The 57,671-nt window shown below is 70.2% G+C and carries 42 protein-coding genes and 1 pseudogene (1 of these 43 running past the window's edge); 28 read left to right on the top strand and 15 right to left on the bottom strand.

The window, feature by feature from the left end; all coding sequences use genetic code 11:
* Positions 1-589, top strand: partial view of a hypothetical protein gene (locus tag GA0074696_RS27585; RefSeq protein ID WP_088963779.1) — the 3' portion only. Its footprint begins 539 nt before the window's first position; only the last 589 of its 1,128 coding nucleotides appear in the window; its start codon lies off the left edge, out of view; its stop codon occupies positions 587-589.
* Here GA0074696_RS27585 and GA0074696_RS27580 read toward each other — a convergent pair.
* Positions 582-1,001 (bottom strand): VOC family protein, encoded by a 420-nt coding sequence (locus GA0074696_RS27580; RefSeq protein WP_088963778.1) that lies wholly within the window; start codon positions 999-1,001, stop codon positions 582-584. The two genes, GA0074696_RS27585 and GA0074696_RS27580, sit on opposite strands and share 8 nt — an antisense overlap.
* A gap of 59 nt (positions 1,002-1,060) precedes the next feature.
* On the opposite strand from GA0074696_RS27580, the gene GA0074696_RS27575 reads away from it, so the two are divergent.
* The 4 genes from GA0074696_RS27575 to GA0074696_RS27560 are packed head-to-tail and all read left to right on the top strand — an operon-like array spanning position 1,061 to position 3,943.
* Positions 1,061-1,849, top strand: a complete 789-nt coding sequence (locus tag GA0074696_RS27575) for a PPOX class F420-dependent oxidoreductase (protein WP_088963777.1) — start codon at positions 1,061-1,063, stop codon at positions 1,847-1,849.
* A gap of 39 nt (positions 1,850-1,888) precedes the next feature.
* A complete protein-coding gene (gene yidD, locus GA0074696_RS32125; protein ID WP_231925172.1) occupies positions 1,889-2,275 on the top strand; it encodes a membrane protein insertion efficiency factor YidD in 387 nt (128 codons plus the stop codon).
* A 42-nt stretch (positions 2,276-2,317) separates the two neighbouring features.
* Positions 2,318-3,478 (top strand): aminoglycoside phosphotransferase family protein, encoded by a 1,161-nt coding sequence (locus GA0074696_RS27565; protein ID WP_088963776.1) that lies wholly within the window; start codon positions 2,318-2,320, stop codon positions 3,476-3,478.
* Between the two features lie 3 nt (positions 3,479-3,481).
* Positions 3,482-3,943 (top strand): WapI family immunity protein, encoded by a 462-nt coding sequence (locus GA0074696_RS27560; RefSeq protein ID WP_088963775.1) that lies wholly within the window; start codon positions 3,482-3,484, stop codon positions 3,941-3,943.
* Positions 3,944-3,956: 13 nt separating this feature from the next.
* Here the strand turns inward: GA0074696_RS27560 and GA0074696_RS27555 are convergent, their stop codons facing one another.
* A complete protein-coding gene (locus GA0074696_RS27555; RefSeq protein WP_088963774.1) occupies positions 3,957-4,325 on the bottom strand; it encodes a VOC family protein in 369 nt (122 codons plus the stop codon).
* A gap of 171 nt (positions 4,326-4,496) precedes the next feature.
* On the opposite strand from GA0074696_RS27555, the gene GA0074696_RS27550 reads away from it, so the two are divergent.
* From GA0074696_RS27550 to GA0074696_RS27530, 5 genes are all read left to right on the top strand, one after another.
* The gene (locus GA0074696_RS27550; protein WP_157746132.1) at positions 4,497-6,035 is read left to right on the top strand and encodes a fibronectin type III domain-containing protein; all 1,539 of its coding nucleotides are present in this window, start codon (positions 4,497-4,499) and stop codon (positions 6,033-6,035) included.
* Positions 6,036-6,138: 103 nt separating this feature from the next.
* Positions 6,139-7,023, top strand: coding sequence for a LysR family transcriptional regulator (locus GA0074696_RS27545; RefSeq protein WP_088963772.1), 885 nt, complete (start codon positions 6,139-6,141; stop codon positions 7,021-7,023).
* Positions 7,020-7,898, top strand: coding sequence for a LysR family transcriptional regulator (locus GA0074696_RS27540; RefSeq protein ID WP_088963771.1), 879 nt, complete (start codon positions 7,020-7,022; stop codon positions 7,896-7,898). Before GA0074696_RS27545 ends, GA0074696_RS27540 begins: the two co-directional genes overlap by 4 nt.
* Positions 7,899-8,065: 167 nt before the next feature.
* Positions 8,066-9,592 (top strand): long-chain-fatty-acid--CoA ligase, encoded by a 1,527-nt coding sequence (locus tag GA0074696_RS27535; protein WP_088963770.1) that lies wholly within the window; start codon positions 8,066-8,068, stop codon positions 9,590-9,592.
* Between the two features lie 56 nt (positions 9,593-9,648).
* Positions 9,649-10,533, top strand: a complete 885-nt coding sequence (locus tag GA0074696_RS27530) for an SCO6745 family protein (RefSeq protein WP_231925171.1) — start codon at positions 9,649-9,651, stop codon at positions 10,531-10,533.
* 41 nt (positions 10,534-10,574) lie between these two features.
* On the opposite strand, the gene GA0074696_RS27525 is transcribed toward GA0074696_RS27530, so the two are convergent.
* Positions 10,575-11,234, bottom strand: a complete 660-nt coding sequence (locus GA0074696_RS27525; protein ID WP_088963768.1) for a helix-turn-helix transcriptional regulator — start codon at positions 11,232-11,234, stop codon at positions 10,575-10,577.
* Positions 11,235-11,378: 144 nt separating this feature from the next.
* Between GA0074696_RS27525 and folE the strand changes: the two genes are divergently transcribed.
* From folE to GA0074696_RS27505, 4 genes are all read left to right on the top strand, one after another.
* Entirely contained in the window at positions 11,379-11,990 is a 612-nt protein-coding gene (folE, locus tag GA0074696_RS27520) for a GTP cyclohydrolase I FolE (RefSeq protein ID WP_088964848.1), read from the top strand.
* 21 nt (positions 11,991-12,011) lie between these two features.
* Positions 12,012-13,247, top strand: a complete 1,236-nt coding sequence (locus GA0074696_RS27515) for an NAD(P)/FAD-dependent oxidoreductase (RefSeq protein WP_088963767.1) — start codon at positions 12,012-12,014, stop codon at positions 13,245-13,247.
* Positions 13,248-13,347: 100 nt separating this feature from the next.
* On the top strand, positions 13,348-13,854 hold the full coding sequence (locus tag GA0074696_RS27510) for a DUF2231 domain-containing protein (protein WP_231925170.1): 507 nt from the start codon (positions 13,348-13,350) through the stop codon (positions 13,852-13,854).
* A gap of 66 nt (positions 13,855-13,920) precedes the next feature.
* Complete coding sequence (locus GA0074696_RS27505; RefSeq protein ID WP_088963766.1) at positions 13,921-15,261, top strand: nicotinate phosphoribosyltransferase; 1,341 nt, start codon at positions 13,921-13,923, stop codon at positions 15,259-15,261.
* 85 nt (positions 15,262-15,346) lie between these two features.
* On the opposite strand, the gene GA0074696_RS27500 is transcribed toward GA0074696_RS27505, so the two are convergent.
* Positions 15,347-16,435, bottom strand: coding sequence for an endonuclease/exonuclease/phosphatase family protein (locus GA0074696_RS27500; protein ID WP_088963765.1), 1,089 nt, complete (start codon positions 16,433-16,435; stop codon positions 15,347-15,349).
* Between the two features lie 387 nt (positions 16,436-16,822).
* Here GA0074696_RS27500 and GA0074696_RS27495 point away from each other — a divergent pair, with 387 nt between their 5' ends.
* The 3 genes from GA0074696_RS27495 (at position 16,823) to GA0074696_RS27490 (ending at position 19,455) form a co-directional block, all read left to right on the top strand.
* A complete protein-coding gene (locus GA0074696_RS27495) occupies positions 16,823-18,148 on the top strand; it encodes a hypothetical protein (RefSeq protein WP_088963764.1) in 1,326 nt (441 codons plus the stop codon).
* A 163-nt stretch (positions 18,149-18,311) separates the two neighbouring features.
* Positions 18,312-18,482, top strand: coding sequence for a hypothetical protein (locus GA0074696_RS31020; protein ID WP_157746131.1), 171 nt, complete (start codon positions 18,312-18,314; stop codon positions 18,480-18,482).
* 79 nt (positions 18,483-18,561) lie between these two features.
* Entirely contained in the window at positions 18,562-19,455 is an 894-nt protein-coding gene (locus tag GA0074696_RS27490) for a hypothetical protein (RefSeq protein ID WP_088963763.1), read from the top strand.
* A gap of 141 nt (positions 19,456-19,596) precedes the next feature.
* Here GA0074696_RS27490 and GA0074696_RS27485 read toward each other — a convergent pair whose 3' ends face one another.
* On the bottom strand, positions 19,597-19,950 hold the full coding sequence (locus GA0074696_RS27485; protein ID WP_088963762.1) for a nitroreductase/quinone reductase family protein: 354 nt from the start codon (positions 19,948-19,950) through the stop codon (positions 19,597-19,599).
* 123 nt (positions 19,951-20,073) lie between these two features.
* A complete protein-coding gene (locus GA0074696_RS27480; RefSeq protein WP_088963761.1) occupies positions 20,074-21,015 on the bottom strand; it encodes a MerR family transcriptional regulator in 942 nt (313 codons plus the stop codon).
* A 124-nt stretch (positions 21,016-21,139) separates the two neighbouring features.
* On the opposite strand from GA0074696_RS27480, the gene GA0074696_RS27475 reads away from it, so the two are divergent.
* From GA0074696_RS27475 to GA0074696_RS32120, 4 genes and pseudogenes are all read left to right on the top strand, one after another.
* Complete coding sequence (locus tag GA0074696_RS27475; protein WP_088963760.1) at positions 21,140-21,907, top strand: sterol desaturase family protein; 768 nt, start codon at positions 21,140-21,142, stop codon at positions 21,905-21,907.
* A gap of 254 nt (positions 21,908-22,161) precedes the next feature.
* Positions 22,162-23,316 carry a hypothetical protein gene (locus tag GA0074696_RS27470; RefSeq protein ID WP_088963759.1) on the top strand — a complete coding sequence of 385 codons (1,155 nt, stop codon included), beginning with the start codon at positions 22,162-22,164 and terminating at the stop codon, positions 23,314-23,316.
* A gap of 262 nt (positions 23,317-23,578) precedes the next feature.
* Positions 23,579-25,732: an MMPL family transporter gene (locus GA0074696_RS27465; RefSeq protein WP_088963758.1), complete on the top strand. Its 2,154-nt coding sequence runs from the start codon at positions 23,579-23,581 to the stop codon at positions 25,730-25,732.
* A gap of 11 nt (positions 25,733-25,743) precedes the next feature.
* Positions 25,744-25,863, top strand: a pseudogene (locus tag GA0074696_RS32120) (DNA-binding response regulator); the annotation flags it as partial.
* Between the two features lie 13 nt (positions 25,864-25,876).
* Here the strand turns inward: GA0074696_RS32120 and GA0074696_RS27455 are convergent.
* Together GA0074696_RS27455 and GA0074696_RS27450 are read right to left on the bottom strand one after the other, a co-directional pair.
* Positions 25,877-27,412 (bottom strand): SagB family peptide dehydrogenase, encoded by a 1,536-nt coding sequence (locus tag GA0074696_RS27455; RefSeq protein WP_088963757.1) that lies wholly within the window; start codon positions 27,410-27,412, stop codon positions 25,877-25,879.
* A 97-nt stretch (positions 27,413-27,509) separates the two neighbouring features.
* Positions 27,510-28,646 carry a hypothetical protein gene (locus GA0074696_RS27450; RefSeq protein ID WP_157746130.1) on the bottom strand — a complete coding sequence of 379 codons (1,137 nt, stop codon included), beginning with the start codon at positions 28,644-28,646 and terminating at the stop codon, positions 27,510-27,512.
* An 830-nt stretch (positions 28,647-29,476) separates the two neighbouring features.
* Between GA0074696_RS27450 and GA0074696_RS27445 the strand changes: the two genes are divergently transcribed.
* Entirely contained in the window at positions 29,477-35,275 is a 5,799-nt protein-coding gene (locus GA0074696_RS27445; RefSeq protein ID WP_088963755.1) for an AAA domain-containing protein, read from the top strand.
* A 110-nt stretch (positions 35,276-35,385) separates the two neighbouring features.
* On the opposite strand, the gene GA0074696_RS27440 is transcribed toward GA0074696_RS27445, so the two are convergent.
* The 5 genes from GA0074696_RS27440 to GA0074696_RS27420 are packed head-to-tail and all read right to left on the bottom strand — an operon-like array spanning position 35,386 to position 45,551.
* Positions 35,386-38,178, bottom strand: coding sequence for a sigma factor-like helix-turn-helix DNA-binding protein (locus GA0074696_RS27440; protein WP_088963754.1), 2,793 nt, complete (start codon positions 38,176-38,178; stop codon positions 35,386-35,388).
* A 38-nt stretch (positions 38,179-38,216) separates the two neighbouring features.
* Positions 38,217-40,226, bottom strand: a complete 2,010-nt coding sequence (locus GA0074696_RS27435; RefSeq protein WP_088963753.1) for an AIPR family protein — start codon at positions 40,224-40,226, stop codon at positions 38,217-38,219.
* Positions 40,223-41,230, bottom strand: a complete 1,008-nt coding sequence (locus GA0074696_RS27430; protein ID WP_088963752.1) for a PD-(D/E)XK motif protein — start codon at positions 41,228-41,230, stop codon at positions 40,223-40,225. Before GA0074696_RS27430 ends, GA0074696_RS27435 begins: the two co-directional genes overlap by 4 nt.
* Positions 41,227-44,025 carry a Z1 domain-containing protein gene (locus GA0074696_RS27425; RefSeq protein ID WP_088963751.1) on the bottom strand — a complete coding sequence of 933 codons (2,799 nt, stop codon included), beginning with the start codon at positions 44,023-44,025 and terminating at the stop codon, positions 41,227-41,229. The genes GA0074696_RS27430 and GA0074696_RS27425 overlap by 4 nt, the downstream gene beginning before the upstream one ends.
* Positions 44,026-44,072: 47 nt before the next feature.
* Complete coding sequence (locus tag GA0074696_RS27420) at positions 44,073-45,551, bottom strand: ATP-binding protein (protein WP_088963750.1); 1,479 nt, start codon at positions 45,549-45,551, stop codon at positions 44,073-44,075.
* Positions 45,552-45,888: 337 nt separating this feature from the next.
* Here GA0074696_RS27420 and dcm point away from each other — a divergent pair, with 337 nt between their 5' ends.
* Positions 45,889-47,838 carry a DNA cytosine methyltransferase gene (gene dcm, locus GA0074696_RS27415; protein WP_088964846.1) on the top strand — a complete coding sequence of 650 codons (1,950 nt, stop codon included), beginning with the start codon at positions 45,889-45,891 and terminating at the stop codon, positions 47,836-47,838.
* An 18-nt stretch (positions 47,839-47,856) separates the two neighbouring features.
* On the opposite strand, the gene GA0074696_RS27410 is transcribed toward dcm, so the two are convergent.
* On the bottom strand, positions 47,857-49,161 hold the full coding sequence (locus GA0074696_RS27410) for an ATP-binding protein (RefSeq protein ID WP_088963749.1): 1,305 nt from the start codon (positions 49,159-49,161) through the stop codon (positions 47,857-47,859).
* A gap of 49 nt (positions 49,162-49,210) precedes the next feature.
* Complete coding sequence (locus tag GA0074696_RS27405; RefSeq protein ID WP_197700787.1) at positions 49,211-49,609, bottom strand: very short patch repair endonuclease; 399 nt, start codon at positions 49,607-49,609, stop codon at positions 49,211-49,213.
* Between the two features lie 460 nt (positions 49,610-50,069).
* Between GA0074696_RS27405 and GA0074696_RS27400 the strand changes: the two genes are divergently transcribed.
* From GA0074696_RS27400 to GA0074696_RS27380, 5 genes are all read left to right on the top strand, one after another.
* Entirely contained in the window at positions 50,070-52,988 is a 2,919-nt protein-coding gene (locus GA0074696_RS27400; RefSeq protein ID WP_157746129.1) for a Z1 domain-containing protein, read from the top strand.
* A complete protein-coding gene (locus GA0074696_RS27395) occupies positions 52,981-53,976 on the top strand; it encodes a PD-(D/E)XK motif protein (RefSeq protein WP_157746128.1) in 996 nt (331 codons plus the stop codon). The genes GA0074696_RS27400 and GA0074696_RS27395 overlap by 8 nt, the downstream gene beginning before the upstream one ends.
* Positions 53,973-55,928: a hypothetical protein gene (locus tag GA0074696_RS27390; protein WP_088963745.1), complete on the top strand. Its 1,956-nt coding sequence runs from the start codon at positions 53,973-53,975 to the stop codon at positions 55,926-55,928. Before GA0074696_RS27395 ends, GA0074696_RS27390 begins: the two co-directional genes overlap by 4 nt.
* Entirely contained in the window at positions 55,925-56,818 is an 894-nt protein-coding gene (locus GA0074696_RS27385) for a hypothetical protein (protein ID WP_088963744.1), read from the top strand. Before GA0074696_RS27390 ends, GA0074696_RS27385 begins: the two co-directional genes overlap by 4 nt.
* Positions 56,819-56,886: 68 nt before the next feature.
* Positions 56,887-57,633, top strand: a complete 747-nt coding sequence (locus GA0074696_RS27380; RefSeq protein ID WP_088963743.1) for a hypothetical protein — start codon at positions 56,887-56,889, stop codon at positions 57,631-57,633.
* Positions 57,634-57,671: the final 38 nt, after the last annotated feature.

The raw sequence follows: 57,671 nt of genomic DNA, 5'->3' as shown, positions 1-57,671 counted from the left end.
CCTCACCCTGGCCTTCGCCGACGCCATCGAGCAGCGCGCCGCGGTGATCGCGCAGCTCGACGAGCTGATCGCCGAACACGAGCAGACCCAGCCGTTCCGGCCGGCGATCGCCACCCCCGGGCAGGCCCGGCTCGCCGGGCGCATCCCCGGCGGCCGGCGCACCGTCGCCGTCGCCGCCGCGCTCGCCCTGGTCGTGCCCGCGGTCCTCTTCGAGTCCGACCCACCGGTCAGCCCCGGCTCCGACGTCGCCGTGGCCGCCACGCCGGTACCGGCGCGGGTGGCCGCGCCCCGCGCCGCCGCGCCCGCGCCGTCCGCCGCGGCGAAGCCCCGCCGCTCGCCGGCCGCACCCGCGCCGTCGGCCGAGCGGCGCTGCGGCGCCCCGACCAACCCCATGGGGTACGACTTCTGCGGCGGCGAGCGCGTCCGCCGGCCGGACCACCGGATCTGCGACTTTTTCGACTGCGTGCAGAACTTCTGGGCCGGGCGCGGCTACCTGGTGCAGTGCCGCGACGGCGCGGTCAGCCTCACCGGCGGGCGACGCGAGGCCTGCGCCGGCCACCGGGGGGTGCGGCGCACCGTGTTCAGCTGAAGTCGGGCAGGGTGAGCGTGCCGTCTTCGGCGAGCGGGAAGCCCGGGTTCCAGGCGATCTCCCAGACGTGACCGTCCGGGTCGGTGAAGAAGCCGGCGTAACCGCCGTAGAAGGTCTCCGCCGCCGGGCGGGTGATCCGCGCGCCGGCCCGCTCCGCCGTGGCCAGCACGGCGTTGACCTCGGCGCGGGAGCGGACGTTCTGCGCCAGCGTCAGGCAGCCCGGGCCGGTGTCCGGTACGCCCGCGTCGGCGGCCAGCTTCTCCCGGCCCCACAACACCAGGGCGAGACCACCGGCCTGGAAGAAGACGGTCTCCTCGACCTCCTGGCCCCGCCAGCCGAGGCGCTCGTAGAACGTCCGGGCGCGCGGGAGGTCGGCGACGCCGAGGGTGATCAGGCTGATCCGCTGTTCCATGCCCCGGACCGTACCGCCGGGGACCGTCACGTTCTCCCACGGCGTTCCGTCGAGTGAGCATGAGGAGCTTCGTCCGGGCCGCCTGCGCCCTGCTCGGGTTGACCGCACTGCTGGTCGGAGGGTGGGCGCTGCGCCGACCGGACGGTTTCGCCGAGGCGGTCGACTTTCCCGGCAGCCACCACTTCGTCCACGACGTCGGCGCGTTCCAACTGGGCATCGGGGTCACCCTGCTGCTCGCCGCGATCTGGGCCGACGCGCCCGCGGTCGCCCTGGCCGGATACCTCGCCGGAGCGCTCGCGCACACCGGAACCCACCTCGCCGACCGGCACCTCGGCGGCAGCGCCGGCCAGACCTGGCTGGTCGGGCTCTCCGCCGCGCTGGCGGCGGCGGCGCTGGTGGCCCGGTGGCGCGAACTCGGCGGGGTGCTCGGCACGGTCGAGGTCGACGCGGCACCGGGGTGGGCGCCGTTCACCCGACAGAAGACCGTGGTGCTGACCAGCTTCCGCCGCGACAGCACCCCGGTCGGCACGGCGGTGAGCATCGCCGTCGACGGCGAACGTGCGTACGTGCGCAGCTTCGAGCGGGCCGGCAAGACCCGGCGCATCCGCAACGGCCCCAGGGTCACCGTCGCCCCGTCCACCGCTCGCGGGCGAGCGACCGGCCCCGCCGTCGAGGCCACCGCGCGCCGGCTCACCGGCGACGAGGAGCGGCACGCCGCCCGGCTGCTGGTCCGCAAGTACCCCGTGCTGCACGGCGTGCTCGTCCCGCTGGCGCACCGCCTCGGGCGGCGGCGCACCGGCCGCACCGTCCACTTTGCCCTCACCACGCCGTCGGACCGACCGGCCTGACCAGCGCCCGGGTGGCGGGGCTGTCGCACCATGTACGGCGTGATCAACAGACTGTGGGGTCGGCGCACCGCCAAGAACAAGAACAAGCGCGACTGGGCCTACGCCGGCTGTGACGCCTGCGAGTGCGACGGTCCGAACTGCTGCGACCTCGGGCTCTTCTCCTTCCTGCTCACCCTTGGCGCCACTACCGCCCAGGTCAGCCGGGCGCCGGTCGTCGACCGGGCCGGCCGGGCCGCGATCCTCGGCTACCGGCGCTGGCTGTCGCACCGCTGGCCGGGCCAGTGCCGGTTCACCCCGACGTGCAGCGCGTACGGCCTCACTGCCGTCGAGCGGTACGGCCTGGCGGTCGGCGGGCGGATGGCGGCGGACCGGCTGCGCCGGTGCCGGCCCGCAGTGCCGCGCGGCACCCACGACCCGGTGCGATAACCGCTCGCCGCTGACCTCGCCCCGGCACTACCGTCGGCGACCGTGACCCGCACCGTGACCCTCGTCCTGGTCGACCCCGCCGGCCGGCTGCTCGGGGCACTGCCTCCGTACGAGGTGCCGACTCCCTGGTGGCAGGAGGTCGACGCGGTCGTCTGCGGTGCGCCCGTCGAGGTCGCGGTGCTGCGGCTGCTGTCCGGCGTCAGCGACCGGCCGGGGATCGGCGGCGCGGTGACGTACCTGGCCGAGGTGGCCGCCCCACCCGCCGTGCCGCTGCGACCGGTGGACCTGGAACTCCCGCCGCACCCGCTGCGCGCGCCCTACGCCGAGCCGGGCGGACCGGCCGCCACCGTCGGGTGGGCCACCGCCGCCCTCGACCGCCTCGGCCGGCCGGCGAAGGAGGTGGCGCAGCGGCGCACCTGGAACCTGTCGGCGATCTGGCGGCTCGACGGTCCGCACGGCCCGGCCTGGCTCAAGCAGGTACCCGGCTTCTTCCGGCACGAGGCGGCGGTGCTGCGCCGGCTCGGCGCGGTCACGCCCGGCCTGGTGCCGCCGCTGCTCGCCGCGGGCGACGACGGGCGGATGCTGCTCGACCACGTGCCGGGGGAGGACCGCTACGGGGCGGACCCGGCCGAACGCGACGCCATCGCCGCCGACCAGCACGCCCTCCAGATGCGCGCGCTGCCCCTCACCGACGACCTGGTGGCGGCCGGGGTGCCCGACCTGCGCGGCGCCGCCCTGGCCCGCTGGATCCGCGCCGCGCTCGCCCCGCACCACGCCGACACCGTGCTGGACGGGCTGGAGGAGCGGCTGGCGCAGGCCCGGCGGTGTGGCATGCCGGACACCCTGGTGCACGGCGACCTGCACCCCGGCAACGTCCGCAGCGACGGTGACCGGCGGGTCATCATCGACTGGGGCGACTCGTTCGTCGGGCACCCGGCCTTCGACATCCTGGTACTGACCATCGGGCTTCCTGCCGACGCCTCGGACGCGCTGGTGGCCGCCTGGTGCGCCCGGTGGCGGGCCGACGCGCCCGGCTGCGAGCCGGAACGGGCCGTGGAGCTGCTGCGGCCGGTCGCGGCGCTGCGGTCGGCGGCCGTGTACGCGGCCTTCCTCGCCGGGATCGAGCCGAGCGAGCGGGTGTACCACGACGCCGACGTGCCGCACTGGCTGTCGCAGGCCGTCACCCTGCTCGGGCGGGGCTGAGCCGTGGAGATCCGATCGGACGACGGTGCGTGGCTGCGCCTCCGACCGACCGGCTACCAGGGGCCGCCGCCGGAGACTCCCGACGATGACGACTGGCTGTTCGTCGCCGCCGAGGTGCGTACCGCAGGCGGCCGCGCCTGGTCCTGGCGGCAGCCGTGTATGACCACGGAGGAGGCAGTGGACCTCGCGGGGTGGCTGCGGCGGCAGGGTGTGGCGGATTTCGGTGACCGCGCCGCCTGGCACGCGGTGGAGCCGAACTTGAGCTTCCAGTCGCTGGTCACCGGCGTGGGACGGGTCGAGCTGACCGCCGTCTTCTCCTACGAGTCGCTGCCGCCGTGGATCGAACGGCCGCCGCTGGCCCAGGTGTATCCCGTGCCGTTGCGGGTCTCCGCCGCGCAGGTGCTGACCGCCGCCGACCAGTGGGAGCGCGCGGTGCGCGCGTACCCGAGGCGGGATCCCGGCTAGGCCGCCGGCCTCGTCACTCCGGGGCGTGGCAGACGGCCTCGACGTTGTTGCCGTCCGGGTCGCGGACGAACGCGCCGAAGTAGGTCGGGTGGTACTCCGGCCAGAGCCGGGGCGCGTGCAGCACCTCGGCGCCGGCGGCGACCGCGGCGTCGTGGAACGCCTGCACGGCGGCGCGATCCGGCGCCGTGAAGGCGATGTGCGCCTCGTGAGCCGCACCCGGGGACGTCATGGGGCTGAGCCAGAAGTCCGGCCGGTCGACGCCGTAGCCGAGCACGTCGCCGAACTCCATCAGCCGGCGCGCGCTCAACGCGGCGAGGACGGCGTCGTAGAACGCGGCGCTGGCGGACACGTCACGGCACTGGATGCCCAGGTGGTCGAGCATGGGAACGGCCTCCTTCGACTGTGGTCAGCGAAAGGCTAGGGCTCGGCTGTGACACTTCGGCGAGCGCCGATCAGCCCAGCCGGCCACGCTACGGCTGGCCCGCCGCACGAGCGGGCAGTGTCGCGATAGGAACGATCGGCGGCGGCGCGGGTGCAGGGGTACAGTCCGGACATGTTGCGGCTCGCTGTCGCCCTCGTGGCATTGACGACGAATGTCGTGCTTCCTGGCGGTCCCGTGCAAGCGGCGGCCACGGGAACACTGGTCAGCTCGGGAGAGAGCATCCAGGCCGCCCTCGACGCGGCTCCGGCTGGCGGCACGGTCCTGGTCGAACCAGGGACGTACCTGGAGAATCTGACGTTCCGCGGCAAGGACGTGACGCTGAAGTCGACCGGCGGCCCGAGCGTGACCCTGCTCGACGGCGGAGGCGTCGCCCCGGCGGTGCGGTTCACCGGCGGGGAGACCCGCGCGGCGCGGGTCGAAGGGTTCACCATCCGGCACGGCGGCAGGGGGCCGGCGGAGTGGCCCTACCCGGAAGGGGCGGTGTGGTCCTGGTACGCCGACCCGTCAATCGTCGGCAACGTGGTGGAACAGACGCGGCTCTGCGGCGGCGGCGCGATCTACGCGGAGTTCAGTGCGCCGCTGATCGAGAACAACATCATCCGCGACAACGCCGTGGATGGCTGCTACTACCCGTACGGCGGCGGCATCAGCATCCAGGGGGACGACAACCCGGGCATCCCGCTGATTCGCGGCAACACCATCGAGCGCAACAAGCAGCACAACGGCGGCGGCATCGGGCTCTACGCCGCAGGCCGGGTGCGGATCGAGCACAACATCATCCGTGACAACGAGGCCATCGGGGGCGAGGGCGGCGGGATCGCCCTGGTGAACGCGAACGCCGTCGAGTTGGTCGGCAACCTCATCGAAGGCAACAACAAGGCCGCCATCGGTGGTTCGCTGCCGTCCTCCCTGCCCGGTGAAGGGCTCGGCCTCAACGTCGTCAACAACACCATCGTCAGCGGCGGCGGGCCCGCCATCGACCTGTGGTACGCAGCGCCGGTGCAGATCGCCGGCAGCGCGCTGGTCGCCGGAGCGGGCTCGCCGGTGCTGCGGTGTCGCGGCCCGCTGCCGGACCCGTGGGGCATGACGGACAGCCTGGTCTGGAACGGCAGGTCCGCGCCACTCTACGAGGGCGAGTCCGGACCGTGCGGCGTCGCCCCGGGCGCCGGCGGCGTCGTGGACGCCGACCCGGCCTTCGTGGCCGCCGGCTCCGATTTCCGGGTACGCCCCGAGTCCGCTGCCGTCGACGCCGGCTACCCGGTGGGCGACTACTGGCTCACCGCGACCGACCTGGCCGGCGCCCCGCGCGTCACCGACGGCAACGGCGACGGCGTCGCCCGCATCGACATGGGCGCCTACGAGACGGGCCCGGGCGGCACCAGCCCACCCGGTGCGCCCGAGGCCCTGCAGCTGCGCAAGTCGGGCTCGTCGATCACCGCCCGCTGGTCACCGCCCGCCTACAACGGCGGCGCTGCCGTGACCGGCTACGAGGTCACCCTCGAACCGGGCGGCCGGTTCCTCACGCTGCCCGCCGGCACCACGACTGCCACCTTCTCCGGCCTGTCCCGCAAGACCACCTACACCGTCACGGTGCGGGCCGTCAACAGTGCCGGGGCCGGCGCGGCGGCCACCGCCTCCATCCGGTTGTAGCGGCGCGGCGGTGGGGAGGAACGATCACGGCAGGGAGCACTGCGCGGTGACCTACCGGTAACATCCGTGCTGACCGGGCCCTAGCTGAGTCATCGGGAACGCATTGGACGTCAGGCAGGTCTCCTACTTCCTCGCGGTAGCCGAGCACGGTGGCTTCAGTCGGGCGGCCTCGGCCCTCGACGTCGCCCAGCCGACGCTGTCGCAGTCGATGCGCGCGCTCGAACGCGAACTCGGCGCCGAGCTGTTCCACCGGGTCCCGCACGGGTTGGTGCTCTCCTACGCGGGCAGGGCCTTCGTCGGCCCGGCCCGGCAGATGCTGCGTGGCATCACCGCCGCCCGCGAGGCGGTGGGGTCGCGCGCCCGAGCCACGCCCGCCCTCGACCTGGTCGCCGTGCCCGTGCTGGCGGCCTACCCGGGAGCCTCCCTGGTCGGCTCCTTCCGGCGCGAGAAACCGCACATCGTCGTCCACATCGACGAGCCGGAGACCGACGACGGCCTGCACATCCTCGTCCGGGACGGGCACAGCGAGCTGGGCCTGACCCACCTGCCCCTGCCGCACCTCGGGCTCCACGTGGTCGAACTCGGCGTGCAGGAGCTGTGGTTGGCGTTCCCGCCCGGCACCGACGTCGGCCCGGGTGACGCCGTGCCGCTGGCCCGGCTGCACGGCGCCGACGTCCTCGGGGTGCCGCGTGGGAACTGGCAACGGGACGACGTCGAGCGGGCGCTGCGCGATCAGGGCGTCCGCACCCGGCTGGTGGTCGAGGTGGCGCATCCGGAGGCGCTCGCGCCGCTCGTCCTCGGCGGCGCCGGCGCCGCCTTCCTGGTGCGGGAGACCGCGCACGCGGCCGCCTCGCTCGGCGCCGTCGTGCGCCCGGTCGACCCGCCGCTGCGGCAGGCGTACGGGCTGGTGCACCGGCCCGGTCCACTGTCGCCGGCCGCCCGCGCGTTCGTGGCGCACGCCCGCACCAGGTGCCGGGCGGGGCGATGACGGTCGACCTGCGCCAGCTGGAGTACTTCCTCGCCGTCGTCGACCACGGCGGCGTCACCCGCGCGGCCGCGGCCATCCGCATCGCCCAGCCCTCCCTGTCCCAGGCGATCCGGGGGCTGGAACGCGAACTCGGCATCGAGCTGTTCCACCGCACCGGGCGCGGCCTGGTCCTCACCGTCGGCGGCGAGGCGCTGGTCGCCCCGGCCCGGCAGGTCCTTCAGGACGCCACCGCCGCCCGGGCCGCCGTCGCCGACGTGGTGAACCTGCGCACCGGGCGGCTCGACATCGCCGCGCACGCCGCACTGACCGTCGACCCCCTCACCCCGGCGATCGCCACCCTGCGGCGACGCTTCCCCGGCCTCGCGGTGCGCGTGCTGGAGCCCCGCGACGACGAGGACCTGGCCCGGCTCGTCCGCGACGGAAGCTGCGAGCTGGCTCTGACGTACCTGCCCATCCCCGACCTTCGGCTGCCCGTGCGGGAGTTGGGCGCGCAGCAGGTGTGGGCGGTGCTGCCGCCCGGCACGCCCGCTCCGGACGGGCCGCTGCCGCTGGGGGCGCTCCAGGACACCCCGGTGATCGACATCCAGGGGCACAGCGCGCTGCGCGCGACGGTCCTGGCCGCGCTCGCCACGGCCGGTGTGCGGATGCGGCGCGCGGCGGTGACCCGGCACCGCGAGGCCGTCGTACCCATGGTGCTGGCCCAGGCCGGCGCCGCGTTCCTGACCCGGTGGTACGCCGACGAGGCGGCCCGCGGCGGGGCCGTCGTGCGGGCGCTGGACCCACCGGTGGTCTGCCGGTTCGCGCTGGTCCACCGGTCCGGGCGGTTGTCGCCGGCCGCCCAGGCGCTGCTGGAACTGCTGCCCGGGCCGGAGTAGACCGGCGACGCGGTGCCGCCGTGGGTGCGCGCCGCCCCCATAGCCGCCGCCTATGGGGCGGGTGACGGCTCGTCTTTGATTTCGCCGGCCCGCCGGTCTTCGATCAGTGGACCCCCACCCCGCGTCCGGTCCGCGACGCCGCCCCTCCCCTTCGACAGCGAGGAACCATGGCCCAACTGTCGCTGGCTACCGTCCTGGCCGAGTCCGCCCGCCGCCGACCCGCGCACCCCGCGATCGTCTGCGGCGACGAACGGGTCACGTACGCGGAGCTGTGGGCGCAGACCCGGGGCTACGCCGCGGCGCTGGCCGAGCGGGGGGTACGCCCCGGTGACCATGTCGCGCTGATGGCCGCGAACGTGCCGGACTTCCCGCGCGCCTACTACGCGATCCTCTCGCTCGGCGCGGTCGTGGTGCCGATCCACCTGCTGTTGACCGCTGAGGAGGTGGCGTTCGTCCTGCGCGACAGCCACGCCCGTGCCCTGGTGCACGGCGGCGGTGATCCGGCGACGGCCGTGAAGGCGGCGGAGCTGGCCGGGGTGCCGGCGGTCCCGCTGGATCCGGCCGATCCGGACTCGCTGGCCGCGGCGGCCGCTCGGCTGGCGCCGCGGGCGGGGCTGGTGCCGACCGCGCCGGACGACCCCGCCGTGGTGCTCTACACCAGCGGCACCACGGGTCGGCCGAAGGGGGCGGTGCTGACCCATTTCAACCTGACGATGAACGCCACCGTCAACGCCTTCGACGACCTCGGGGTACGCCGCGACGACGTGCTCCTCGGCTGCCTGCCGCTGTTCCACAGCTTCGGGCAGACCGCCGCGATGAACACCGCGTTCCGCGCCGCCGCCACGCTCGTGCTCCAGCCGCGCTTCGATCCGGTCCAGGCGTTGGAGCTGATGGTCGCGCACGGCGTGACGGCGTTCCTCGGCGTGCCCACCATGTACATCGCGCTGCTCGACGCGGCCCGCCGGGGCGCACCGCGCCCGTCGCTGCGGCTGTGTGTCTCCGGCGGCGCGTCGCTGCCGCTCAGCGTGCTGGACGAGGTCGCGGCGACGTTCACGACGACCGTCTACGAGGGCTACGGCCTGTCCGAGACCTCCCCGGTGGCCACCACCAACCAGCCGACCTTCGGCGCGCGGCCGGGCACCGTCGGCTGTCCCATCTGGGGCGTCGACGTCGAGGTGGCCCGGGCCGACCGGGAGGACCACGTCGAACTGCTCCCGCCGGGCGAGGTCGGCGAGATCGTCATCCGTGGGCACAACGTCTTCGCCGGCTACCTCGGCCAGCCACGGGCGACCGCGGAGGTCCTCCGGGACGGCTGGTTCCGCACGGGCGACCTCGGCACGAGGGACGAGGCCGGCTTCGTCACGATCGTCGACCGGAAGAAGGACCTCATCATCCGGGGCGGATTCAACGTCTACCCGCGGGAGGTCGAGGAGGCGCTGCTGCGCCACCCGGCGATCGGGCAGGTGGCGGTGGTCGGCGTACCCCATCCGACGCACGGCGAAGAGGTCTGCGCGGTGATCATCCCGGCGGCGGAGGTGACCGCCGACGAGATCATCGAATGGGCGCGCGAGCACGTGGGCCGCCACAAGTACCCGCGGCGGGTGGAGTTCGTCGACGAGTTCCCGTTGGGTCCGAGCATGAAGGTCCTCAAGCGGGAGCTACGGTGGCGCTTCGCGCAGGACCGGACCCCCTGACCCGTGCTGAAGACCCCGCAGGTGACCGTCGTCGAACAGTGATGCAAGGAGTTGCAGTGGCCCGATCCCCCCTCGACCCCGCCATCGCCCGCGCCGCGTGGCGCCGAGCCGAACCGATCCACGCCATGATCTATTTCGCCCCCGAGGCGCGGCAACGGTACGACGCGCTGGGTCTGGACGGCCTGACGGGCTACTTCGCGTCCCGGTCGGCCGCGTTCGGTGCGGTGCCGGCCGAGCCGGTCATCGCGACGTTCTTCAACTTCAAGCCCGCACTGGTACGCGTGGCGCTGCCCGCCGCGTGGGAGCGCGCCGACCCGGCGAGCGTGCTGCGCGCCCGCCTGGACGCCGCGGCCGCGGCCCTGAGCCGGGCCTTCTCGGCTCTGGAGGGCGCAGCCGATGCCGTCGCCGAGGCGGCCGAGCTGGCCCGCCGGGCCGCCGAGTCGGCGTGCGAGCAGCTGCCCGGACGTCCGCTCTTCGCCGCCCACGCGGCGCTGCCGTGGCCGGACGAGCCGCACCTGGTGCTGTGGCACGCGCAGACGCTGCTGCGCGAGTTCCGCGGCGACGGGCACGTGAACGCCCTCGTCGTCGCGGGCGTCACCGGCCTCGACGCGCTCGTGCTGCACGCCGCGACCGGTGACGTACCGGTGCGGTTCCTGCTCCGCAGTCGCGGCTGGACCAGCGACGAGTGGGCCGCGGCGGTGGACGGGCTGCGGTCCCGCGGCCTGCTGGCCGCCGGTGACGCCGACGACCTGGCCCTCACCGACGCGGGCCGGGAGCTGCGACAGTCGGTCGAGGACCGGACCGACGCTCTCGCCGAACCGGCCTACCGGGTGCTAGGCGAGGACGGGTGTGCGCGGCTCGCGGAAGCGGCGCGGCCGCTCAGCCGCGCCGTCGTCGACGCCGGGCTGCTGAACCTGAAGGCCACACCCACCGCGGGATGACCGCGGCCGCCGGTGCGGTGGAGCGGGTACGACCGCGGTGGCTACTTCGCCGCGCCTGAGGTGTTCAACTCCACGCAGCAGGCACCGGGGCGGGGGGCCAGGCGGGCGTCGACATCGGCGGCGCCGAGCCCTTCGAGCAGGCCGGTGAGGAAGGCGTGGTTCAGCCCGCAGACCAGTGCGGTGTGCCGGGTGGCCAGGGCGTGGAACGGGCAGTTGCGCAGTAGCACCCGCCGCTGCGCGTCGGGCCGCGGCTCGAATCCGAGGCCGCCCAGCGCCGACAGGACGTCGCACCCGTCCTCGGCCAGTCCGGCGCCCAGGCTGCGGCCGCGCTGCCCGGCGAGCCGACGCGCGGCGTCGTCGGCGTGGGCCGGGTCGTCGACGACCGCGTCGGCGAGGATCTCGGCGATCAGTTCGTAGCGGCGTTCCGGGATCGTGACGGCGAGACCGTCCCCTGCCGGCTCGTACACCTTGGGGCTGCGGCCCCGGCCTCTCGGCTGGTCGGGTGGGGCCTGATAGCGGGCCCGCAGCAGGCCGGCGTCGACGAGCTTGTCCAGGTGGAAGGCGGCCAGCCCGCGGGTGATCCCGGTGGCGTCGGCGGCCTCCTCGCGAGTGACGGGGTGGTCCTGATGGCGCACGTGGTCGTACAGCGCGCGCCGGGACGGATCGGCGAGCGCGGCTACGGCTGTCCATCGGTCCGGCATCCCACCGAGATTATCACCAGCGCCGGCTATTGAAATTCTGCCGCGCCGGGTACAGCATGAATAACAACAACGTTGGTTGGCGAAAACGGGTGGGTGGTCCACATGGGACTGATGGGCCGAGCGTCCACCACCCACCGTCCGTCGATGGGAGTCGAAGTGGCCCTCAGTCCGCTACAGGTCGACCGGCGGCCAGCCACCAGGGACCTGGTCGCCGCCGAACAGGCCGCGGCCGCCTTCCTGGCGGCACTCGGCGTGAACCTCGACGCCGACGGGCTGGCCGAAACGCCGGGCCGGATGGCCCGCGCCTACGCCGAACTGCTCACCCCGCGCGAGTTCCGGCTCACCACCTTCGCCAACGACGAGGGCTACGACGAGCTCGTCGTCGCCCGGTCCATCCCGATCCGCTCGGTGTGCGAGCACCACCTGCTGCCGTTCATCGGCGTCGCCCACGTCGGGTACCTGCCCGGCGAGCGGATCCTCGGGCTGTCCAAACTCGCCCGGGTGGCGGAACTCTTCGCCCACGGCCCGCAGGTCCAGGAACGGCTGACCAAGCAGATCGCCGACTGGCTCACCGCCCACCTGCGCCCGAGAGGCGTCGGGGTGGTCGTCGAGGCGCAACACCTGTGCATGACCCTGCGTGGGGTGCAGGCGGTCGGCGCCACCACCATCACCTCCACGCTGCTCGGCGCGCTGCGCGACGACTCGCGCTCCCGCGCCGAGTTCTTCACCCTCACCGGAGTCGGCGCCCGCGCCTGACACGTCCCGCTAGGAGAATCCGTGACCCAGCAGCGTCCGTTCGTGATCGTCGGGGCCGGGCTGGCCGGAGCCAGAGCCGCGCAGACCCTCCGCGAGGAGGGATTCGACGGCAGGATCGTCCTGTTCGGCGAGGAGACCGAGCGCCCGTACGAACGGCCGGCACTGTCCAAGGGCCTGCTGCTGCGCACCAGCGAGCGCGACAGCGTCTACGTGCACGACGCCGGCTGGTACGTCGACCACGACGTCGACCTGCGTACCGGCACCCGGGTCACCGCCCTCGACCGCCGGTCCCGGCAGGTCACGGTGGCCGACGGGCAGCGCTTCCACTACGACAGGCTGCTGCTGGCCACCGGGTCACGGGCCCGGACCCTGCCGGTTCCCGGCGCGCACCTCGACGGCGTGCTGCGGCTGCGTACCCTCGCCGACAGCGACCGCATCTCCGAAGCCCTCGTCGACGGGGCGAACGTCGTCATCGTCGGCGCCGGCTGGATCGGCCTGGAAGTGGCGGCCGCCGCGCGCACCCGCGGCGCCACCGTCACCGTCGTCGAGACCGCCGACCTGCCCCTGCAGAACGTCCTCGGCGACCAGCTCGCCACCGTCTTCGCCGACCTGCACCGCGCCCACGGGGTCACCTTCCACTTCGGCACCCAGGTCCACGAGTTCCAGGGGTCGAACCGGGTCAGCGCGGTGCTGCTCGCCGACGGCACGGTCCTGCCCGCCGACCTCGTCGTCGTCGGCGTCGGCGTCCAGCCCAACACCGAACTCGCCGAACAGGCCGGCCTCGCTGTCGACAACGGGGTCCTCGTCGACGACACCCTGCGTACCAGCGATCCGGACATCTGGGCCGCCGGCGACCTGGCCAACGCCCAGCACCCGATGCTGGGCACCCGGGTGCGGGTCGAGCACTGGGCGAACGCCCTGCACTCCGGTCCCGCCGCCGCCCGCGGCATGCTCGGTCAGGCCGTCAGCTACGACCGGCTGCCCTACTTCTACACCGACCAGTACGAGCTGGGCATGGAGTACACCGGCCACGCCCCGCCCGGCTCCTACGACCGCATCGTCGTCCGCGGCGAGCTCACCAGCGGCGAGTTCATCGCGTTCTGGACGGCGCAGGGGCGGGTGCTGGCGGGCATGAACGTCAACGTCTGGGAGGTGACCGGCCCGATCGGGGAGCTGATCCGCTCCCGGCAGCCCGTCGACCTCGACCGCCTGGCCGATCCCACCGTCGCCCTCGACAGTCTGATCCGTCGGGGGTGAGCGGACCCGGGCGAGGTGGCCGGCGACGACGTGTTCATCGCCGGTAGGTGTACCAGCGACCCGAAGGGGTACCCGCGCCGGACATATCCCCTCAGATAGGGTGGTCGCGGTGGAAAGTCGAGCCAAGGCGATGGGCCACGGGATCCATCCCATGATGATCGTGTTCCCGCTGGGGCTGTTCGCCACAGCGGTGATCTTCGACGTCCTGTATCTGATCACGGACCGCGCTGGATTCCAGATCTCCGCCGGGTACATCATCGGCGCCGGCGTCATCGGCGGTCTCGTCGCCGCGGTCTTCGGGTTCACCGACTGGCGGGCCATCCCGTCCGGTACCCGCGCCAAGCGCGTCGGCGCGATCCACGGCAGCGGCAACGTCGTCGTCGTGCTGCTGTTCGCGGTGAGCTGGTTGGCACGGGCGTCCGCGGAGAACTGGGAGCCGAACGCCCTGGCCCTGATCTGCAGCTTCGCGGGCATCATCCTGTCCGGGATGACGGCCTGGCTCGGCGGCGAACTGGTCGAGCGGCTGGGCATCAGTGTCAGCGACGGCGCCGGCGTCAACGCGCCGAGTTCCCTGTCCCACCGTCCCGCGCGCGGCGCCCGCTCCTGACCCGACGGCACGGCATCCCGGGATGCCACCGGCCCGTCGACCGTGCCTCGTGCCGATGGAGGAACCGTGACCGGGTTGCGTACCGACCTGTACGAGCTGCGGATGGCGGCCAGCTACCTGCGCCGGGACATGGCCGAGCGCGCCACGTTCAGCCTGTTCGTCCGCCGCCTACCGCCGCAGCGCGGCTTCCTGGTGGCCGCCGGGCTGGCCGAGGCGCTGGCGTTCCTGGAGAGCTTCGCGTTCGACGAGGGCGAACTCGGCTACCTGCGCGACACCGTCGGGCTCGACGAAGCGACGCTGGCGGCGCTCGCGGGGCTGCGGTTCACCGGTGACGTGTGGGCCGTACCGGAGGGCCGCGTGGTGTTCGCCGACGAACCGCTGCTGGAGGTCACCGCGCCGATCGCCGAGGCGCAGCTGGTGGAGACCGGCGTGCTGAACCTGATCACCTTTCACACCACGGTGGCCAGCAAGGCCGCCCGATGCCGCCTCGCCGCCGGCGACGCGCAGCTGGTCGACTTCGCGTTCCGCCGCACGCACGGGATCGAGGCCGGCGCGGCCGTGGCGCGGGCGTCCGCGATCGCCGGCTTCGCCGCGACCAGCGACGTCGAGGCCGCTCGACGCTACGGGCTGCTGCCGTCCGGGACGATGGCCCACTCGTACGTCGAGGCGTTCCCCGACGAGCGCGCCGCATTCCGCGCGTTCGCGACCGACTTCCCGACGAACCCGGTGTTTCTCGTCGACACCTACGACACGCCCGCCGGAGTGCGCGCCGCCGTCGAGGTCATCGCGCAGCTGGGACTGACCGGCCCGATGGGCGTGCGGCTCGACTCCGGAGATCTCGCCGCGCTGGCCGTGCAGACCCGCGCGATCCTCGACGAGGCCGGGCTGACCCAGGCCCAGATCGTGGCCAGCGGCAGCCTCGACGAGGACGTCATCGCGGCGCTTGTCGCCGCGGGCGCACCGATCGACGCGTACGGCGTCGGCACCCGGATGGGCGTCTCCTTCGACGCGCCGTCCCTGGACAGCGCCTACAAGCTGGTGGCCGTCGGCGACCGGCCGGTGCTCAAGCTGTCGCCCGGCAAGGCCACCCTGCCCGGTCCCAAGCAGGTCTTCCGCGATCCCACCAGCGCCAACGGCGACGTCGTGGGGCTGCGCGACGAGCCCCCACCGGGCGACCGCGAGCCGCTGCTCGTGCCGGTCATGCGCGGCGGCCGTCGCCTGGCCGCCGCCGACCCGGCCGGTGAGGTACGCGCCGCGCGCGGTCGGTTCGACGCGGACCTCGCCTGGCTACCGGAGCCGGCGCGCCGGCTGGCGGACCCGGTGCCGCTCACCGCCACCGTCAGCCCGGCCCTCGCCGCGCTGCACGAGCGGGTGGCCGCGCAGGTGGCGCGGGGCGGGACCTACTGACAGCCGGGCCGCTCACGCTGTGGCGCGCTGCGCCAGTGGCAACTCCGGGCTGGCGCGTCGACGCCAGCCCGGAGCAACGATCGCCTTACTGCAGGGCCAGGACGGCCAGGTAGCCGAGGTGGTCCGATGCCCACCGTCCGTCGGGGGTCTGCCGCTCGTTGCCGAAGATGAGGGCCGAGACGGGTACGAGCGCACCCCGGAACAGGACCATGTCGATGCGGTGTTCGACGGCGTCGGCGGGTTGGTTCAGGTCGTCGCCCAGACCCGCGGTGTAGCCGGGTAGATCAGGGTGCAGGATCTCCCACGTGTCCTGCATCCCGCCCGCCATCAGCGCCGCGTAGGCGAGCCGGTTCTCGGCGACGGGCAGGTCGGGGCCGGTGTTGAGGTCACCGGCGAGGATGACGTCTCCCGGCGCGGTGGCCAGCGGCCCGGCCAGCAGTTCGCGCGCCTGCAGCACCCGGACACCGGGGTGGAAGGCCTCCAGGTGGGTGTTCACGAACCGGAACGGCCGTTGCCCGTGCACCACGTCCACCGCGGTCCAACCGCGGGTGCTGGTCACGGTCCCGCCCGTTGCGGCGAGCGTGAAGGTGAGGTTGTTGGCGAAGGTGCCGGACGAGGAGTCGGTTACCTTCACCCGGCCGCCGTGGCGCACCAGGATCACGTCGCGCATCGTGAGCCGTACGTCGAGGAAGTGCGGCCCGCCCGCGGGCGCCTCCAGATCCGCCTCGGCCTGTACGACCGCGACGTCGTAGGGGTGACCGGAGCGGCTCAGCTCGCCCATGAGCAGCGCCAGGTAGTCGTACCGAACCTCGGTGGCGGGTGCGGGGTCAGCGAACGTGCCGGTGCGCCACAGGGCGACCTCCTGCAGGCCGACCAGGTCCGGCTTGTTCTCGGTGATCTCCTGGGCGAGCAGCTTCGCCCGGGCGGGAAAGTTCACCAGGCCGACGTGGCTGAACAGCGCGGAGTTCGCGGCCAGGAACGCGCCCGTGGTCGGCGCGCCGATGGACGGCGTCAGGTCGCCACCCAGGTAGAGGTTGCGGGTCATCACGGTGACTTTGGACTGTCCCTGGGCATGAACGGGCGCGCCGAAAATGCCGAGGCTGACCAGTGCGATGGCGGCGGCAAGGGTGATTCTCGCCGCTCGCCAGCGGGAGGTGGTGGGTGTCGGGAGCATCCTCTTCGATCCTCTCTCCCGGCGACTACGCCGGCGTCGGACGTGAGATCGATCCGGTGGTGCGGATGGGGACGCGTAAGGCGGCGTCGCGACCTGTCGGCGGGGCGCGGCCTGAGGCGGTGCGTGCACCGTATCGCCGCGCGGCGGGCGGGGACAGCCGTGGATATCGGCGGTTCGGTCCCACCCGCCAACCGGTACGGGTACTCGACGCTGACGTCGGCGTCCGCGTCGAGCAGGCGCGGTGGAGGTGTGGGGCGGCCGCACCGCGTGATCCGACGCCACCTCCACGAATCGGCCCCCACGGAACCAGCCGAACCGGTCGGCGGCTACGGCGTGTCCTGCGCCGCCGCGCGCGGTTGTACCGGGTGGACGCGGAACCCCTTCGCGATGAGAGGCGACCCGGTGGCGACGGACGGGACGGCTGTGGGCTGGCGGGCCCGTTGGGTAACCCGAGAGAACGAGCGGCGGCGCACGGCGTACGAGGGTGCCGCCGAGGCGTGGCGTCGACGCGACAACGAGCTACGGCAGTTCTGCGCCCGGGCCGAGGAACCCGAGCAGCCGGCGGAGACGCCGGTGGGGCTGCCCGTGGACCTGGACGACGACGAGGTCGTGGCCACTGTGCACCCCGGGGTGGAACTCCTCGAGGTGACGGCCCGGCACGCCGCCGGCCTGCCCGCGCCGGAGCTGACCGTCGTTCCCGTGGCGCACCCGGTCCGGTCACCCGGACTGACGAAGGGCATCGCGGTGGTCGACGCCGGCATGGCGGTGGTGACCGACCGGCGGCTGATCCTCATCGGGCGCCAGGGTGTCCGGGAGTGGCCGTACCCGCAGCTCACCGGGGTGGCACACCATCCGGAGGAGCCGTTCACCCTGCTGCACGAGCACGGCGCGGGCCGGATTCGGGGAGTACGGGTGCCGCCGACGGCCGCGTCCGCCTTCCGGCTGCGACTCACCGTCGCGTACGCCGACGCCGTCGGGGAGCGGAGTGCGCTGCTGGACCGGCTCGACGAGGCGGTGGTGGCGCACTGGCGTACCCAACCGGCGGCACCGACGCCGGCCACGCCCGCCGAAGCTCCGGCCGCCGCCCGCCTCGCCCTTCCGGCGCTGGTCGCCGCCGTCGCGGTGCTGATGGCCCTGGCGGGGGTCGTGGGCGCGGTCCGGTGGTCCGGGGCGGACCGGCCGGTGGTCGGGATGGACATCGGCGGCCGCCCCGGCGCGGCCTCGACCGACCCGGACGAACCCTCACCGTCCACCGCCATCGGTGCGCCGCCAAGCTCCACCGCTCCCACCGCCGGTCCGCAGCCGGACGCCACCACCGCGCCCGGCACGTCCGGCCCCGGTACGGCACTGGTGCCCGGATCCGGGCCGGTCACCTCGCCGGGCCCGACCGATGGCGCCTCGCCCACCAGGCCCTCCGGGCGGCCGTCGGCCAGCAGCACCGGCGGCGGCCCGAGCCCGTCCACCGGCTCGCCGAGTCCGACCTCGGTGGACCGCTGCGGCGCACCGGAGAACCCGTACGGCTACAACTACTGTGGCGGCTCCTACATCGACGACCCGGCCGCGGACGTCTGCGACTGGTTCGACTGCGTGGACACGTTCTGGAACGGCAAGGGCTACCTGGTGCAGTGCGAGGACGGCCTGGTCAGCATGACCGGCGTACCGGGCGGGCCGTGCGCCGACCACGGTGGCACCCGACGCCCGGGCTACGTCTGACCGCGGCGGTGGCGCTGGTTGACGGCGCGGGCTGTCGGAGCTGGGCCGTGCTCGTTGAGGCCAGAACGTGACCAACAGCACCACCACCCGGTCCGTTGACCCTCGTTGGGCTCCGCAGCGATGGCACGCAGAGCGGCTGGCCATGGGCGAGGGGGATCGAGTGATGGATGATCGGGCGGAGTGGGACGACCTGCGCGAGCGCCGGGTGGCGGAGCCGGGGGCCGTCGAGGCGTACGAGGCGGCCCGAATCGCGTTCGAGCTGGGCCGGACGGCGCGGCAGCTGCGGGATCGCGCCGGCCGGATGGGGCTCCGTCGAAGGGCGGCCCGCCCCTGAACACCTCTCGATGCCGGGAGACGTGCTGGGGAACCGCAACGGGCCGGCGGACGTCGAAGGGGCGCGGAGGTGAGCGGGGATGGCCGGACGGCGCTGGCTGGTATGCGTGATCGCGGTGGCCGTCCTCGGTGGCTGCGCGACCGGCAGCGGACCCGGCGGGGATGACCTGGACCGGTTGCGCCGGCAGGCGCGCGACGCCCTGACCCGGTATGACCAGGCGGTCCTCGCCGCCGGTGGGGCGCAGGCCTTCGTGCCGGTCGGAGAGCTGACCGGCCAGCTCGGCGACTGGGAACAGGCGAACGGCGACAACAACAAGCAGGCGTTGCTGACCGGCCGGATCGTCCCCGCCACGGCGCTGCCCGCCCTCGGGCAACCGACGGGGAAGGTGGTCTGGGAGAACGGCAGGACGCAACCCGTTCCTCTGGCGTCGGCCGAGGAGGCACTCGCCCAGGTGAGAGCGGCGGGCGTCGGGGACTGCTCCGGGTGCGTACCCCTGGAGGTCACCGCCGCGCGCCTGACCACGGTGCGGATTCCCACCACGCGCGGCCCGGCGGCGGTCCCGGCCTGGGAGTACACCCTCAAGGGCACGGCGGTGCGGCTGACCCGGATCGCGGTCGCCCGCGCGGGTGCCGTCGTGGTGACGCCACCGGCCTGGGGTCCCGAGTACCCGCGCGGTGGGCTGGCGATCGAGTCGGCGACCGGGAGCACAACGAGCGGGCGGTTGGTCGTCGCCTTCACCGGCTCCCCGGGCCCGGGAAGCCAGCCGTGCGGCGTCGACTACAGCGCGGAGGCCGCCGAGTCGGCCAACGCCGTCGTCGTGATCGTCATCGAGCACCGCCACGGCGACGGCGAGTCGTGCGGGGATGTCGGAGCACGCCGGACCGCCACCGCGGAGCTGGCGCGACCGCTGGGGGAGCGGGCGGTGCTCGAGGTGCAGCAGGGCCTGCCGGTCGCCGTCACGATCACCAGCTGATCCGCTCCGCGCCCGCCAGCCCACCCACCATGGTGGACGCGAAGGCGTGGGCGGCCGCTACGGCTCCTGCCCCGACCGAGCGGGCAGAAAGCAGCCGGTCTACGGGACGGCGCTCCACGGTGGCCCCGCCGGGCCGGCGGCTTACCCGAGCGCGACCTGAACGGCGACGTCGCGCTTCGGGTAGTGCGCCTCCACCTGATCCGCGCCGTACTTGTCGCGGAACATCTCCACGACGTGGTTGACCCGGTCGGCGTCGGTGATCGGAGTGGCGCTGGTGCTCAAGGCCGTGCCGTTCGAGGCCACCTGGATGAACGGTGTCTGACGTACGTTCTTGTACCAGTCGCTGTCCGAGCCGGTGATCGGGACCAGGAACAGGCTCTCCTCCTCCTGCACGAACCACACCGGGTGCGAAATCTGCCGCCCGGTCTTCCGGCCGGTCACGGTGAGGTCGATCTCGCTGACGCCCTCCAGGGCGTCCCTGATGGCTTTGGTCACGGTGTCCTCCGTCGATCCTGCCGGAAGTGGTCCCGCCTCCCAGGCTATGAGCCTTGGCGGGCGCTCGCTGCGGATCCGGGACACCGGCGGTACCACCTGTCACGGGCGCCTCACGGTGGATGGTCACGCGTGGGGTGTCCGGACGCGCAGGGCTTCGATGAACCAGTCGAGCGCCGGTGCCAGGCTCTCCGGGGCAGGCCAGCCGTTGATCACCGAGAGTAGCTGGAGGTACCGCTCCCTGCGCGGGTCGTTCGCGGTCTGCAGCTGGATCAACAGCCGGTGCCGAAGGTCGACGTCGTCGGGGCGACCACAGACCTGCGCGTATTGAGCCGTGGCTGCCGCGACGACCGGATCAGCCTGGGGCGAGGCCGGGTCGACGCCGGCTGCCAGGGCCGGGTCGACCTGGTCACGGACCACCGCGGCCGCGTCGCGGCGCACGCCACGGCTGTCGCTCTCGGCGCGCTCGGCCGCATACTGCTCGGCCATGCGCCGCATGCTGGCGCGGAAATCCGGGTCCCGGGACAGTTCGGCCAACTCCATCCACGCCTCGACCTGCTCGGCCTCGGGATTGTCGGGCAGCTCGGGCGTCATCGAACGCATGATCCCCACGAATGCGGGATCGGCGTTCACACCGCCGAAGACGGTGTCGAGGAACTCCCCGATCAGGCGCCGCCGTTCAGTCTCGGAGAGCTTGGCCAGCCGGTGCATGAGATCCATCTCCTCAGGGGTTGACCCGCGCCTGGCCACCGCCGTCAGCACCGCGCGCCGCAGGCGCAGCATCCGGATCTGCACCGCCAGCGCGTCGGCGTGCGCGGCGGCGACCTCGGGAAGCGGAACCTCCCGGTCCACGACCTTCCGGATCGTGGCAAGGTCCAGTCCCAGCTCGCGCAGCGTCCGCACCAGGTCCAGCCGGGCGACGGCGTCGATCCCGTAGCGGCGGTAGCCGGTCGGGCTGCGGTCGGTCGGCGGCACGATCCCGCGGTCGGAGTAGAACCGGATGGCCTTGACCGTCAGCCCGGTCCGCCGAGCCAGATCACCGATCGAGTAGAGCGTCTCGCCGTCCATGCCCTCAGCCTCGCGCCTCCCCCTACGGGAGACTCAAGCCCCTCGCCTTTTCGTGCGCCCGAGGGGTCGATTCTTACCGACGCGTTCTTCCTGACCATCGAAGGTCGGGCGCATACTCAGGGACATGGTTGGCGTACTCGACTGGGCGTGGCGACTCGATGTCGGCCAGGTGGTCGGGTTCGCGCTGCTCGAGAACCTGGTTCTCTTCCTGATCGCCGTCGGCGTCGGCAACGCCATGCTGCGGCTGCCGACGGTCGTACGGCTGTTGCCCGATCCCGGCCGGATCAGCCGCCTGCAGGTCTGGCTCGCCGGCGGCGCGATCCTGATGAACTCCCTGGTCACCGTCGGCGGCTGGGCACTGTGGAAGACCGGAATCATCCACCTGAACGCGGACTGGAATCTCCGCGCCCTGGCCGACTTCGTCCTGCTGCTCCTGCTGATGGACCTGCTGATGTACGCCGGTCACGCGGTGGCGCACCGGCCCCGGATCTTCCCGCTCGCCCACGCGCTGCACCACCGCTTCGTCGACGCCCGGCCCGCGACGCTGTACGCGCTGCATCCGCTGGAGATCCTCGGATTCGGTGGGCTCTGGCTGGCGGCGCTCGCCACCCACGCGTTCTCGGTCTGGGCGATCGTCGCGTACACCGCGGTGAACCTCATCTTCGGGATCTTCGGGCACCTGGGCGTGGAGGTTCTCCCGCCGGCAGCCCGGCGCAGCCGGGTGTTCCGCTGGGTCGCCACCCCGACCCTGCACGCCGGGCACCACGTCGAGCCGGCGGTCAACCTCGGCTTCTACACGTCGATCTGGGACCGGCTCTTCGGCACGCTCGCCCCGGACTACGACCAGCGCCGCCTGTCGCCCGAGCCCGAGCCGTACGCCCTGGTGGCCTGATCTGGACGCTCCGGGTCGGCCACCCCGAGCGTGATCAGACCGATGCGCTGCTCCACCACGGCAGACGTCCCGCCGTCACCGCGCCCACCGGCCCCGTCCTGCCCGCCGGTCGCTCGCGCGAGTGGCAGGCCGCTTCCGTGGGTACGCGAACAGTGACCGATTCGGTCCGATGAGGAGGTGAGGGCGTGTCCTGTCCGGGCCTGAGGGGTTATACCCCACGCCATGCCGAATCATCTTCGCGGGAGGCGGCCTCGGTGACGCAGGCGGACAGGAGCGGTTCGGGATGGCGTGCCCGCTGGGCCACCCGCGAGAACAAGCGGCGGCGGCACGCCCACGAGGACGCCGTCGAGGCCTGGTGCCTGCGGGGAATCAAACTGCTCCGCCTGCGAGCGGCGGCCGAGGAGGTGCCGGCCGAATCGGCGGCTGTTCTGCCGGTGGAGCTGCCCGACCACGAGGTGGTCCTCGCCGTGCAGCCGGACGCCGAACTCGTCGACGTCGAGGACGGCCACACCGACCTGCCTACACCCGAGCTCGCCGTCATCCCCGTCCAGCGAACGAAGCGGACCCGACGGTTGCCCAGGGGCGTGCGAGTGACCGACGCCGGAACGGCCGTGGTCACCGACCGCCGCGTGATCCTCTTCGGCCGCGAGGGCGACCGGGAGTGGACGTATGCGGAGCTGAGCGGCCTCGCGCACCACCCGGCGGCGCCGATCAGCCTGCTGCACAGCGTCAGCGGTCGGCCCGTCGCCGGCCTCCGGGTGCCGCTGGCCGCCACGGCCCGCTTCCGGCTGCGGCTGACCATGGCGTACGCCGATTTCATCGGGCAGCGGCGCGTCGTCCTCGCCCGGCTCGACGAGGCGCTGGCCGCCAACCGGCGGTCGCGACCGCCGGCTCCGGCGGTCGTCACGGCGGAACACGCGCCGGCACGAGCCCGCCTCGCCCACCCCGCGATCCTCGCGGCCGCCGTCGCGCTCATCGCCCTACCCGCGTACGCCATGACGGCCGACTCGGCCGGTCCGTCCGGTCCGCGCGGTGCGTTCCAGGGCGGCGTACCTGCTACTCCGGGTGCCCTGCCGGGGAGCGGGGCGGCGCCCAGCGCCGCTCCTGCGGCGCCCGGCACGGCTGCGTCCCGCACAGCGGATCCCGAGGTCACGACCGGCACGCCGACTTCCGGTCCGGCCGACCCGGGCGCGCCCCGCCCGTCCCGACCCCGGGGCTCGCCGACCCGGCACCGGCTCCCACCGCCTCTTCGGCTGTGCCGTCGTCGGTACCTGCGGACCGATGCGGGGCACCGGAGAATCCCTACGGCTACACCTACTGCGGCGGGGTCCTCGTCCGCGAGCCGGCTCCCGACGTGTGCAGCTGGTTCACGTGCGTGGAGGGATTCTCAGCGGGCCGGGGGCACCTGACGGTGTGTGCGGACGGCCGGGTCGGCATGGTGGGCGGCAAGGCCGGCAGGTGTCCCGAGCGCGCCGGCAGGAAAGAGCCGGTGTACGTGTATCGACCAGTCACTGGCTAACACGCCCTGCGCCCCGACGCGTCCGAAAAGGATTGCCCGCCGTAGGTAGGATGCACACGGGGTAGCGAAGGCTGCCCGGCAGAGTGACGGGCGGGCGCCCAGCGGCGCCCCACGCCTCAGATGTCGGTTGTGCCGAACAAACGGGGGAAACCATGTTCGAGCGGCTGGGCAGATTCGTCGTACGCAGGGCCTGGTGGGTGATTGCCGGCTGGGTGCTCGCGGCAGTCGCCATCGTCGTCACCACGCCGTCGTTGAGCGACATCACCTCCGCCGATCAGGGCAGCTTCCTGCCCCGCTCCTACGAGTCCGTGCAGGCCATCGAACTCGCCAAAAAGGCGTTTCCGCAACAGGCCACGGCGACAGCGACCATCGTCATCAAGCGCGCCGACGGGCAGCCGCTCACACCGGCCGACGAGGCGAAGGTGGGCCAGCTCGCCCAGTCGCTGAAGGCGAAGAACATCTCGCACACGTCCGGCTACCTGACCGGCCCGCAGGCCGTGGCGCCGGACAAGTCGGTGCAGGTGGTGAACGTCGGGCTCGACGCCGTCACCCCGGACGACCCGGCGCTGCTCGACGCCGTACGCGACCTGCGGGCGGCCATCGGTCCGGAGCTTGCGGGCAGCGGACTGACCGCCGGCGTGGCCGGCGACGTGGCGAGCTTCGTCGACAACGAGGACACCTTCAACAAGGCCTTTGCCGTGGTCGGCGTCGCGACGATCATCCTGATCATCGGACTGATCCTGATCATCTTCCGCAGCCCCATCGCCGCGCTGCTGCCCGTGGTGGTCATCGGCGTTGTCATGGCCGTCACGAGCGGGCTTGTCGCCGCGGCGGGTAAGGCGTTCGACCTCAACGTGAGCCAGGATCTGCAGACGGTGCTGCTGATCGTGCTGTTCGGCATCGGCACCGACTACATCCTGTTCCTGCTCTTCCGCTATCGGGAGCGGCTGCGTGCCGGGGACGACAAGCGCACCGCGATGATGGTCTCCGTCGAGCGGGTCGGCGAGGTCATCACGTCGGCCGCGGGAGCGGTCATCGTCGCGTTCCTCGTGCTGCTTCTCGCTTCCCTGGGCTTCTTCGGCTCGCTCGGCCCGGCGCTCGCGATCGCCGTCGGCGTCATGCTGGTCACCTCGCTCACGCTCATCCCGGCGGTCGTCTCGTTGCTCGGCCGGTACGTCTTCTGGCCGTCCAAGGCGTGGCAGCGTGCCCCCAAGGCCACCATGGCGCGTCGCCTCGGGACCGCCATCGGTCGCCGTCCGGCGCTCGTCGCGGCGGCATCCGGCGCCCTGCTGGTCGCGCTCGCCGCGGGATCCCTGGCCTACAAGGCCGACTACGACTTCAGCTCCGGCTTCCCCCAGGACACCGAGTCGGCGAAAGCCGCCGCAGACCTGCAGCGCGGGTTCGCCGCCGGCGCCCTCGCCCCGACCGAGGTCTACCTGACCACCGACAACGGGTCGCCGCTGACCGAGCAGCAGGTCACCGACTTCGCGGCGGCCGCGGCCGGCGCCCCGGGAGTGGGCCGGGCGCAGCCCCCGGAGCGCAGCAACGACCCGAGTGTCGCGCGGGTCAACCTGTTGCTCGACGAGAACCCGGTCTCCAACGAGGCGATCACGCTCGTCCGCGACGACCTGCGCGACGACCTGCACGCGGCGGCCCCGCCCGGCACCCGGGCGCTGGTAGGCGGACCTACCGCGATCTTCGCGGACATCAACTCGGCGAACAACCGCGACCTGTCGGTGATCCTGCCGGCGGCGGCCGGCCTGATCGCGCTCATCCTCGCGCTGCTGCTGCGCAGCCTGGTCGCGCCGATCTACCTCGTGATAGCGGTGCTGCTCAACTTCGCCGCCACGCTGGGCGCCACGGTCTACCTCTTCCAAGGCCTGCAGGACAAGCCCGGGATCACCTTCCAGCTGCCGATCATCCTCTACCTATTCGTGGTGGCGATCGGGACCGACTACAACATCCTGATGATCGCCCGGCTCCGGGAGGAGGCGCGGGAGGGGAACGAGCCGCACCAGGCGGCTGCCATCGGGGTGGAACACGCCGGCCCCACGGTCGCGGCGGCGGGGTTGATCCTTGCCGGGACGTTCGGGGTGCTGATGCTCGCGCCGATCTCGTTCCTGCAGCAGATGGGCTTCGCGGTGGCGATCGGGATCGTGCTGTCGGCGTTCGTCATGTCGATGTTCTTCGTTCCGGCGCTGACCGCGCTGATCGGGCACAAGGCGTGGTGGCCGGGGCATGGCGACGAGCGGCCGGTCAGGGGGCGGCACGCGTCGCCGGAGCCGGCGAGCGTGACGAAGGTGTAGCGCGAGTTGTCATCGCGGAGGACCTCGCCCTCCTCCGGGACGGGCTGACGCGCCTCCTCGACGCGTACGGCTTCCAGGTGGTCGAGGCGGTCCTCGACGGGCCGTCCGTGCTGCCGGCGCTCACCCGGCACCCAGCGGGACCCGTCAGCGGGTGAGCCGCCGGGGCCGGCCGGGCGGGCCGCCCGGCTTCGGCCGGTAGGCGGGTAGCCCGATGGCGATGGCGAGCATGCAGGCCGCACGGGTGTCGAACGCATCCGAGACGTCCTGGTCGCAGAACGTCAGGCCGGTGCCGCCGTGACCGAGGGTGAAGGCGGCCAGTTGCAGGCGGCCGGCGGCCACCCCCGCCTCGAACTGGGCGACCCGGTACCCGCGCTCGCCGTACCCGTCGAGCACCAGGTCGAGATCGGCGCAGGCGAAGTCGGTGTACGCGGAGTCGCCGCCGAGCGGCTGGTCGACGCAGAGCCCCTGGCTCAACGTTCGTACCTCGGGCTCCGGCGCCGGCCGGCGCAGCTGGGGCGGGCCGTCGACCTGCTGGTACAGGCCCGGCTCCGTGCCGTGCACCGCGTGGACCGCGACCTCGTGGGAGAGCAGGGTGGTCCCGGTCGGGATCGCGTCGGCGGGGACCGCTCGGGTCGCCGCAGCCATCGCCCAGTGCAGCAGCTCGGCGGGGGCGACCTGGCGGCGCATCCGCCGGGTGGAGCCGCGGCGCAGGATGACCGACTCGATCGGCTCGCTGCCGGCCGCAACCGGTGCATCGACGGTGTCGGTGGCGCGGGGCAGGCCCGCGACGGCGGCCGCCCGCCAGCCGGTCACGTCGTCGTCCGTGGTGAGCTCACCGGCCTGCTGGACCCGGATGACCAGCGGGAAGTCGACCGGCGCGGGGGAGAGCGGCGTCGGCGGGAACTGCGGCGGAGGTAGCTCGACCGGTTCGGCGGCGGCGGTCGCGGTGGGCCGGCCGCAGGTGACCACCGCCACCGGGAACTCCGTCACGCCGTCGACGCCGAGCAGGCGAGACACGGCGGCGTCGACGAAGCCCAGCCGTACCCGCACGGGTAGCCCGTGGCCTTCGGCGACGGCGAGCAGATTCGCCAGCATCGTCCCGGCGTCCCAGTAGACGTGCCGCCAGCCCCGTTCGGCGTACTTCCACGCGGTGCGCCACGGGAGGCCGGTGACGACGAGGGCGAGCGGGCTGGCCGCGACGTCCGGGTCGGCCGTGGCGTCGGCCAGCGCCCGGCGGTGGTCCCCGGCCACGAGTGCCTCCAGGCCGAACACCTCCGGCGCGAAGTGGTACAGCCCGGCGTCGAGCCCGGCCACCTCGCCGGCCACCGCGTACACCTCAAGGGGGTGGAGATTGCCGGCGGAGGCGGCGGCCCGGAACCAGAGGTCGTCTCCGGCGGTTCGGGTGACGCCGGCCGAGTAGAACAGCAGCCGGGCGAGGAGTACCGCGTCGATGGTCGGGTCGCTCGGCGGTACCCGTCCGGACAGGGTCACCGCGGCCGGCGCCCCGGTCGGTGGCAGGTCGCGGGGGAGGGGGTGCACCGGCGCCCCAAGGTGGCGTTTGAAGGGCTGGGGACGGTTGCTCGGGTCCATCGGGACGAACCCCGGGACACCCGGCGGCCGGCCGCCACGACACTGGTTCGTCTGGTGGTGGTAGAGCCGGGTCACCTCGCCGGTGCGCATCCGCTGCGCGTACCCGCCAGCGCCCGGCGTACGCCCGAACGAGCGCGGTGCCGGGCGCGGCAGCCGTCCGCAGCCCGTCTCAATTCGGTGCGGCCGACTAGCGCTGCGGCAGGTACACCTCCCAGCCGGAGGTGGTGAGGTTCGGCACCGGAATCCGGTGCCAGTCCCTGGCCCAGGCGGGCGGAGCGGACTTCTTGACCAGCAGGGCGAAGCGTCCGGTCGCCGCAGCCTGCCGCAGCTGCGCGGTGCTCGCGTTGCGGTTGTATCCCCGGTCTTCCAGCGCCCGGCACCGCGCGTAGTAGGCGATCGGGATGGCCTCGTGGCCGGAGATCACGCACGGCGCTCGCACCCCCTGCGACCGCAGGGTCTGGACGAGGCGGGTCCAGTCGCCGCGGCTGCGGACCTGCTCCGCCACGACGTGGTGCAGGATGCCGGCCTGGATGGCGAGGTGACCGGCGAAGCCCAACGCCACCACGGCGGCGACGACCCGCCGCCGCTGACCGACGGCCGTCGAGAACAATGCGGCGAGCCCCGGGATGGTGCAGACCAGAGCAAGGGCGTAGGTCGGCAGCAGAAACCGGGGTGCGGAGTATCCGATCAGGAACAGGTAGGGGAAGGCCATGGCGGCGGCGATCACGAATGGCAGCCATGCCGTCCGTGCCACACCCGCCCGGTGGGCCGCCCGGACAGCCAGTGGCACCAGCACCGCCAGCGCCAGCCACCACAGCACCGCCGGCCACCGCACCGGGCTGCCGCACGGGCGGCACAGGATCGGCCCGTCCAGAGTGCTGATCACGTGCCCGAGGGAGAACTGCAGCTTCGTACCGCCCTGCACGTGACCGGCCTGACGGATGCGCTCCAGGAGCCCGCCGTAGCGCAGCTCGGCCTCGACCGCCCACGGTGCGCCGCCGAGCACGAGGCCTGCGACCACTGCCGCGGTCAGCCGCCACCGCCGGAACGCGGGCACCGCGACGGTGGCGGCGAGCAGCGGGAGCCCGAGCCAGAAGGCATCGGCCGGACGCATCAGGGCGGCCACGGCGAGGGCGGCCACGAGCCCGAGGTACGCCCCGGGCCGGGCCGGCTCGGCCACGGCCAGCAGGAAACACCCGACCGCTGCCACCGCCGCCATCGCCGTGTAGTGGTTGGGCATTGCGGCGTTCGCGTAGAACAGGGCGGTCCAGAGGCTCGCGTACAGCCCGGCGGCGATCGCGGTGGTGCCGGGCCGCCGGGACACCCGGGACACACCCAGAACGCCAGCCCGAGCGACGCCGCCGCGGTGACGGTGAGGAACAGCCGGAGGACGACGGTGGAATCGAGCCAGGACGCCACCGGCCACACCAGCAGGGTCACGCCCCGGGCGCGCGGTGCGCTCATGAACGCCGGCGGCGCATGGCTGCCGTGCTGGCTCACATAGACGACCTCGTCCCAGCCGAGGTCGAGACTGGCCGGCACCGCGACCAGCGACGCGGCGGCGAAGATCACGCACACGGCGACCAGGGGTCGCGCGCCGGACCTGGATGTCACGGATGCGCACCTCGCTCGACGAGTCACGCCAGGCCGCGCCCAGCGAGGCGGGTGGGGATTGTCCGAGCAGTCCTCACCTTAGTGGGAAACATGACCTACTGGGTCTTCTCCACGAATCTTTGGGTCTTCTCCGCGAATCGACCATCGGTCAGACCTTGATCAGTCCGTAACCTCGGTGATCTGCTCGGGGAAGCCGATGCCGAGCGGGCGCTTCGGGCAGTCGATCGTTCCTGCTCAAGCCGTCGTCCCGCTTGAAGTTCTGACGGTTGGGGGATCCCGTCGGCAGGACCGGTGCGGGTAGTGTGCGGGGACCGCCAGTGGGGAGGTGGGGCGTGATGCGCGTCGGGTGGGGATGCACGAAACGGCCGGGCAGGGCCACGCAATGCCGGCGCCGCGACTGAGGCGAGGCATGCGCCGCCAGGCGTTCCGGCGTTACCGCCGGATGGCCCCACGTTGATTTCTCCTGGCCCGCCTGGACGGTCGACAGATCAGGCCCGCCGACCATCGGATTCCACCTGCTCCAACCATCGAAGGTGATTCATGCTGTCCCGCTCCACGTCCTCGGTCGAGTCGCCGTCGCTGATCCTCGACCGGGCCACCTCGCTGGTCGACTACCTGATGGCCGTGCGGGCGCAGATGGAGAAGCCCGCCCGCACGGTCCCCACCGTCGGCGCATTCTGGCAGCATGCGTTCCCCGATCACCCGGCCTGCGAGGTCGGTGTCTCCGCCGACGGCGCCAGCTGGCTGCGGGTGGGACTGCCGGCGCCGGCCCGTCCGCTGCGGGCGCCCGCGCAGTTCGCGCCGTACCTGAACGGCCCTCTCGGGTACGCCACGGAACCCCGACTGATCGGCGCGGAGGAGGAGATCGAGCCGCTGCGGGCGCGACTCGAGGCGTGGCGGGAGCAGGAGTGGCGGCCGTGGGCCGAGCAGGCCCGACGTACCGAGGAGGTACGCCAGCTGCATCGGAGCCTGTTCGACCTGAAGCACCGGGTCGACATGAACGCCGCCAGCGACGAGCTGGTCTGGGGCCACGGCGTCATCCGGACGGAGGTCGCCGGCCACCGCGTGCACTATCCGTTGGTGGTCACCCCGGTGGCGATCGAGTTCGACGCGGACCGGTCCCTGGTCACGGTGGTGCCGCAGGGCGCGGCCCGGTTGCAGACCGACCCGCTGAGCGGGCTCGACGAGCGCTACCTCGCCCAGTTGCTGGCCCTCGCCGGCTCCGGCGGCCAGCTCGACCTCGACGTGTGGGACGAGTTCACCCGCCGCGAGTTTCTCGAACGTGCGCTGCGCCGCCTCGGCGAGGACCCGGTCATCCGGGACGCCGACCAGACCGCTCCCGTCGGGCCGCACGTGCACGACACCGGCGTGCTGTTCACCCGGCCCCGACAGCGGATGCTGCGCCGCTTCCTGGAACAGCTGCGCGCCCGGCTGCTCGCCGGCGACGACGCCAGCATCGGCGCCCTCGCCGCGATCCTCGCGCACGAACCCAGCAAGCTGCAGATGCCGCAGGACCAGCCAGAACGTTGGACGCCGCTGGGCGAGCGCCTGCTCATGCCGCTGCCCACCAACGAGGCGCAGGAATCGATCGCCCGCCGGCTCGCCCAGCATCGCAACGTCGCCGTGCAGGGCCCGCCCGGCACCGGCAAGACGCACACCATCCGTAACCTCATCTGTCACCTGATGGCCCACGGCAAGCGGGTGCTGGTGGTCGCGCAGAAGGAGGACCCGCTGCGGGTCCTGCGCGACGGCCTGCCGCAGGAGATCCAGTCGCTCTGCCTGGCCGTGCTCGGTCGCTCCACGGACCAGCTCGTGCAGCTCCAGTTGGCCGCGCGGGAGCTCTCCGACCGCGGGGCGACCCTGGACAGGCGGGGCGAACAGCAGCGGGTGGACCGGCTGCGCCGCCAGCTCGAACAGGCCGAACGCGACCTGGGTCAGGCCCTCGGCGGCCTGCGCACCATGGCCGAGAACGAGGCCGCCCACCACGAGATCGACGGCATCCGGCTCTCCCCGAGCGACGTCGGAATCTGGCTACGCGAACGGGCGGACCGCTACGGCGACATCCCCGACGACCTGTCACCGCACCTCGACGCGCCGCTGAGCGCCGAAGAGTTCACCGAACTGCTCGACATCGCCCGGCGTACCGTCAAGCAGGATCGGGCGCAGGCGCTGCGCAACCTGCCGACGGCGGCCGACCTGCCACCAGCGGCGGTGATCCTGACCGACCGGGGGCGACTGGACGAGGCGGCCCGCGAGCTGAACCAGCTCGCCGCCGCCGGCGTGGCCCTGCCGCAGGTCCGCGCCTTCGGCCCGCAGCCCCTCGACGACCTCGCCGGGCAGCTGCGTGAGGCGCTGACCATGCTCGCCGCCCGCGAGGCCTCCTGGACCGACCGGCTCGGCACCCTGCTCCAGGCCGACCCCAACTGGCAGCAGATGTGGCACGACCACGTCCAGGCCTGCCAGCGGGCCCTCGGCGAACTCACCGCCGCCACCCGGGTCATCGCCGGCCACCAGGTCACCGTGCCCGACGCTCACCTGGCCGAGCCCCGCCGCCTGCTCGCGCAGCTCGGTGAGCTGCGGCAACGCTTCACCGCAGGAAAGGGTGTCAACCGGCTCTTCCAGGGCACCCTGGCCCGGCTCGCCGCCGACTGCCGCATCGACGGCGAGATCCTGCGCACTTGCGACGACGTCGACATGGTCGTCGCCTACGTCGGCCGGCAGCGGCTGCGCCAGGAGCTGACCACCCGCTGGCAGGATTGGACCCAGCCGCTCGAGCTCACCGTCCCGGCCGGCGCCCACCCCGAGACGTGGGCCGGGCGGCTGCTCGCCGAGGCCGAAGCCGCCCTCGACTGGGACCGCCGCCGCTGGCCGTCGCTGCACACCACGCTCCGCGGGCTGCTTCCCACTATCGCGGCCACCATCGACACGCGGCGGCTGACTGCCCTCACCGACCTCGTCGCCCGCTGCGCGACCGTCTTCACCCACGACCGGCTGGTCGCCGCCGAACGCGACCTCGCCGCCGCACTCCAGGCCGGCATGTCGGGCACGGACGCCAGCGAGCTGTGGCGGCTGCTCGACCTCAGCCGGCAGAGCGCCGACCTCGACCGCTGGGACTCGTACCTCGACGAGGTGCGCCGGCTCGCCGCGCTGCGCCCCGACGCGCAACGCTTCCGTGAGCTGTCGGCCCGGCTCCGGGAGGCCGCGCCCGGCTGGACCGCGACCATCGACGACGGCACCGCGCCCACGCTCGCCGACAACGGCACGGACTGCCTGCACCGCTGGCAGTGGCGGCAGGCGCAGACCTGGTTCGACAGCGTGGTCGGCAGTGTCGACCCGGTCGCCCTCGGCCGGCGCATCGAACAGACCCGCGAGCGGATCCGCCGCCTCACCCAGGAACTCGTCGTCGCCTCCTCCTGGCTGGAGGTCTCCAAGGCCCTCGACGACCGCCGCCGGGCGGCGCTCGCCGACTGGACCACCGCGCTGCGTAAGATCGGAAAGGGTACGGGGAAGAACGCCGCCCAGTGGCAGGCCCACGCCCAGCGGGCGATGAGCGCGGCGGTGGACGCCGTACCGGTCTGGGTCATGTCCGTGGACCGGGCCATCGAACAGTTCGCCGGCGGCGCCCACTTCGACGTGGTGATCGTCGACGAGGCGTCCCAGGCGGACGTGTTCTCGCTGCCCATCCTCAGCCTCGCCGAGCGGGCCGTGGTCGTCGGCGACGACCAGCAGATCGGGCCCCAGATGGTCGGCGTGGGCGACGTCACCGGCCTGATCAACTCGCACCTGGTCGACGTGCCGTCGGCCGAGCACTTCGACCCGGAGAGCAGCCTCTACGACCACGCGGTCCGCCGCTCGCCGGAACGCATCCTGCTCACCGAGCACTTCCGCTCCGTGCCAGCCATCATCGGCTTCTCCAGCCAGACCTACTACGGCGGCGAGATCGAGCCCCTGCGCACCGACCGCCCCGCCGGCATCGGCGACCCGGTGATCGCGGTGCACGTGCCCGAGGGCATCCGCCAGGACCTCACCACCTACGGCAACGTCAACGTCGCCGAGGCCGAGGCCCTGGTCGCACGGGTCGCCGCGATCGTCGCCGACCCCGCGTACGCCGACCGGACCATCGGCGTGGTCAGCCTGCTCAGCACCAGTGGACAGGCCCTCTACCTGCTCACCCGGATCCGCGAGACCATCGGCGAGGAGGAGATGGAACGCCGCCGGCTGCGCGTCGGCGACTCGTACACCTTCCAGGGCGATGAACGCGACATCGTGCTGGTCTCTCTGGTGGTGTCCCCGCACCAGGGGCCGGTGTCGGCGTTCACCCGGCGCGACCACCACCGCCGGGTCAACGTGGCCGCGTCGCGGGCCCGCGACCAGCTCTGGGTCTTCCACTCCGTGCAGCCCGCCGACATGCGCGAGGACGACGCCCGCGGCCTGCTGCTCACCTACTGCCAGAACGTCACCGTCGCCGAGGAGGCGCACGACGACCTGGAGAAGCGCTGCGACAGCGACTTCGAACGCGAGGTGCTGCGGCGCATCCTGCTCCGTGGGTACCGGCCGCTGCCGCAGTTCCGCATCGGCAGCTACCGGATCGACTTCGTGCTGCCGGCGCCGGACGGCCGGCGGCTGGCCATCGAATGTGACGGCGACGCGTACCACGGGCCGGAGCAGTGGGAGAGCGACATGCGCCGGCAGGGGGTGCTGGAGCGGGTCGGCAACTGCGTCTTCGTGCGCATCCGCGGCAGCGTGTTCAGCCGGGATCCGGAGGCGGCGCTGGAGCCGCTATGGCAGCGGATCGACGAGCTGGGCATCACCGTCCCGGATCCGACCAGCCTCCCGCTGCCCGGATCGGTAGCGGTGATCATCGACTCCACAGGAGTCCCGAATGACGTCCCGCTGGCGGCCGAGAAGTTTCGGCCTCTGGTTGAGGAAGAGTTGAAGGCGGTCGGCGAGGTGGAGCCGCCGACCATCGTCTCGGCTGCCCCTGCCACTGTCAGAGGTGGACGGGCCGAGCGTGAGGCGGCTGCGGACGTGACGCCCCTGCGCAACTACGGCGGCCACAGGCCAGCGGCAGAGGGCGAGCCTCAGGTATCGAGGGGTGTCTCGGAGACTGAAACGTCAGCGACGTTGGCGCCAATCCAAAGAGTGCAGGCACCTGCGGCCGACAACACGTCGGACTCGTGGAAGGGGGAGAACCGGGAACTGTCGGCGCCGGATGAACCGGCGGCACAGCCACCTGAACCGGTCGTCGAACTGCAGGTGCCGGATGACCTGTCGGAGGGCGGGGCCGAGCCGACCTTCAGCCGGGCAGGCCGAGCCGGGAAGCCGACAGCGGAGACAACAGCGAGCAGCGCGAAGGTGCTGGCGAAGTCGCCCATCCCCCTGCCCGCCGAGCCGGCTGCCGCGTCGGTCGCGGCGCCCAAGCCAACGTCACCTGCAACGGCCATGCCTGCTGAGGGAGGGCCTGAGCACCGGGACGCGGTGCCATCCGGATACCACAGCGTGGCGTGGCTGCGGCCGTACGAGGCTCTGGCTGCCATTGAGAGCTACCAGCGGCACCGTGATGTTCCCATCCGGCACGACGGCAAAGTCCTCGGCTGGGCCAGATTCCACGCAGCGACCTCGCATGAGGCTCGAACCCACCGGGCGAATGTCAGGATCGACCGGGCTGATTCAGACGGTCCCCGGGCGATTTGCTGGGTGCGCCAGAACGAGGCGAAGGCTGTCATCCAGGCGGCCAGCACCAGGCGGGACGCGCCTTTTGCAGATCGCCAGGGCGGGCGCGAGGGAATGGTCCAGTACTTTCCTCCCGGCAGTCCTCCGGCCGTCCGGTACCGGAGTGTCACCCGGTTGCTGCGCCTGGTGGGTGACGATGAGCTGGACACGGGCAAGGCGGAAGACCAGAAAATTGCGCAGCCAGCTGCAAGTCCGAGGCTGGGCCGGTCGCCGGGTGATGCGACGGCTGAGCCGGCCAAGCGGGTGCAGCAGACCAGCGGTCGCCAAGCTGACGAAGCGGCGGTCGGAACGACGGACCGGCAGCCGCTGGAGCGAGCCTTCCACCAAGCGATGGTTCGGAGCTATGAGCGGGCGCGCGACGAGGCCAATTACCATGCAGGTCTCCTGCTGAGGATGATCACGGAGAAGGGGGGACTCGCCACTGCTCGGCAACTTCTCCGCAACCCGGCCGTGTCCGATGGGTTCACGGCGCTGTGGGAGCGGGGTCGCGTGGATCTGACGGCGGAGGCGATCGCTCTGCAGCCTAAGTTCCGGTCTCTCTTCACTGACGAGGAGCTGGCTGTGGCCAGCAGTCGCTTGACGGACGCCTCCTCGTACAGCTCTTGATCTTGCGCGAGGCTGCCTCCGCCGCGACGAGAGTCGTTACGGAGGCAGCCTCAGCGGCTCATGCCGACGGCGGACGTTTCCTTCAGCTCCCGTGAAGCCAGCTCAAAGTGTCAGGCCGCTCCTCCGCTGTGTCCGCGTAGCAGTCGGGTGGTGCTCCTGTACCGTTCGGCCGCCTCACTCCCCGCCTCGAAATACTGGACGAGTCCGGAGGTGACATCCCCGGGCCCAAGCACCGGCAATGAGCGTTCCTCCGCTGCCGCCTGAGTGATGCCGAACGCTTCGTGCTCTCGGATCCAGCAGACGATGCGTTCGCCTTGCGCTCTCGACCTTGCCAGCATGACGTTGGCGCGGAACTTGGACGCGTCTCCCGAGTTGTCGTCCACGTATCGGGCCCAACCGGTGATCGCGATCCCGTCGTGCACGGGTACATCGGCATGCAGCTGATATGCCAGCACAGCGGCCTCCGCCTCGTGGGGTCGAACCCAACCCACACTGCGATAACCGGGTGGCACGGGCACCCAGCCATTGTCGGACGATTCCTGCTGGTCACCCGGTCCTGCCTCGGCGTCGATCGGCTCTTCGCTGTCGGTGCCCTCGCTGCCGAGTTCGTTGCGCCCTGTATCGAACTCAGACCCGTCAGCCCGGTCCGCTCCACCTGGTCCCGACGGCTCCGCCGTTGACTTGGAGGTGGGCTGAGCCGCCGGAGACTGATTCGCCCACTGATGCCGGGGGCGCGTCCACACCCGCTCCAACAGGCCTGCGATATCGTCATCGCCCCGCTGCCGGTAAGCCGCCAGAATGCGACGAGGCTTGGCATCGGGCGGAAGATCCACCGTTGTGGCCAGGGACGCCGTTGCGGCCTCCGGGTCGCCTGTCTCCTTGGCGCCGATCAACGCCAAGGCCTGCTCCAACGGGCCCGCCTCAGGGCCCACCGGCGCCTGTAGCGAGACGCTGAAACGACCGTACGGAGCAAATTCGAGAAAGGCGTTCTGCCCCTCGCGCGCTTCAAGTTGATCCAGGAACCTCTTGATCGTGCCGCTTGCTGGCTGCAGCCCTGTCCACCGAACACTCTGTGTACCGAGATCGGACTCCAGCTCCACCACCTCGCCCTGAGCGCATCCAACGAGATTGGCCAGGCCGGACGGTACGGGGAAGCCTGATCCGCGCAAATGGTCGCGGGTGATGGTGATGCGGAGTTTCCACACGTCGTCGTGGCGGAACAGGCGACGGGTGGCGGTGGGAGCCTTCCGGGGGGCTGCAGGGGACTCGCGGCGGCGCACGAGACCCTGCACGATCTCGTAATCGCCGTTGCCTGCATAAGCCTGGACGCTGCTCGGCGACACGTCGAACCGACTGGTGATCGACTCCACGAGCTGACCGATTGCGACTTGTCCGCCGGCAGCGGCGAGTTCAAGGCCGATCTGCTGTCGAATCGACGTGTACTCCTCGACCTCCCAGCTGGCGAGTCCCCAGGTGGCCCTGTCCGTCCTCACGAAGCGCTCGTCGTCGGCCAGCTGGTTGGCCAGGCTGCGGATGCTGTTGTCCCGGCCCATCTGCGCCTGCAGCTGATCGATGTGGAGCGGCTCACCCGTCGCCGCCAGCAACCCCGCAGCGTGATCGTTGAGCGAGCGGGTGCGGGTCAGAATCTGGTTGTTGTGCAGCACATAGCCGCACCAGCTCAACCAGGCGAGCAGCTCGTTCTTTGGCAGGGACGTGGCCGCGGTGACTGCCTCGAGGTCGACCACACCGTGTTCGCTGGCGAAGTCCTCCAGTAGCGTCCGGGTCTGCTCGCGAGCTGAACTGACGTCGGGAGCGGCGGCCCAGCCGTCCGTTACCTCGAAGTAGTCATCGAGGCGGTCCAGGACCAGCCAGAGGGGGACATCAACGCCGGGTACATCGCGGGCGAGGTCGGGGTGCAGGGTGATCAGCCGGTCCAGGGCAGCCACCGGCTGAATTTCCACTCGCAGACTGGCGAGGAGGTTGCCGATGCTCGTGCCGAAATGGAAGGTCCGTGCCAGCAGCTCCTTCAGCTTGGCCTCGATCTGGCGGACCCGCTCACGGGAGACGTCGAACTCAGTCGCGAGATCAGCCAGCTTCCTGGGCGTTGTGCCCAGGAAGCGGTCACGCAGGATCCGCAGCTGACGCTCATCAAGCTCGGACAGGAGGGCGGTGAACTCCAGGACCGGGTCAGGGTTACCGATGGTGCTGGAGATGTCTGCGGCCGTCAGAGAGTTGAGCCGCAGAGCCAGCTCCTGGACCTGCTCAGGTGCCCCGTTCTCAATGACTACCCTCAGCAGGGGCTGATCTCCGCGTCTCCGGATGTGGCGCCAGCTGGCCAACTGCGCCAAATCCTCGAGCAACTGGGTATGGGCTGGCGGTAACGCCGTCGCTGGCGCTGTCTCCGACAGGACCTCGCCTTCGACCATGTCAGCATCGCCTTGGTCGCCTGACCGGACGATGGCCGCGGACACCAGGGCGGTGACGACATCCTCGACCGTGCCCTGACCGGTACCTCGGACGTCATAGAGGCTCCTGACCGACAGCGCTTCCAGTTCGCCGACCGTCTGTACCTGGAGTCTCTGGAAAGCAGTCCGGGCTCGTGCGCCGGTAGCGAGAGTGGACAGCGGCAGTCGGCGGGGAACTGTCGGGAAGCTCCCGCCGAAGGTGGCCTCGGAATGCCTGACAAGAAACAACCTGGCGAGATGACGGCAGAGGTCCTCATGCTCAGCCGTCATCGTCGTGACTGCAGGCGATTCCGTTAGCCACCAGTCCGGCGACGGGGTGAGCTCGGTGAGCTCCCGCGCCGTTGCAGGCGTGTACGGCGCGAGCCAGGGCAGCACCTGGATCCAGGGCGCGTCATGGTACGCCTCGGGAGGCAGATCCCCGAATCCTGCGCTGGTCACAGTGGTCCTCTCATGATTGATCGATGACGGTGGGACGGTCAGGACGCCGGCCTGAACCCGAGCCGCTGGGCCTCGGCCATCAGCCGCAGCGCCTGGGCCGCCTGCTTGTCAGTGACCGTCCAGCTGTTGTTGACATACCGACCCACGGTGTCGGCCAGCTGTCGCTGCCAGGGGTGCAGGTTCCTGGTCTCCTTCGCCCACCGTGCCAAGGCGAACCACTCGGGCGCCGGAACCGCCATCACGGTGGCGACATCGCCCTCGGTACCGTCATCCGACGCTGTTGGGGCGCTGTCCTCAACAGGCTGATCAGCCAGTTCCGCCGCCAGCTCATCAGGGACCGTCCATGGGATGGCGAGCACCGCCTCCCAGCAGTCCGGGCGCTTCGCCCACTCGCCGATGTTGGCGCCTCCTCTGAGCGGGTTGACGATCACCTCGCGGACGGGCGCGCACAGGTCGTCGAGAGCAGCGGCGAGCGCAGGCGACAGTCCTTGCTCCCGCCAGATGCGGTCCAGGTCCACCCGGCGGTTGGTGGCCTCCGCGAGCCGGGCGATCGAGTAGGAGGTAATGTTGATCTTGTAGCCTCCGAAGTCCCTCGCCGCAACGATCTTGTCAGTGGCCTTGAACAGAATCGCCTTGGCGAGCAGACGTTGCGCGTAGCTCTTGTTCACTTCCGGGGCATTGTCGCCCATTCGCATCATGAGCTCGCGGAAGTTCTTCTCCGCCCCTCGGCTCACCAGGTATGGAAGTCCGGCCCAGGAGTGGATGAACTTGGCCGCGTCAGCCTTGGTGAACTTCTGACCGGTCGGATGCAGGCTCTTGAACTTGCGCTGGTTCGCGGGGGTACGTTCGCGGGCCAGGGCGTCGGTGTACTGCCCTCGGGCGCGCTCGTAGAACCACTTCGTCTCCTGCCCGCTTCCGTCCGCTGCTGGCGCCCAGAGCGATCGCGTTACCTGCTCGAGGGCTACATGGAATGGGTGGTTGGAGCTGAAGTCGACGACCGTGACCTTGTTCTGGGTGTTCGAGTACTTGGAGATCTCTGGGACGATCTCCTGCAGGCGGTCGGGGGAGACCCGGGTCAGCTTCATCTGTACGTGGACCCGGCTGAGATCCGCCTTGTCGCGCGTGTGCGCGTAGTGGATCGAGGCGGTGGTCTGACCGCCGTTGACGATCTGCAGATCGTGGATCTTGCTGATCGCCTGGCCGCCCTCGGGCAGTTCGGTGAACTCGACGGTCGAAGCAGTGGCAGTGATGCCGTTGTTGTAGGCCAGAAAACGGTCCGGGTTGTGCAGAAGGGTGTCGCGAATGCCCTTGTTGACCCCACCCTTGGTCTGCAGGAACGACCGGACATTCAGCTCAAGCAACCGTGTGCCGTGCCGACCGTAGAGGTCAGCGAGGTCCTGTCCGGGGATGATCGCCAGGAAGACGGAATAGTTGCGGTCGGTCTCGGGCGTGGCGAGGCAGGGTAGCGGTGGATTGAACTCCACCGCGATCGGCTCGCTGAGCGTGCCCGAGGAGGCCAGGCGGTGAAGCCGGGTGAGGTCCCAGACCTCGTGAGTGACGGTGAGACCGTCCAGCTCGCCGGGTGGCAGCGTCGAGACTCCGCTGACGGTGTCCGTCAGGAGGAACAGTCGGATCCGCGGAGCGTCGGGCAGAGCCTTCTGGACCGCGACGCACATGTCATGCACGTCAGACGATTCGTCAATGTCTTTGGCCAAGCCATCACGGCACTTGCGGACAAAGGTCAGCAGCCGCTTGAAGTGCCCTTCGGCCTGGCTCCGGGTGAGACGGCCTTCCTCTGGCTGGAGGCTGAACTGGGTGATGAACAGATCCAGGGTCCCGAGGGACTCGTTCATCCCGTAGCCGTTGACCTCAAGACCGAGGGCCTTGTGGTACGCGGTGAAGGTGTTCTCCACCTCACCGGCCTGCTCCAACTCATCCAGCACCCGGCGGGTGAAGGTGTCCGGAGCGGTGGCGTTCTCCGCCTCGGCCGTGGCGAGCACATCGGCAACGAGCTCCTGCGCGTAGGCCGACAGGCTGGTCTGGCTCATGCCTCCCCCTTGACAATGCTGGCGACCCGCTGGGCGGAGACACCGTACTGGTCCAGTCCGACAGTGCTGATTCGGTAGCGGCAGCCCCCGACCCCTGGCCGTAGGTCAGCCTCCGTGATGCGCGGGAAGTCGTCGGTGACGTGCCAGAAGTCCGTTCCCCGGACGGTGTAGCGGAGCTCGTCGTAAAGGTGCCGGTGTTCGGAGAGGTAGCCGGCACGGATGAGCAGATCATCAAGTTCTGCTCGTACCGCCGCGGACGGTGACGCCTCACGCAGGGAGTCGACGACGGCGTTGAGCGACTCGCCCGAGCCGCCCCGACGTTCGTCCAGCGAGAGGTGGGCCAGCAGCAGGTGGTCTGTCCCGGTGTCGTCTAGCTGACGCTCGCTCGCGATGACGATGCTCCGGGGGCTTCTCCCCGTTCCGGTCTTGACCTCGATGGCACAGGTGGCCAGTTCAAAGTCCTGATTCGCCCCCATTGGCCCGCGCCAGCCCGACACCGCCTCCTGAGGCGGCAGGACCGGACAAAGGTGGTCGCGTAGGACGATCAGTTCCCCGAACAGACCTCGTCGTGCCTCTTCACTGAGCCCCGTGTCACGGATGGACTGGAGGAGATGACGCCAGTGTTCGAAGCGCTCGATGGCCGCTGTCAGAGCCTCAACGGGGCCCTCGGTTGCATGTGCGGTCGTGGCCACGTCGGCGATCAGCGGATTGAAGACCTCCCGCCGCTCGTCCGCAGTGAGGACGACCCGAAGCTCGGTGCTCCCGTCAGGAGCCGTCGCGAACTCGATCGCAAGACCTCGGGTGCTGGGCAACGACGGATACCGTTCGGCGATCGTCTGACCGGCAGATGCCGGCACCCGCAGAAGGAGCACCCGCCTCCCCGTTGGCTGCTGAACCGCCAGGAAGATGTCGTGCCGCGACCGTGGAAACAGGCGCCGAGCGACGATGCCGTACGGGTGATGCTCAGCCTCGAGAGGCGCCCAGTCTTCTTCTCCGATCCTCACTCGTCCGGATCCTCGTCATCGAAGAAATCGATCTCGAGTTGCCTCCAGACGTCATTGACCACGTACTCGGTCTCGGTCGGGTGCTCCGAGAACGGGAAGCTGATCGCGAAGCCGACCAACGGAGGAACGTTGGCGTCGTTCTCAGCCTCGGGGTGTTCGATCGGGTAGATCAGGAGTAGCGGCTCCTGCACGGGCCGGAACCTCCGAAGCGGCTGCCCGGTGGGGATGGTCGGCTCCTTGAACTCCTTCCCCTTGCGGTCGGCTTCGAGGCGACGCGCTGCGCTCGTCGCTTCCAGCGCGCGTGTTCGGAGCTCACCGGAGAGATCCCTGCTCTCGTCCGCTGGACTGAGCACGCGCTTGATGGTGTGCCGTCCTTCTTCCGGTTCCAAGCCATCCGGACGGGAACGGGTCACGAGGCGAAGTCGCTGGGTGCCAATCTTGCGCGGCGTTCCGGTGGGCGTGCCCACCAGTCTCACCGTCCAACGCGAAAGCTCGCCCACCGAGATGCAGCCACGGATGTACTGCGCAATGAGCGCCGGGCGCACCCGGTAGGAGCCGCGGTCGGAGATGTATCCGTCGAGGAAACCGTCAATGATCTCGGTGGGCGGCACGCCTCGCCAGACCAGGCTGGTCCCGTCGACTACAGGAGTACTCTGCTCGTCCAAGCCGGTGATGAAGCGTTCGAGGATGTCGAAGTTCCGCCGGACAGCCTCGGCATGCAGACTGAACACCGTCGTCTCGGGAAGCTCGCCGGAGTAGCTGAGCCGCACCTTGACGCCGCGTCGCATCTTGTTGGCGGCGGTGACCGCCAGCCCGGCCGGAGAAGCGCGCACGCGCAGTCCAAAGCTCTCCGGCGTCTGGCCGAGGCGCGCCATTTCCGCGAAGTCCTGACGGAGCTCGTTGTCCGCTGCAGTGATCTCACCGTACGAGTTGAAGAGCTCGGACGTCGTGTACAGCCGGCACAGGTCCTCGTAGCCGGGGCGGTAGCCGAACCAGCGGCCCATCTGCAGCAGCGTGTCGTACATACTCGACGTGCGCAGGTAGTAGCTGACGCTGAGGCCTTCCAGCGTCAGGCCGCGGGAGAGCTTGTCCGCACCCACGGCGATGACGGACAGACCGGCCTTGCGGTTCTCGTAGTACTCGAGCGCGTCGCGGGAGGTGCCGTTGACAGCCCGGACATCGATCTTCCGGAGAGCCGGTCGCAGCTCCTTCTCAACGTCGGTCCACTGAACCGGCGAGGCTTCCTCCGCTGAGAACGTCGCACTGGTGGTGGTGAAGTCCCTCTCCCACAGGAGTCGGAGTCGGGCGAGCACATGGGCGGCTTCGCCGCCCATGCCGTCGCGGAGTCGGTCACGCGTCAGGCTGACGTGCTCGTCGATCTGGTCGCGGATCCGGTTCTGTACGCTGACGAACCGCGTGACGTGGACGAGCATGGAGTTGTGCTGCGAGCCCTGTCCCCGTCCCCGACGGGCGGCGCACGTCAGAATGAAGGAGTCGATCGCCTCGCGGAGTGACAGGGGAAGTTCCTCCGGCGGCACCCATTCCTTCTTGTGCCGCGGACGCATCCAGGCCTCGTGGTCATGGACGGGGCGGAAGATCGGAAGAGCTCTGATCCCCTCGTCATCCGGGTCCGTCGCGTTCAGCCCGAACACGCGCTCCGGTCCGAGGTAGTTCGAAGGCGCAGGCAGGCTCTCGATGAAGCTCTCGGGGAACAGGTCGAGCCCGAACGTGTCGTGGTCCGCCTTCGGCTTGATGTAGATGTTGGCGAAGGGCGTCGCGGTGTATCCGACGTACGCAGCCTTGTCAAAGCTGTTGAGCAGATGCCTGATCGACCGGTTGATCGTTGAGGGGTCGGTGTCATCGTCCTTGGTCGTGTCGACGGACGCGTGATCCGCCTCATCGTCGATGACGAGGAGAGGAATGTCCCGCACGACCTTGGACTTACCGTCCCCGACGGGCACGCCCTCAACCTCGACGATCCACTTGCGGACGTTCTCAAGGATGCTCTTGTGCTTCTTGATCACGAGAACGACGGGGTAGTCACCGATCGGCAGGTTGAGGTTCCTGGCTATCTGCTGCTTGAAATCCCCACCCTCCGCGCTGTTCGTCAGTGAGGCGATCTTCAGCCGCTTCACGCCTGGCATCACGCCGACGCCGATGCGTGCGGTGTTCGTGGTTTCGTCATAGCGCTGCTGGTACTGCGTGTCGAAGCCGAGCAGGCCCTCATCGACCCGGAGCTGGGTCTGACTCCGGAGGCTGTTGTGGATGCCGGCCAGGATCACGATGAGCTTGTAACCGGCGTCGGCCGCCTTGCTGGCGAAGCCGATGTAGTTGCCGGTCTTGCCCGACTGCACCTGGCCGACCACGAGTCCGGTACGACGCCAGGCGCCCGGACGTCGGGGGTCCTCGATCTGGCGCAGGATGCGGTCCGTGCTCTGGTCCAGCCGCCGGACGACCCTCGGCGGCATCAGGCGGACGTCTTCGAGGTACCGGCGGTAGCGGTCCCAGAAGTCCCAGCTGCGCTCCAGCTGAGCCTCGGTGAGCCATTCGATGTGGTTGCGGTCGTCTTTCAAACCGACCGAGTCGTCCTGCCATACCGCAACCCGCGACTCGATCTCCTTGAGCAGGACGTCCCTGTCAAGCAACTGGCCGCGGGACTGCTGCATCACCCAGATCGGATCGACGCTCTCCGCGATCTCGTCGTGCGTTGCCTGACGGTCCTGAGGAAGCAGTGCGAGCACGAGCCGGATCGCCTGCTGCATCGCGTCATGGTTGTCCTGCGTCTGCGCGGTCATGTGGCCCTCCCCGTTGATCTGATGTGTGGGCGGCGGCGGTAGGGCCGTCAGCGTTGTTGCCAGAAGCCGTCGAACTGGTCGAAGGGCGGCATGAGCGCGAGTCGCTCCTTCGCCTCGCGAGGAGTCCGGCCCTGGGCGACGAACGCGGCGTAGATGCGGTTAGCAACATCGCCCACCTCCTTGGGTGCCGCTCCGAGGAACGGCTCGGGGTCGTCCGCCACGTCACCGTCGTGCATGATCCGCAGCGCGGCCACCGGGACGGTCTCTTCAAGCAGCCTGATCAGGGCCTTGGCGTCGACAGCCGCATCGGGACCGCCCTGCATCACCTCCCGCACCAGCGGATGGTCGCGGTTGATGCGGCACCGGATGCTGCCGTCGCGTTTGTCCACCCGCCAGGCGTAGATGAACTCGGCGCCGTGCTCTCGGGCGGCGATCCGACCGCGGTGACTGAGCACTTCTGCGGCCCTGCTCCGGGTGGCCGTGCCGATGCGCTGGAGATGACGCCGGACACCCACCGGAGGCACCGCCGTGGACTTCCGCACATCGATGGCCCACTCGGCGTCGGCCTCGGCGGGTACGTCCACGACGATCCGCGCCAGGTTGTACCGCTCGTCACGTCGGAACCCGCGGATGCCGAGCCAGTCGCCAGCGAGAATCAGCCGGTCCCGTCGGTACACGTAGAAGCCCTGCTGGTCGAGCCAGCCAGCGGGTCCGGCGGCGTGCTCCTGCTGCTCGGAGTCGAGCTTCTTGGGATGCGGCAGGATGAACGGCTCGATTCGCACGGTGTGCGAGCCGACGGGCAACTCCTCGGTTGGAAGCCGCTGGACCGACGGATGACCGCTGAGGAACGGATCCCACGCCTTCACCGGAGTTCCGTTGACCGTCATCGTGATCCGGTTTCGCCCGGCGAGGAAGCGGGCGAAGACCATCCCGAGATGCTCCTCGACGCGAGTCGCCTCAGCGTAGAACTGCTTCTGCGCCCGAGCGTCGTCCGTTGTGAGGCCGTCGACGTCGAACCGGTGCAGGCTCCGCCAGATCACCGTCGTACCGGCGCTGTTGTCCTGGCGCAGCTGGTCCAATGTCGTCGCGGTCTCGTCGTCGGTGCCGTGCAACAGGCGCCACTCGCTGGTTGCCGACACGACCCCCAGGTCCCACGTGCGGACGGCCGCTTCCGCGCCGGGCTCGGATCTCGTCGCGACCGTCAACCGGGCGGCCTGTGAGAACGAGGCGCTCTTCAGGCCCATGCCGAAGCGGCCCAGGTCCTCGGAGACTCGGGCCTTGAAGGAGCCGCGCGCCGCCACGGTCATCGCGCTGACGAGGTCTCCGGTCGTCATGCCTCGGCCGTCATCCAAGACCGCGACCCACGAGGCTGGGCCCGCCCAGGTGAAGAAGACGTCGATGCGCCGGGCCCCGGCCGAGACGCTGTTGTCAACGAGATCCGCCACGGCGGCCTCGACGCTGTACCCGAAAGACCGCAGGGAGGTGATGGTTCCGGCGGGATCAGGGTTGGCGATGTCATAGCTCAAAGCAGGTCGGCCCCCGTCAGTGCACGGAGCTCTCCGGCGCCGCACGTCGCATCTGTTGCTGTCGGCACGGTCGGCGCCCACCGGAGCGTCGGTGTGACATGGAACCGCGACGAATAGCGGGAGTATAGGGAGGTGAGGGGTCGCTCACAGAACGCCGAAGGTCCTTTTCTGCTACTTGCGATACTTCGACCCGTTCATCCTCGCAAATTCAAACCGTACGGACGAAAGTTGCTCGGTCAACGGTCCCGCAGGCGAGACTCAGGACGCCGAGAAACGACAGGACGACGCCGTGCGGGGGTTCGGTCGGTCGGGTCCCTTGGCGGTAGCCTGCCTGATCGTGACCCGTGAAGACCAGCCTGCCGCCCCCGTCCGTCGCCGTGGGTACGGGGTCAAACTGGTTCGTGGTCCTTTCGTCCGGCTGGCACCGCACAGCGACGCCTGCTCCGAGCCCGAGGAACTGGTCTCCCTCGCTTCGAAGCTCAGAGCTGAGGGTGGACGCCTCGCCGCTGACCTGTTCAGTGGAGCCGGCGGCCTGAGCCTCGGCCTCCAGGCTGCCGGCTACGACGTCGTGCTCGCGGTTGACCACGATGAGGAAGCGATCGAGACGCATCGCCACCACCACGGCGGCCTCAGCGTTGATTGGGACCTGGGCGACCCCGACCGGGTGCAACAGGTCGCTGAGCTGATGAGGGCCGCCGGGATCGAGCTGCTCGCCGGTGGCCCGCCCTGCCAACCCTTCTCAAAGGCGGGGCGTTCAAAGATCCGGCACCGGGTCCGCCAAGGGCTTCGTGACCCGCGCGACGAGCGCCGGGATCTGTGGCGCTCCTTCCTTGAGATCGCCCGCACCGCTCGCCCCCAGGCCGTCCTCATGGAGAACGTGCCGGACATGGCGTTGGACAAGGAGATGTTCATTCTCCGCACCATGGTCCACGAGCTCGAGTCGATCGGTTACTCCGTCGAGGAACGGTCGGTGGAGACTTTCCGCTATGGAGTTCCTCAGTTCCGCCAGAGACTGATCCTGGTGGCCCTGCAGGAGGGCGCAGCCTTCACCTGGCCCGAGGAGCAGCGGGAGAGAGTGACCGTCTGGAACGCCATCGGGGACCTCCCCTCGGTCGAGGGGGGATGGCGGCCCGAGGGCGGCGCCGAGGGATGGAGCGACTACGAGGGGCCCCAGAGCGAGTTCCAGCGGCGGATGCGCCAAGCCGTCCCCGTCGGCGACGAGCACAAGGTCTTTGACCACATCACCCGGCCGGTCCGCGAGGACGACGCCCGAGCCTTCGAAGCCATGGACCCCACCACGCGTTACCGCGACCTTCCGGATGAGGTCAAGCGGTACCGCGAAGACATCTTCGACGACAAGTACAAGCGACTCGACGAGAACAACCTGTCGCGGACCATCACCGCGCACATCGCCAAGGACGGCTACTGGTACATCCACCCTCGGCAGAACCGCACCATCACCGTTCGTGAAGCTGCGCGACTGCAGACTTTTCCGGACTGGTTCCGCTTCGCCGGTCCGCCGTCCGCGGCGTTCCGTCAGATCGGCAACGCCGTGCCGCCACTGCTCGGGGAGCATCTTGCCCGTGCGGTGCGCGCGGCTCTCGACGATCCCCGTCCGGTGGCGGCCACGACACAGGACGTGGCCGCGATGCTCGCTGGCTGGTTCGACAGTGCCGCGGTACGCGGCCTGCCCTGGCTGAGGGCCGAGACACGCTGGCAGGTCATCCAGGCCGAGATGCTCCTCGACCGCGCCCCCGCCGAGGTCGTGCGTTTCATCTGGCCGCTGCTTGCACGGTGGCGCGAGCCGCAGGATACGGTGCTGGCGGAGGCCGAGCTCGTGGAGATCAGCAAATGGGCGTCCCGGCCACACCGGGCCGGCGCGATCCTGGAGCTGGCCGGACGCCTGGCCGAGAATCCCGAGCTGCTCCGGGAGGACGACGAGCTGCGTCAGGTGCCAGGACTGACGGAAGCTGTGGCTGACCTCGCCATCCTCACCGTTCCCGCTCGCGGCGAGGAGGACTCCGAGGAGCCGGTTCTTGTGACCAAGGGGGTGCTGCGGGTTGCCGCCCGCTTCAGCGGCGACCCCGTTGACCGCCGCAACCGGCTCACGGACGGCCGACTCGAAATTGCGCGGATGATTGGCGCCGACAGCGACGCACGGCGAGCACACCTCGGACTGGTGGAGCTGGCGAACAGCCTCTGCCGCCCCGTGGAACCGGAGTGTAACGCCTGCCCTCTGCAGAAGCTGTGCGCCGAGTCCCGGGCGGATCCGCTGCGGCTGTTCTGATCCGCGACTGCCGGCCGCTCAGCTGTCGAGACCCAGCGCTTGCGCGATCTCCGGCGCCTCCCTGCACAGGGAACCCGCGATCCGCTGCCACGCGTCCCACTCGCCGGCCTGCATCGCGGCAGCACGGAGCGCCAGTCCAGCAGTGGCCGTGGCTTGGATGGCCACGCGCATGTCGGCGGAGGCGTTGAGATCCGCCGGCACAGGCTTCGCCTTCGTGCGTGCGCTCCGACGGTAGGCGTCGTTTGCGTAGATGCAGAGCTCGTTGACCGGTGCCTCCAGCATCTGCCGAAGTTGGGCGGGCAGGGCCACCTTCATCTTGGCCACGTTGATGTTGAAAGCCGAATCGAGGTCGGTACTGAAGTCGAGGGAGGCCCGGGCCATCTTCGTATGCTCGTCGATGCCACGAATGGCGCTCCAGCCGCCCCACTGCACGAGTCGGTCCGCCCGGTAGACATAGAGACCCTGTTGCCTGTTCCAGTTCAGCGGACCGGACAGCCGTTCGAACTCGCTCGTACTGGAAAACCGGTCCCGAGAAGGAAGAATGAAGCGTCGGAGATCCACATGACCTGAGACATCGCCCACCGTGATCTCAAAGCGCTGTGCGGGGAGCTCGGACCGGCCGGCCTCCTCTGGTGCGAAGGGGTTCCACGCCCGCACCTTCTGACCGTTGACGGTGATCACCAGCGGAGTTCGCCCAGCCGCTCCCTCGAGGAACCGGTGGAACACGATGCCGAGGTGCTCAGCCGTCTTCGCCGCCAACGCTTCGAGGCGTCGGCGCGCCCAGCCGCCCTCGGGTCGCTTCTCCGGCAGCACACGGTCGAGGTCCCGCCAGAGAACAACCGTCCCAGTGCCCTCCGCGAGCCACTGCTTGGCTCTGGCGACATCGGGGTCGGCACCGGGGTCGACCACGACCCATTGGTCCCATTCCTCGACCACATCCAGATCAAGAACACGAGCGCACGTCCGCACTACATCCGGCGTGTTGCGGGAGATCACCGCCACAGATCGGCACTGCGACAAGGACGCCGTCTTCAGGCCCAGTCCATAGCGGCCGAGTTCGCCTTTCGTGTAGGCGCGACGCGTACCCAGCCGGAGCCCCTCAAGCAGGGCGCCGGGGGACATGCCATGCCCGTCGTCAGCGATGTAAACCCGAGACCTCGATCCGGCGAACTCGATCATGATCTCGACTCGGGTCGCGCCCGCGGCCACGCTGTTGTCGACGATGTCCGCTACGGCGGTCGGAAAGTCGTAACCGATGTCGCGCAGCGAGCCGGTGAGGCGCGCAGCCGAGGGTGCTACGTCGAACCACGCCTTGCTGGGCATCCGCCAACCTCCGTCAACTCGTTCCTGGTGACGACCAGGATGTCACAACTTACGTGGCGGTCTTCGAAACGACAGTTGGGGTGGTTCGCAGATGCCGCCATGTCCGCTCGATTTCCTCCGCGACAGCTGCCGGATCCTCGTGCTCCCAGAAGTGCCGGACCTGCCAACCCAGCCTTGACAGCGCCGCATCCTTCTCCCGGTCCCGCTCAACGTTGCGGCGCAGCTTCGCCTCCCACCACTCCCGGTTGTTCTTTGGCATGACGCCGTGCTGAGGGCACCGGTGCCAGAAACATCCGTCAACGAAGACGGCCAGACGGGCTCTGGTGAAGGCGATGTCTGGACGTCCCGGTAGGGCCGGGTGGTTGACCCTGAACCGCAGACCTCGGCGGTGCAGCTCTCTCCTGATGAGCAACTCCGGCTTGGTCGAGGCGCGGCGCATCAGCCTCATCTGATTGGAGACCGCAGCGCTCAACGGCGCCGGCCGGCGACCAGCAGGCGACCCATCAGAACTCGCGCTCATCGCCCTGACCTCTCACACCAGCCAGCTGCCCCGGATCCTTCGTCACGCCGTCATCCCTATCACCTCGCTGGGACAGCTGAACAAGTGCCGGACCTGTGCTGATTGCATCGATGGAACGGTTGGGGCGGACGACTCGACGTGATTTTCGGCGACCTGCTGTCCGACAACCGCTGGCTGGAGATTGCCGGCACAGAGGCTGCCACCCGCACCCTTAGTTGCCTCAGGCGATCTCATCGTCCGGGCCTATTGACAGCGCAGGAAGACCAACGGTGGACTGGCCGAACAGGTGACTACTCGGGGTCCCGCTGGCAGGACTCCCGCCTGTAGTGTCCGGGGACCGCCAGTGGGGAGGTGGGGACAATGCTTCCTGGATTGGACATGCCGCAGCGTGGCCGGACCGGAGCGGATGATCACGGCCGCGCTGGCCGCTCTGCGCTCCGGCGAGCACATGGGCGTGGTGGTCGACTTGCCGATGGTACGTGCCGCCGTCGGGCCGGCCGCCCTCGGCGAGGCGCTGATCGGCGAAACCGAGGAGAATGTCGACGGACTTATCGACCGCCTGGTGCGCGAAGCACCCGAGCAGGCTGTAGGCCGGCTCTTGCGGCGGGCGGGACCGATGAGTAGGAGAAAATCAAAGTTGGCCGAGCTCGTGGCCGACGACGAGTTGCTCGATCTCGTCGCGCAGATTGCGCGATCCGTCTACGGTGGCGGAACCATCGAGGCGTTGCGCCGTCAGCTCGGCCGTTGGGTGCCGGTGGACATCCTCGACCATGCCGTGCTCACCTTCGAGAATCAGAGCGGGCGGATCCGCGAGCTGCGTGATCCCCGCTCCCTCGTGGACAACGAGAGGCTTACCGGCCGATGGTACGCCGGCCCTCAGCCCGGGGACGTCTTCTGGCCGGCCCTGCAGCAGCGACTGGCAGAGTCAGGCCTGCGGGATGATCCTCTCAACTCGATCAACGCGTCATCCACCAAGATCGTGTCGTTGCTCCCGCGGCCCGGGGACGCTGAGATCAGCGCTCGCGGCCTCGTTCTCGGGCATGTGCAGAGCGGCAAAACCACCAACTTCATGTCGGTGGCAGCCAAGTTGTGCGACGTCGGCTATCGGCTTGTCATCGTGCTGTCCGGCATCACGGACAACCTGCGTTCGCAGACCCAGCAGCGTCTCGAGAGAATGCTCGTGGGCGACGCCCACGGCCGATGGCATCTGTTGACCGGCAGCTGGTCGGACTTCGACGCCAATCCTCGGAACGCGGCCAACCTGCTCGGCAACCCTGAGCACCGGCTGCTTGCGGTGGTGAAAAAGAACCCGTATCGGCTGCGGCGGCTGGCCGAGTTCCTGGACGCAGCTGGCACTGTGCTGCGGGACTGCCCGGTCGTGTTGATCGACGACGAGGCGGACCAGGCAAGCATCGGTGTCGGGACCCGTGGTCGCCAGTCAAAGATCAACTCGCTGATCCGAAGAATCCTGAACAAGCCGAAGGTCGCGTACGTGGCGTACACAGCCACGCCCTTCGCGAACCTCCTGATCGACCCGTCGGTACCGGACGACCTGTACCCTCGCGATTTCGTCGTTGACCTACCGTGCCCCGAAGACTACTTCGGCGCGGAGACCATTTTCGGACGTGACCTGCTCGCCCATGAGGACGGCAAGCCCGACCAGGGCCTCGACGTGATCCGCCAGGTGCGAGACGACGAGGTGCCAGAGGTTCAGCCGCCACGGGGCCGGGACGCGGTCGACGGCTGGTACCCGACGATGCCCGCCAGCCTGGTCGCCGCGCTGCGATGGTTCATTCTCGCGACCGCCGCCCGACGCCACCGCGACGGCGTCCCCACCGACTCGACGATGCTCATCCACACTTCGATGCGCGCGGCGGCCCACCAGCGCCTCGCGCTGTGTGTCACAGCCCATCTGGAACGACTGACCAAGGACCTGCTTCAGGGTGACCGGGTCGCCTGGGACCAGCTTCGACAGGACTGGCGGACCGAGACTGAACGGCTCCCGGCTGCCGAGATGGGGCTGACACCCGTCCCGTGGGAGGACGTCGCCAGCCACGTCGTGCCGGTTGCCGATGACATCCGCGTCGTCATCGACAACTACCAGTCCGGCGACCGGCTGATCTACGGGGATGCCCCGGTCACCGCAATCGCCATCGGCGGTAACACCCTCGCCCGCGGTCTGACTCTCGAGGGCCTGGTCTGCAGCTACTTCGTTCGTGCAGCGTCGGCCTACGACACCCTCCTGCAGATGGGCCGCTGGTTCGGCTATCGACCCGGCTACCAGGACCTGCCGCGGATCTGGATGACCAGCGAGCTCGCCTCCTGGTTCATCGATCTGGCAACGGTTGAGGCGGAGATACGCCAGCAGATCCGCCGCTATGAGGACGAACACCTGACGCCCCGGCAACTTGCCGTGAAAATCCGCAAGCACCCGGCTCTGGCGGTGACTTCGGCAGCGAAGATGCGCGCTGGCATCACAGTCAGGAACAGCTACAGCTGTCAGGTGGCACAGACGATCAAGTTCAATCACAGGGACCGAGACTGGCTGGACCACAACATCTCGGCAGCGGACCGGCTCCTCCAACGGGCTGCGGCTGCACCCGGCGTGACCGAGGTGACGGCGCGGGCCGGCCGTCGTGCGCTTCACTCGGTGCATGCCGACGAGATACTGGCGTTCCTCGGCGACTACCGGTTCCACGAGCGTAGCCCCCACCTGCGCCCGGAGGCGCTGCGGGACTACCTCCGAAAGCAGAACGCCCACGGGGCGCTTCGGGCCTGGAACGTCGTGGTGATCGGCCAGGAACGCGATCGGGTCGGTCGCATGAACCTGGGCGGTCGGGAGGTCAATCTCATCAACCGCAGTCGGCTGAGGACGCCGGACGCCTATGCCGACATCAAGTCATTGGTGTCGACCTCGGACCGGGTGGCCGACCTTCCAGGGACGGTCGCCGACATTCGGGCGCAGATCGACGGCGACCCCACCGACGAGCGGCTGAGGATCTTCCGCGACGGAAAGCTGGGGCCCGTCGGCCTGCTGTGCCTGTACCCGATCAGCAAGGATTCGGCGGACGAGACCCACGCCAAGGGAAAGTACCCACGGGTCGACCTCCAGGCTGAACGGCACGTCATCGGTGTTGGCCTGTTCTTCCCTGAGGCGTGGGGGCCGGAAGAGCAGGACTACGTCTCAGTGGATCTGTCCGACATTGCACCGCCACCTGAAGAGGTTGACGTCATCGACATCGAGGAGCTCGATGCCGAGGACGAACGGGCTGGCGAGGAGACACCGACAGGCCGAGCCGATGGCTGACCGCGCGGAGACCATCTTCGGGCTGCTCGAGCAGACCGGAGTCCCGACCGACCTTCGCGTACGACACAGCGACACCCGGGTAGCTGCCGGACCGGTCGTGCACGGAATCGACTCGCGCGGCCGACGCCATCTTCTGGTGCCCCTGACAGAAGACGAGCGGGCAGTTGAGGACACCAGCAGCCGGGGCGTCATCCTCACCACCCGTCCACTGGTCGAGGCATCTGGCACGTCCATCCGGTACCTCGACGTCGTCTGTGAACTGGCCTACCTGCACGACCTCTTTGCGGTACTTGCAGACGAGATGACCGAACGGCTCACAGCCGACTCGGCGCAGCCCGGCTTCGTCTGCCTCGCAGTGCTTGAGAGGTGGCGGGAACTGCTCTCACCGGGCACGAGCGCACTGCTGGGCACAGAGGCACTCACCGGGCTGCTCGCGGAACTGCATTTCATGGAAGAGCTTGCCGAGCGGGATCCCCACGCTGCCGTGCGACTGTGGACTGGGCCGGACGCCGCGCGCGCGGACTTCGCCGGAGCCGGCGCGAGCGTTGAGGTGAAGGCCACAAGCCTGCGCGAGCGACTTCAGGTCGAGGTCCACGGCATCGGGCAGCTCGAGGAACGGCCGGGCACCTCGCTCTACCTCCGTGTGGAACAGGTCGAACGCGACGACGCGGACGGCGACAGCGTTCCGGATGCGATCGACCGGCTGCTGAATGCAGGTGCTGACCGTCATGCTCTTCTCACCAAGTTGGCCTCCCTCGGCTACCGAATCGCCGATTCCTCCGCCTACAGGCAGGTTCGCTTCGGCCTCCGGCAGCGGCGGACGTACCTGGTCAATCATCCCGAATTTCCTCGAATCGTGCCGCGGTCCCTCACCCATCCGGAGGTCCTGGATCATGTACTGCGCATGAGATACTCGCTCGATCTGACCGCCGTGCCGGGGCTGATCAACACGGGCCCCGTGATCGACCACCTGTTGGGCAAGTCGTGACGTCGCTCAACATGTTTGCCGAGCCGTTCGCGCCCCACGGCGGCATCGATGCCTACTCCGCTCGCCGCACACTCGGTACCTTTTCGATGGATTTCTGGCAGCTGTTCCTGCGGGAAACCCTGCAGAACAGCTGGGATGCACGAGCGAAGGTCACCGGTGCAGTGACATTCGCCGTCGATGCCTGGCGGCTGAACGGCGCACAGTACGACGCGCTGAGGTACGAGGTTCTCCGCGAACGGCCGGCGGGTTCACGTGTCGACGGACTCCTTCGCGGCGAAGCGATCGACGTGCTCACGGTCACTGACGTGGGCACCCGGGGCCTGTGCGGCCCGACCCGCGCGGACCTGGCGAGCACAGGCAGGCGAGATTTCGTCGACCTGGTACGCAACATCGGGCGCGACCCTGCCAAGGGCTACGAGGGTGGGACCTATGGCTACGGCAAGGCCGTTCTGTTCGAGGCGAGCTTCTGCGCCACTGTCGTCATCTTCACCCGCACCCTCGTCGACGACAGACCCACGTCGCGCCTCATCGCGATGGCGTTGACGCAGCCATACGACCTCGACGGTAAGCGGTTCACCGGCCGACACTGGTGGGGCATGCCGGACCCGGAGACCGGCGCCGAGCCACTGACCGGGGAAAGGGCCGAGCGGCTCGCGCTCACGCTGGGCATGAACCGCCTGCAGCCCGGCACGACCGGGACGATGATCATGATCCTCGCCCCCCGGATCGAAGAGGACGACAGCTTGCGGCAGGTGGTCGAGGCCCTCGGTCATGCGGCCGCTGACTACGCGTGGCCCCATCTCACCGCGCCGACCGGTGCACGGCCGAGGTTGACCGTCCAGTTCACCTGCAACGGTCAAGCCGTACCACCGCCGGGCCCGGCAAGGGACCAGCGCCTGAAACACTTCGTCGAGGCCTACCGTCGTTGCGAAAAGGTCCTGGATGGGACCGTAGCGCCGTCCAGCGGTTATCCCTGGACCGTCCAGGAGGTCCAAGGCTCTCGACCGGTAAGACGTCTAGGGATCCTGGCATGGCGGACCCACCTGCCGGGTGCCGCCGGTGCACACGAGCGGGCAGATGCTGAGATCGCCCTCATGCGGGAACCACGCATGGTCGTTGAATACCGCAATGTCACGCCGGACTCTTCAGGACAGGCCATCACCGGTGTGTTCATCGCCGATCCGGCACTGAACGACGACTTCGCGGCCGCCGAACCACCGACCCACGACCGGTGGCAGCCCCGCCGGGCGCAGCGCCAGCGGTATGCGAGGAACCCGGTGAGCCAGGCTCTCAACCGTATCGACCTGGTCTTCAAGGATCGCCGGGGCGCGGATCGCGCGGACACCGTCGAGGCGGGAAACCGTCCGGGAATCACCCGGCTGGCGTCACTGCTCGGTTCCCTGCTTGACACGCAGCCCGGTGGCACCGATCCGCGCATCCCTGCACCCGGTGCCAGCAGCCGGGCGGATGATTCTCGGTTCGCATCACCCGATGGACGGTCCACCACCGGTTCATCGACGGGGACGGCGGGGAGGGCGTCCGGATCCGTGCATGACGGTGGACACGCACAGACTGGACGCGCAGGTCCCACTTCACCACCCCGGCGGGGCAGCGTCGCTGTCCGCTTCCACCCGCAGGCGCGGCTCGCTCTGATGCCCAACGGCATCCCGTGTGCCGATTTCGCCGTCGACCTCGACACCCGGTCAGCCGGTGGCGGCGTCGTCCTCGTCGCCGAGCCACTCATCGCCGTGACGGACGGCCGGCCGGAGAAGGCCGACGATGGCACCACCGTCACGGTCATCGGATGGCGCAGCAGGGACACCGGCGAATTTCAGCCCGGAAGCCGGCTCACGGTCACCCCGGCGACCGCCAGCGCCTGGAGTATCCGGGTCACCCAGCCGACGGACGCCGCTGTGACGGTCGCAGTACGGACGGAGGTGGGAACGGCATGACCAGCCGCCCGCTCAGCGTCGGGTTCTTGCTGCCGGCTGACGATCGCCTTGTCGGCGGAGAAGCCACCATCACCTCGATCGACGGCTACACGATGCTGGCTGACGAGGTGATCCCGGAGTGGGACTATTTCAAGAATCTGACGGTGCAGTGGCCATTTGCTGTCGACCTCGCCGGCTTCCTGAACGACTGCAGCCTTACGAGCAGAGCGAGGCTCCGCGGCGTCCTCGCCTGGCAGGCCTCCGGCACCGGGATGCGGGGCGCAGGCCCTGTCGTCGCCATCACTGACGGTGAGAATCTGGTTGCCGCCGACATTCCCGGCCACGAACTCGGTGGCGCGCTCCACCTACGTCTACGGATCGTCCTTGCTGAGACGGACCCGGGTGCCGGCCCGCTGGCGCCGCGCCGTCCCGGCAGCATCCTCTGGCAGGACGCCGCGAGCGTCGTCCTAGAGGGGTCCGGCAGCCGGTTCCCCGTCGTGCAGACAAGCTTCGCCAGCTCCGGTATTGCCGACGGGCGACCCGCCATGTGGTACCTCAGCTGCGGGACAGATCTGGACTCCTCCGATACCGGCAGCATCCGGCTCTACCTCAACACCGATCACCAGGCCATCACTTCGCTGCTCAACTCGCCCGACGGTGAGCGCTCACGGGTACTTGCGGACTTCATGCGTTACGACGCGGCCCGGCAGCTCGTCCTGCACGCCATCGGCCACGACGACTTGGACCTCGACGCCGGATACGAGCCCGGCACACTTGGCGATCTGCTTGGGAACCTCCTGCGCCGCTGCTTCCCGTCGGGAACTCTCAACGAGTTGCGCGGCGACCGCGAGAGCGATCCTGGTGAATTCGAGGCTCGCATCCAAGCCGCGCTCGGGGTGGTGAACGGGTGAACGTTCTGTGGGCCTATCCTCGCCTTCCTGCTGGCATCGCTGAGGAGCTTCTGTATACCCACTCGGCCGTGGAGACCGTGCAGCTCACGGCGCAGGCGGACACCGCACACAGCCGCGCGACGTGGTATCCGACGGCGCCAAACCGAGTTGCGCCGGAGAAGCTGAGCGAGCTGCAGCAGATCGTGCGAAGGATCGCGCGAGACAATGGCTGGCCGGGAACACTCTCCCGTCACGCCGCCACAGAATTCGACCGACAGTTGGCCGCCGAACTGTACAGGCAGATGCGGATCCTGCCGGCTGACGCAGCCTCCGAGGAGGTGTGGTCTTTCCTCAGCCTGGTGCTGCTGCCGGATGTCGCCTTCTGGCGGTGGCCCAATCCGGAGAGGAAGCCAAGATACGAACGGATCCTCGGCCAACCGCGCAACGTCTTCCGCCGCCTCTGGCACAGAGTCCACGTTCTAGGAGAGGACCTGGGCAGCATGTTATTCGAGGACGAGGCCGTTGGCTTGCTCGAGCGGCCCTCGCTCGGCGGCAACCCTCGTACTGCACGAGCGATCGCCGTTGCCCACCTTGCCACGGCCGAACGGTTTCCCGAGGTGGCCCGCACCAGTCTGCTACGCGTCGCGGCACTTCGTCTCCGTCGCGTGGGTGTCCTCGTGAGCATGGAGGCGCTCGACGATCTGCAGCTGACTTTGCTGATGAACGAGGTTTTCAGCGGGGCAGTGCATTCGCTCGTCGGAGATATTGATGACCGGCACCAACCGCCGATGCAGCGCACAGCTCGTTCCCCGGTTATGAACCCGAACGACGAATAACGCGAGGCTGGCTGCCACACCTAGTCAATTTTTCGCAT

Origin of the sequence: Micromonospora purpureochromogenes (assembly GCF_900091515.1) — a bacterium.
Taxonomy (GTDB): Bacteria; Actinomycetota; Actinomycetes; order Mycobacteriales; family Micromonosporaceae; genus Micromonospora; species Micromonospora purpureochromogenes.
This window is presented reverse-complemented; position numbering and strand designations above follow the sequence as displayed.

Excerpts from the sequence above, each read along its gene's own strand:
- GA0074696_RS27495 (WP_088963764.1), top strand. The coding sequence starts at position 16,823 with ATGAGAGGCGACCCGGTGGCGACGGACGGGACGGCTGTGGGCTGGCGG.
- GA0074696_RS27385 (WP_088963744.1), top strand. The coding sequence starts at position 55,925 with ATGACCAGCCGCCCGCTCAGCGTCGGGTTCTTGCTGCCGGCTGACGAT.
- GA0074696_RS27425 (WP_088963751.1), bottom strand. The coding sequence starts at position 44,025 with ATGACCGCGCAGACGCAGGACAACCATGACGCGATGCAGCAGGCGATC.
- GA0074696_RS27500 (WP_088963765.1), bottom strand. The coding sequence starts at position 16,435 with ATGCTCCCGACACCCACCACCTCCCGCTGGCGAGCGGCGAGAATCACC.
- GA0074696_RS27405 (WP_197700787.1), bottom strand. The coding sequence starts at position 49,609 with ATGAGGCTGATGCGCCGCGCCTCGACCAAGCCGGAGTTGCTCATCAGG.
- GA0074696_RS27480 (WP_088963761.1), bottom strand. The coding sequence starts at position 21,015 with ATGGACGGCGAGACGCTCTACTCGATCGGTGATCTGGCTCGGCGGACC.
- GA0074696_RS31020 (WP_157746131.1), top strand. The coding sequence starts at position 18,312 with ATGGATGATCGGGCGGAGTGGGACGACCTGCGCGAGCGCCGGGTGGCG.
- GA0074696_RS27435 (WP_088963753.1), bottom strand. The coding sequence starts at position 40,226 with ATGAGCCAGACCAGCCTGTCGGCCTACGCGCAGGAGCTCGTTGCCGAT.
- GA0074696_RS27465 (WP_088963758.1), top strand. The coding sequence starts at position 23,579 with ATGTTCGAGCGGCTGGGCAGATTCGTCGTACGCAGGGCCTGGTGGGTG.
- GA0074696_RS27525 (WP_088963768.1), bottom strand. The coding sequence starts at position 11,234 with ATGCCGGACCGATGGACAGCCGTAGCCGCGCTCGCCGATCCGTCCCGG.
- GA0074696_RS27580 (WP_088963778.1), bottom strand. The coding sequence starts at position 1,001 with ATGGAACAGCGGATCAGCCTGATCACCCTCGGCGTCGCCGACCTCCCG.
- GA0074696_RS27395 (WP_157746128.1), top strand. The coding sequence starts at position 52,981 with ATGGCTGACCGCGCGGAGACCATCTTCGGGCTGCTCGAGCAGACCGGA.
- GA0074696_RS27475 (WP_088963760.1), top strand. The coding sequence starts at position 21,140 with ATGGTTGGCGTACTCGACTGGGCGTGGCGACTCGATGTCGGCCAGGTG.
- GA0074696_RS27410 (WP_088963749.1), bottom strand. The coding sequence starts at position 49,161 with ATGCCCAGCAAGGCGTGGTTCGACGTAGCACCCTCGGCTGCGCGCCTC.
- folE (WP_088964848.1), top strand. The coding sequence starts at position 11,379 with ATGGGAGTCGAAGTGGCCCTCAGTCCGCTACAGGTCGACCGGCGGCCA.
- GA0074696_RS27540 (WP_088963771.1), top strand. The coding sequence starts at position 7,020 with ATGACGGTCGACCTGCGCCAGCTGGAGTACTTCCTCGCCGTCGTCGAC.
- GA0074696_RS27550 (WP_157746132.1), top strand. The coding sequence starts at position 4,497 with ATGTTGCGGCTCGCTGTCGCCCTCGTGGCATTGACGACGAATGTCGTG.
- GA0074696_RS27555 (WP_088963774.1), bottom strand. The coding sequence starts at position 4,325 with ATGCTCGACCACCTGGGCATCCAGTGCCGTGACGTGTCCGCCAGCGCC.
- GA0074696_RS27535 (WP_088963770.1), top strand. The coding sequence starts at position 8,066 with ATGGCCCAACTGTCGCTGGCTACCGTCCTGGCCGAGTCCGCCCGCCGC.
- GA0074696_RS27490 (WP_088963763.1), top strand. The coding sequence starts at position 18,562 with ATGGCCGGACGGCGCTGGCTGGTATGCGTGATCGCGGTGGCCGTCCTC.
- GA0074696_RS27575 (WP_088963777.1), top strand. The coding sequence starts at position 1,061 with ATGAGGAGCTTCGTCCGGGCCGCCTGCGCCCTGCTCGGGTTGACCGCA.
- GA0074696_RS27445 (WP_088963755.1), top strand. The coding sequence starts at position 29,477 with ATGCTGTCCCGCTCCACGTCCTCGGTCGAGTCGCCGTCGCTGATCCTC.
- GA0074696_RS27455 (WP_088963757.1), bottom strand. The coding sequence starts at position 27,412 with ATGCGCACCGGCGAGGTGACCCGGCTCTACCACCACCAGACGAACCAG.